The sequence below is a fragment of the Photobacterium lipolyticum genome, from assembly GCF_003026475.1.
Taxonomy (GTDB): Bacteria; Pseudomonadota; Gammaproteobacteria; order Enterobacterales; family Vibrionaceae; genus Photobacterium; species Photobacterium lipolyticum.
Map to the genome: position 1 here is coordinate 57,672 of NZ_PYMC01000010.1, position 57,671 is coordinate 115,342.

50 protein-coding genes and 1 pseudogene (1 of these 51 only partly in view) are annotated in these 57,671 nt (G+C 46.1%); 19 read left to right on the top strand and 32 right to left on the bottom strand.

The window, feature by feature from the left end:
- The first annotated feature begins 339 nt into the window (after positions 1-339).
- The gene (locus C9I89_RS14495) at positions 340-1,482 is read left to right on the top strand and encodes a Na/Pi symporter (RefSeq protein WP_107284053.1); all 1,143 of its coding nucleotides are present in this window, start codon (positions 340-342) and stop codon (positions 1,480-1,482) included.
- A gap of 115 nt (positions 1,483-1,597) precedes the next feature.
- On the opposite strand, the pseudogene C9I89_RS14500 reads toward C9I89_RS14495, so the two are convergent.
- Positions 1,598-2,002: pseudogene (locus C9I89_RS14500) on the bottom strand (thymidylate synthase); the annotation flags it as partial.
- A 145-nt stretch (positions 2,003-2,147) separates the two neighbouring features.
- On the opposite strand from C9I89_RS14500, the gene C9I89_RS14505 reads away from it, so the two are divergent.
- The 7 genes from C9I89_RS14505 (at position 2,148) to C9I89_RS14535 (ending at position 13,686) form a co-directional block, all read left to right on the top strand.
- Positions 2,148-3,839, top strand: a complete 1,692-nt coding sequence (locus C9I89_RS14505; RefSeq protein WP_107284054.1) for a tyrosine-type recombinase/integrase — start codon at positions 2,148-2,150, stop codon at positions 3,837-3,839.
- The gene (locus tag C9I89_RS14510) at positions 3,836-7,696 is read left to right on the top strand and encodes a VPA1269 family protein (protein WP_107284055.1); all 3,861 of its coding nucleotides are present in this window, start codon (positions 3,836-3,838) and stop codon (positions 7,694-7,696) included. The genes C9I89_RS14505 and C9I89_RS14510 overlap by 4 nt, the downstream gene beginning before the upstream one ends.
- Positions 7,696-8,484, top strand: a complete 789-nt coding sequence (locus tag C9I89_RS14515) for a hypothetical protein (protein ID WP_107284056.1) — start codon at positions 7,696-7,698, stop codon at positions 8,482-8,484. The genes C9I89_RS14510 and C9I89_RS14515 overlap by 1 nt, the downstream gene beginning before the upstream one ends.
- Positions 8,477-9,043: a hypothetical protein gene (locus C9I89_RS14520; protein ID WP_107284057.1), complete on the top strand. Its 567-nt coding sequence runs from the start codon at positions 8,477-8,479 to the stop codon at positions 9,041-9,043. Before C9I89_RS14515 ends, C9I89_RS14520 begins: the two co-directional genes overlap by 8 nt.
- Entirely contained in the window at positions 9,040-11,316 is a 2,277-nt protein-coding gene (locus C9I89_RS14525; protein ID WP_107284058.1) for an AAA family ATPase, read from the top strand. The genes C9I89_RS14520 and C9I89_RS14525 overlap by 4 nt, the downstream gene beginning before the upstream one ends.
- Positions 11,317-11,435: 119 nt before the next feature.
- Positions 11,436-12,320 carry an AbiTii domain-containing protein gene (locus C9I89_RS14530; RefSeq protein ID WP_107284059.1) on the top strand — a complete coding sequence of 295 codons (885 nt, stop codon included), beginning with the start codon at positions 11,436-11,438 and terminating at the stop codon, positions 12,318-12,320.
- 814 nt (positions 12,321-13,134) lie between these two features.
- Complete coding sequence (locus C9I89_RS14535) at positions 13,135-13,686, top strand: hypothetical protein (RefSeq protein WP_107284060.1); 552 nt, start codon at positions 13,135-13,137, stop codon at positions 13,684-13,686.
- Between the two features lie 28 nt (positions 13,687-13,714).
- On the opposite strand, the gene C9I89_RS14540 is transcribed toward C9I89_RS14535, so the two are convergent.
- Together C9I89_RS14540 and C9I89_RS14545 are read right to left on the bottom strand one after the other, a co-directional pair.
- Positions 13,715-14,083 carry a hypothetical protein gene (locus tag C9I89_RS14540; protein WP_107284061.1) on the bottom strand — a complete coding sequence of 123 codons (369 nt, stop codon included), beginning with the start codon at positions 14,081-14,083 and terminating at the stop codon, positions 13,715-13,717.
- 323 nt (positions 14,084-14,406) lie between these two features.
- The gene (locus C9I89_RS14545; protein WP_107284062.1) at positions 14,407-14,787 is read right to left on the bottom strand and encodes a hypothetical protein; all 381 of its coding nucleotides are present in this window, start codon (positions 14,785-14,787) and stop codon (positions 14,407-14,409) included.
- Positions 14,788-14,966: 179 nt separating this feature from the next.
- Here C9I89_RS14545 and C9I89_RS14550 point away from each other — a divergent pair, with 179 nt between their 5' ends.
- On the top strand, positions 14,967-15,185 hold the full coding sequence (locus C9I89_RS14550) for an MbcA/ParS/Xre antitoxin family protein (protein WP_107284063.1): 219 nt from the start codon (positions 14,967-14,969) through the stop codon (positions 15,183-15,185).
- On the opposite strand, the gene C9I89_RS14555 is transcribed toward C9I89_RS14550, so the two are convergent.
- On the bottom strand, positions 15,150-15,677 hold the full coding sequence (locus C9I89_RS14555; RefSeq protein WP_107284064.1) for a hypothetical protein: 528 nt from the start codon (positions 15,675-15,677) through the stop codon (positions 15,150-15,152). The genes C9I89_RS14550 and C9I89_RS14555 overlap by 36 nt on opposite strands.
- Before the next feature lie 187 nt (positions 15,678-15,864).
- Between C9I89_RS14555 and C9I89_RS14560 the strand changes: the two genes are divergently transcribed.
- The 3 genes from C9I89_RS14560 to C9I89_RS14570 all read left to right on the top strand — a co-directional run bounded on the left by C9I89_RS14560 (position 15,865) and on the right by C9I89_RS14570 (position 19,084).
- Entirely contained in the window at positions 15,865-16,215 is a 351-nt protein-coding gene (locus C9I89_RS14560; RefSeq protein WP_107284065.1) for a DUF6957 family protein, read from the top strand.
- Between the two features lie 231 nt (positions 16,216-16,446).
- Positions 16,447-17,076: a hypothetical protein gene (locus tag C9I89_RS14565; RefSeq protein ID WP_107284066.1), complete on the top strand. Its 630-nt coding sequence runs from the start codon at positions 16,447-16,449 to the stop codon at positions 17,074-17,076.
- A gap of 493 nt (positions 17,077-17,569) precedes the next feature.
- Positions 17,570-19,084: an AAA family ATPase gene (locus tag C9I89_RS14570; RefSeq protein ID WP_107284067.1), complete on the top strand. Its 1,515-nt coding sequence runs from the start codon at positions 17,570-17,572 to the stop codon at positions 19,082-19,084.
- Positions 19,085-19,450: 366 nt separating this feature from the next.
- Here C9I89_RS14570 and C9I89_RS14575 read toward each other — a convergent pair whose 3' ends face one another.
- From C9I89_RS14575 to rppH, 6 genes are all read right to left on the bottom strand, one after another.
- Complete coding sequence (locus C9I89_RS14575) at positions 19,451-20,302, bottom strand: thymidylate synthase (protein ID WP_107284068.1); 852 nt, start codon at positions 20,300-20,302, stop codon at positions 19,451-19,453.
- A gap of 343 nt (positions 20,303-20,645) precedes the next feature.
- Positions 20,646-21,176 carry a thymidylate synthase gene (locus tag C9I89_RS14580; RefSeq protein WP_281258261.1) on the bottom strand — a complete coding sequence of 177 codons (531 nt, stop codon included), beginning with the start codon at positions 21,174-21,176 and terminating at the stop codon, positions 20,646-20,648.
- A 139-nt stretch (positions 21,177-21,315) separates the two neighbouring features.
- Complete coding sequence (lgt, locus tag C9I89_RS14585) at positions 21,316-22,122, bottom strand: prolipoprotein diacylglyceryl transferase (protein ID WP_107284069.1); 807 nt, start codon at positions 22,120-22,122, stop codon at positions 21,316-21,318.
- Between the two features lie 80 nt (positions 22,123-22,202).
- A complete protein-coding gene (locus C9I89_RS14590; protein ID WP_107284070.1) occupies positions 22,203-23,006 on the bottom strand; it encodes a sulfite exporter TauE/SafE family protein in 804 nt (267 codons plus the stop codon).
- A gap of 10 nt (positions 23,007-23,016) precedes the next feature.
- Positions 23,017-25,272: a phosphoenolpyruvate--protein phosphotransferase gene (ptsP, locus tag C9I89_RS14595; protein WP_107284071.1), complete on the bottom strand. Its 2,256-nt coding sequence runs from the start codon at positions 25,270-25,272 to the stop codon at positions 23,017-23,019.
- Positions 25,273-25,319: 47 nt separating this feature from the next.
- Positions 25,320-25,832: an RNA pyrophosphohydrolase gene (rppH, locus tag C9I89_RS14600; RefSeq protein ID WP_107284072.1), complete on the bottom strand. Its 513-nt coding sequence runs from the start codon at positions 25,830-25,832 to the stop codon at positions 25,320-25,322.
- Positions 25,833-26,702: 870 nt separating this feature from the next.
- On the opposite strand from rppH, the gene mutH reads away from it, so the two are divergent.
- Positions 26,703-27,371: a DNA mismatch repair endonuclease MutH gene (mutH, locus tag C9I89_RS14605; RefSeq protein ID WP_107284073.1), complete on the top strand. Its 669-nt coding sequence runs from the start codon at positions 26,703-26,705 to the stop codon at positions 27,369-27,371.
- 38 nt (positions 27,372-27,409) lie between these two features.
- Here mutH and C9I89_RS14610 read toward each other — a convergent pair whose 3' ends face one another.
- The gene (locus tag C9I89_RS14610) at positions 27,410-27,712 is read right to left on the bottom strand and encodes a DUF6482 family protein (protein WP_107284074.1); all 303 of its coding nucleotides are present in this window, start codon (positions 27,710-27,712) and stop codon (positions 27,410-27,412) included.
- A 197-nt stretch (positions 27,713-27,909) separates the two neighbouring features.
- Here C9I89_RS14610 and C9I89_RS14615 point away from each other — a divergent pair, with 197 nt between their 5' ends.
- Positions 27,910-28,944 carry an NADP(H)-dependent aldo-keto reductase gene (locus C9I89_RS14615; protein ID WP_107284075.1) on the top strand — a complete coding sequence of 345 codons (1,035 nt, stop codon included), beginning with the start codon at positions 27,910-27,912 and terminating at the stop codon, positions 28,942-28,944.
- Positions 28,945-29,142: 198 nt separating this feature from the next.
- Here C9I89_RS14615 and C9I89_RS14620 read toward each other — a convergent pair whose 3' ends face one another.
- The 9 genes from C9I89_RS14620 to C9I89_RS14660 all read right to left on the bottom strand — a co-directional run bounded on the left by C9I89_RS14620 (position 29,143) and on the right by C9I89_RS14660 (position 37,907).
- Positions 29,143-29,388, bottom strand: a complete 246-nt coding sequence (locus tag C9I89_RS14620) for a hypothetical protein (protein WP_107284076.1) — start codon at positions 29,386-29,388, stop codon at positions 29,143-29,145.
- Positions 29,389-29,892: 504 nt separating this feature from the next.
- Complete coding sequence (locus tag C9I89_RS14625) at positions 29,893-30,465, bottom strand: HupE/UreJ family protein (protein ID WP_107284077.1); 573 nt, start codon at positions 30,463-30,465, stop codon at positions 29,893-29,895.
- A 58-nt stretch (positions 30,466-30,523) separates the two neighbouring features.
- Positions 30,524-31,537, bottom strand: a complete 1,014-nt coding sequence (gene hypE, locus C9I89_RS14630; protein ID WP_107284078.1) for a hydrogenase expression/formation protein HypE — start codon at positions 31,535-31,537, stop codon at positions 30,524-30,526.
- Between the two features lie 3 nt (positions 31,538-31,540).
- The gene (gene hypD / locus C9I89_RS14635) at positions 31,541-32,656 is read right to left on the bottom strand and encodes a hydrogenase formation protein HypD (protein ID WP_107284079.1); all 1,116 of its coding nucleotides are present in this window, start codon (positions 32,654-32,656) and stop codon (positions 31,541-31,543) included.
- Positions 32,657-32,658: 2 nt separating this feature from the next.
- Positions 32,659-32,949, bottom strand: a complete 291-nt coding sequence (locus C9I89_RS14640) for a HypC/HybG/HupF family hydrogenase formation chaperone (protein ID WP_107284080.1) — start codon at positions 32,947-32,949, stop codon at positions 32,659-32,661.
- The gene (gene hypB, locus C9I89_RS14645; RefSeq protein ID WP_107284081.1) at positions 32,949-33,956 is read right to left on the bottom strand and encodes a hydrogenase nickel incorporation protein HypB; all 1,008 of its coding nucleotides are present in this window, start codon (positions 33,954-33,956) and stop codon (positions 32,949-32,951) included. Before hypB ends, C9I89_RS14640 begins: the two co-directional genes overlap by 1 nt.
- 2 nt (positions 33,957-33,958) lie before the next feature.
- Positions 33,959-34,291: a hydrogenase maturation nickel metallochaperone HypA gene (hypA, locus tag C9I89_RS14650; protein ID WP_211315259.1), complete on the bottom strand. Its 333-nt coding sequence runs from the start codon at positions 34,289-34,291 to the stop codon at positions 33,959-33,961.
- A gap of 279 nt (positions 34,292-34,570) precedes the next feature.
- Entirely contained in the window at positions 34,571-36,874 is a 2,304-nt protein-coding gene (gene hypF / locus C9I89_RS14655) for a carbamoyltransferase HypF (protein ID WP_107284083.1), read from the bottom strand.
- 154 nt (positions 36,875-37,028) lie between these two features.
- Positions 37,029-37,907: a LysR family transcriptional regulator gene (locus C9I89_RS14660; RefSeq protein WP_107284084.1), complete on the bottom strand. Its 879-nt coding sequence runs from the start codon at positions 37,905-37,907 to the stop codon at positions 37,029-37,031.
- Between the two features lie 231 nt (positions 37,908-38,138).
- Between C9I89_RS14660 and C9I89_RS14665 the strand changes: the two genes are divergently transcribed.
- Positions 38,139-38,567 (top strand): PACE efflux transporter, encoded by a 429-nt coding sequence (locus tag C9I89_RS14665; protein WP_107284085.1) that lies wholly within the window; start codon positions 38,139-38,141, stop codon positions 38,565-38,567.
- A gap of 151 nt (positions 38,568-38,718) precedes the next feature.
- Here C9I89_RS14665 and C9I89_RS14670 read toward each other — a convergent pair whose 3' ends face one another.
- The 7 genes from C9I89_RS14670 to xerD form a co-directional block, all read right to left on the bottom strand.
- Entirely contained in the window at positions 38,719-40,059 is a 1,341-nt protein-coding gene (locus C9I89_RS14670; protein ID WP_107284086.1) for a sigma-54-dependent transcriptional regulator, read from the bottom strand.
- Positions 40,060-40,432: 373 nt separating this feature from the next.
- Complete coding sequence (locus C9I89_RS14675; RefSeq protein ID WP_107284087.1) at positions 40,433-41,707, bottom strand: dicarboxylate/amino acid:cation symporter; 1,275 nt, start codon at positions 41,705-41,707, stop codon at positions 40,433-40,435.
- Between the two features lie 489 nt (positions 41,708-42,196).
- Positions 42,197-43,705, bottom strand: a complete 1,509-nt coding sequence (lysS, locus tag C9I89_RS14680; protein ID WP_107284088.1) for a lysine--tRNA ligase — start codon at positions 43,703-43,705, stop codon at positions 42,197-42,199.
- A gap of 33 nt (positions 43,706-43,738) precedes the next feature.
- Positions 43,739-44,837 (bottom strand): peptide chain release factor 2 gene (prfB, locus tag C9I89_RS14685; protein WP_107284089.1). Its coding sequence is split into 2 segments (ribosomal slippage): positions 43,739-44,761 and positions 44,763-44,837, totalling 1,098 coding nucleotides; the frame shifts between segments, so codons are not numbered across the junction.
- A gap of 270 nt (positions 44,838-45,107) precedes the next feature.
- Positions 45,108-46,832: a single-stranded-DNA-specific exonuclease RecJ gene (gene recJ / locus C9I89_RS14690; RefSeq protein WP_107284090.1), complete on the bottom strand. Its 1,725-nt coding sequence runs from the start codon at positions 46,830-46,832 to the stop codon at positions 45,108-45,110.
- Positions 46,833-46,990: 158 nt separating this feature from the next.
- On the bottom strand, positions 46,991-47,713 hold the full coding sequence (gene dsbC / locus C9I89_RS14695; RefSeq protein ID WP_107284091.1) for a bifunctional protein-disulfide isomerase/oxidoreductase DsbC: 723 nt from the start codon (positions 47,711-47,713) through the stop codon (positions 46,991-46,993).
- Positions 47,714-47,853: 140 nt separating this feature from the next.
- On the bottom strand, positions 47,854-48,750 hold the full coding sequence (gene xerD / locus C9I89_RS14700; protein WP_281258262.1) for a site-specific tyrosine recombinase XerD: 897 nt from the start codon (positions 48,748-48,750) through the stop codon (positions 47,854-47,856).
- A gap of 187 nt (positions 48,751-48,937) precedes the next feature.
- Between xerD and fldB the strand changes: the two genes are divergently transcribed.
- Entirely contained in the window at positions 48,938-49,459 is a 522-nt protein-coding gene (gene fldB, locus C9I89_RS14705) for a flavodoxin FldB (RefSeq protein WP_107284141.1), read from the top strand.
- Between the two features lie 69 nt (positions 49,460-49,528).
- Here the strand turns inward: fldB and brnQ are convergent, their stop codons facing one another.
- Complete coding sequence (gene brnQ / locus C9I89_RS14710; RefSeq protein ID WP_107284093.1) at positions 49,529-50,839, bottom strand: branched-chain amino acid transport system II carrier protein; 1,311 nt, start codon at positions 50,837-50,839, stop codon at positions 49,529-49,531.
- A 425-nt stretch (positions 50,840-51,264) separates the two neighbouring features.
- On the opposite strand from brnQ, the gene C9I89_RS14715 reads away from it, so the two are divergent.
- Both C9I89_RS14715 and srmB read left to right on the top strand, forming a co-directional pair.
- Positions 51,265-52,002, top strand: coding sequence for a tRNA1(Val) (adenine(37)-N6)-methyltransferase (locus C9I89_RS14715; protein ID WP_107284094.1), 738 nt, complete (start codon positions 51,265-51,267; stop codon positions 52,000-52,002).
- 220 nt (positions 52,003-52,222) lie between these two features.
- Positions 52,223-53,494: an ATP-dependent RNA helicase SrmB gene (gene srmB / locus C9I89_RS14720; RefSeq protein WP_107284095.1), complete on the top strand. Its 1,272-nt coding sequence runs from the start codon at positions 52,223-52,225 to the stop codon at positions 53,492-53,494.
- 97 nt (positions 53,495-53,591) lie between these two features.
- On the opposite strand, the gene yaaA is transcribed toward srmB, so the two are convergent.
- The gene (yaaA, locus tag C9I89_RS14725; RefSeq protein WP_107284096.1) at positions 53,592-54,371 is read right to left on the bottom strand and encodes a peroxide stress protein YaaA; all 780 of its coding nucleotides are present in this window, start codon (positions 54,369-54,371) and stop codon (positions 53,592-53,594) included.
- 106 nt (positions 54,372-54,477) lie between these two features.
- On the bottom strand, positions 54,478-55,905 hold the full coding sequence (locus tag C9I89_RS14730) for an alanine/glycine:cation symporter family protein (protein ID WP_107284097.1): 1,428 nt from the start codon (positions 55,903-55,905) through the stop codon (positions 54,478-54,480).
- Positions 55,906-56,349: 444 nt separating this feature from the next.
- Here C9I89_RS14730 and C9I89_RS14735 point away from each other — a divergent pair, with 444 nt between their 5' ends.
- Complete coding sequence (locus tag C9I89_RS14735; RefSeq protein ID WP_107284098.1) at positions 56,350-56,532, top strand: DUF3545 family protein; 183 nt, start codon at positions 56,350-56,352, stop codon at positions 56,530-56,532.
- Positions 56,533-56,639: 107 nt separating this feature from the next.
- On the opposite strand, the gene C9I89_RS14740 is transcribed toward C9I89_RS14735, so the two are convergent.
- Together C9I89_RS14740 and ung are read right to left on the bottom strand one after the other, a co-directional pair.
- Positions 56,640-57,173: a hemerythrin domain-containing protein gene (locus tag C9I89_RS14740; protein ID WP_107284099.1), complete on the bottom strand. Its 534-nt coding sequence runs from the start codon at positions 57,171-57,173 to the stop codon at positions 56,640-56,642.
- Between the two features lie 124 nt (positions 57,174-57,297).
- Positions 57,298-57,671: the 3' portion of a uracil-DNA glycosylase gene (gene ung / locus C9I89_RS14745; protein WP_107284100.1), read on the bottom strand. It continues 295 nt past the right edge of the window; the window shows 374 of its 669 coding nt (coding positions 296-669); the start codon falls outside the window, past its right edge — the gene reads right to left on this strand; its stop codon occupies positions 57,298-57,300.

Consider the following 57,671-nt stretch of genomic DNA (forward strand, 5'->3'; position numbering starts at 1 on the left):
TCCGCATAAAAAATTTATAGAACAAAATAATTACCCGCTGTTTTACTGAAAAATTCATAATAACTGAAAACTTTTACTATTTTTTTATTGCAAGCCGCAGAACCCACACTTAAGGAGCCCAGTCAAAAAAACAAAAAAGATGCTGGTAAAACAAACAATTATCATCCCAACATATAACCCAAGCCAGAACTAAGCCACTCCCCGTCAAATCACAGAATAGGTACAAAATTCCTTTATGACAGTCAGTGTCATATTTCTGAAATATTCGCCATCTACCATCGCCTCAGATTTCAATAAAATGACACCTAAACGACATACTATTGTCATGGAGAAATGATTATGACTACCCAAGCCACGACAGCTGAACCAATAAACAGCTCTATGCGTTGGGTCCGCTGGGCAAACCTGGCGTTCATGCTTTATGTACTGCTCGTTGCTGTCTCTATGGTCAGCAGCGGATTCAAATGGTCTGTAGGTGAACAAGCTAAAACCTTATTTGAATTTGCATCCCATCCGATAGCTGGCCTGATGATTGGCCTGGTGGCGACATCGCTGATTCAATCGTCCAGTACTGTGACCTCTATCATTGTCGGCCTCGTGGCTGGAGGCTTGCCGGTAGAAACGGCGATTCCAATGGTAATGGGTGCCAACATCGGTACAACCCTGACCAACACTCTTGTAAGTTTAGGTCATGCTCGCTGTAAAACAGAATTCCGCCGTGCATTTGCCAGTGCAACCGTGCATGATTTCTTTAACTTGCTGGCGGTTTTAATCTTCCTGCCGCTGGAGATGATGTTTGGCCTGCTAGATAAAGTCTCTTCATGGTTAGTCTCGCCAATGCTGGATGCGGGTGATATGAGCATGAAGGGTATGAACTTTATGAAACCATTGACCAAGCCTGCAGTTGAAATCGTAAAAGGCCCGCTAGAAGCGATGGGCAATATGGGCGGCGTCGTACTTATCTTTATCGGTATTGCACTTATCTTCATCGCAATCAGCGCAATGGGTAAGCTGATGCGTAGCCTGATGGTAGGACGTGCGCGTGATATCTTAAAGAGCGCAATTGGCCGCGGTCCGCTACACGGTATCGCATCAGGTACTGTTGTGACGATTCTGGTTCAATCTTCTTCAACAACCACCAGCCTGATGGTACCGCTAGTGGGTACCGGTGTCCTGAAAGTACGCGATGTCTACCCATTCACATTGGGTGCCAACATCGGTACGTGTATCACGGCGCTACTGGCAGCAACCGCGATCTCTGGTGACAACGCAGTCTTTGCGCTGCAGATTGCCCTAGTTCACTTGTCATTTAACGTAATGGCAACACTGCTAATCTTCGGCATCCCTGTACTGCGTGAGCTTCCACTGAAAGGCGCATTCTTCTTAGGCGAACTGGCGACGAAGAGCAAAACAGCCGTTGCTGGTTACATTGGCCTCGTCTTTGTTGTGATTCCGAGTTCTATCCTGGCGTTCACGGTTTAATAAACTAACGCCTGACGTATCGCTCAGAAATAAAAAAAGCCCCGCGCATTCTCTGATTCTCAGAGAGGCGCGGGGCTTTTTGCTTTATTGGCTTTTATTTAACAAATACAATTAATTACACAGAAAATGGATATTTAATCGGTTCATGGTGCTCATAACCGACCACTTCAAAATCATCCATCGTTACCCAGGTTTCCAGATCTTCCAGGCTCTTAATCTCCGGATTGATCATTAGCTGCGGAGACTTAAACGGCTCACGCTTAAGCTGTACATCACGCATCAGATCCAGCTGATCCTCATAGATATGGGCATTAATGATCTTGTGATAAGCCTGACCGGGTTTGTTACCCGTGATTTGTGCCATCAGCGCCAGCAGCGTGTAGACTTGGATCTGGTTGAAATTCAGCCCCAACGGGACGTCACACGAACGCTGGTAGCTCGTCAGATACAACGTATCACCCAGCAAAGAAAAGGTATGAGTGTGCATACAGGGGCGCAAACAGCCCATATCAAATTCTCCCGTAAGGGAGATCTAGATTTGTTTACGAGTTACAAAAACAGACCTAATAAATTGGGTCACTTTTATAGCTTGTAGATATGCATTGAATTTTTTTTGCATCAGGTTTAATATTAAAGGATACCATTACTAATTACGAGTAAAGCGCATGCAAGGCAGCCCCTGGTATCAGATCGTTTGGATCTATGACAGTAACTTCGAAGGACGTGAATTCCCTTTGGTCTATCTGGCCAACGGTCGACCCGGCTATGTCATTAATCAATATATCTATGACTTGATGAAGCGAGAATTTAGCCATAGCAAGCTGGAACTGCATGTCCGCGCATTGTGTCACCTGTACGCATTTACTTGTGCTAAATATGGACTTCGACCTTTAACGGATGAAGAGTCTGCTTGGTTGGTTGCTGATTTTCTCGATGCAAAGCAGTTCGGTACTGATGCACAGTGTTCACGCAGGGCAAAGCGTTTTGAGTGGCTACATAATCTTGGCCTGCATTGGGAGCCATTGTTGTTCAGTAAACGTAAGCAGGGAAGTACATTGCGAGGGTATGCTGATGCTATCACCGAGTTCGATAAGTGGCAGCATGTCCACCATGGCGCAAATCGCCTCAGTCCCACCGAAACCCATTTCATGAGTGCTTGGGAGCGCTTTCAAGATTTTAAAAAACGCAAAGACTGGGACATGCTGCTTCACTTGGTCAAGTCTCACAAAGGAACTGTGGAGCAATATCAATCCGCAGTACGTGAGCGTCTCGACGCGGCTGAAAAGCGAAGAGGTAAAGGCGGCGGCGTAAAAAAATCATTCCCGCCGAGTCGGATAGTGGAACTGGTTGATGAAGCTGCAACCAATGTTCGAGACAAGCTGCTGATATTGATGATGCTAGGTGGGAGCTTACGTCGCGCTGAGCCATTACATGTATTCCATTTCGATGTCGAAGGAATGGACGGAATGGGTCAGGCCATGATCCGCTTGGCCGATCCAGAGCATGGCATGATCGAATGGATGGAAGATGGCAAGCAAGTGAGCGGCACACGCAGTGAGTATTTCAAGCGTTATTGGGAAAAGCAGAATAGTGATATCCCCGAGACGCACCCTCTACGGTATCTGGCGCCACGAACCGAAATGGGGCGGCGAAACCAAGGAATGCACGCCGGATTTAAAGGGATGACATACAGTGGTGGTGAGCAGTTCTTAGACGGACGTGATTATGACATCCACTATATGTGGTGGTGTGATCCAAGGATTGGGGCCTATTGGTATGAGCTGTTTCTGGAATATGAAGAGACATACCTGAAAAACAACCCGTACACAGGCGAGCGCAATGTGCGCAAGAATCCACTTACCGGTGAATTCGAATCGGGACTTCCCCATCCCTGGCTATTTATCAAAATAGATCCCGAAGGCTATGGCGAGCCATTAACCGTGACTGCACTTAAGGCTATTTGGCGGCGGTTAAAACGAAAGCTTGGAGTTGATCATCGTCTTGGATGGCATAGTTTGCGACACTACTTTGGCTACTATTGTGCCAGCATACTGCAATTACCGATGGAAACCGTTCAGGTTCTCATGCATCACGCACAGCCTAGCTCTACTAACGTCTATTACCACCTGAGCAATGGCTCAGTACGTGAATCAATAACTACTGCCCAGCTTAAGGCGGCTGGACGCGAAGACCTACTTCCTTATGTGATACCAAAGGGCAGCCGAGTCCCCAAACTCCCTGACCATTGGTCAAACGACTATTACAAGCTTTATTTGCAACAAATCGAACTCAAGAAAGCCTTCCACGAAGAATTACCCGCAGTTGTGAAACAAGCCCTAGAGGATAAGTCTGAATGAACGAAATGATTTCTCTACATCCCGAAGCCACTCACCTAACCGGCTATTGGAGTGGGAAGACGGTTCAAGTAAATAATACAGATAAGATTCTGCTTTTAAAAGAATCATTGACCACAGCTAATGTCATTGGCCTTATTACATCCTTTCATAATCTGCGAGTATCGAACTGGCTGAATGAAGAAAAAAGTTATTTTAAATTCGAAGAAGGGCGAACAATCAGTACATCAATTATGTACTGGGAAACATTGCCAAGTTTTGCTGATGATCTGGGGTATTACAACAATAAAACTAGTCCCGCAAAGACTTTTAGAAATCTTTGTGAGCGCCTGGGTGACAAACAATCAGCTATTCAGGAGATTCACCGTGTTTGGATAGAAGAGGGTCTGCCGAAAGGCTTTGATGCATTCCGTGCATCCCCATCTAAGGATTTGAAAGATGGTCATGCGACAATGCTGCTCGGTGCCAGTCGTTTGGCCGGCGTTGAACTGGATTCTTTACTTACGGATTTGTTGGCTATTCATAACGCAGCCTTAACGCATTTTGCAGTTAAAGGGTTCCCGCCTTCTGAAATTTTCCATCTTACAAATGTGTATCTTTTAGCCAGAGATAAGCTTTTGAGTTCTCCTGCGGGTTTTGCGCTCAAGCGACTTTTTCCTGAAATTTATGCGTATTTGAGTAAAACAGACAACGCTCGGGCTTGGAAGGTGTGGAGGCGGCTTAGAAGAGGGTGCAGTCAATGGTTACTATTGGGTGCATGGAAAAATTATTGGTTACTACCTAAAAACAGCGAATCTTTTACTGCAGCACTTTCGTCATTGCTGAATGAACCAGACAATAAGTTTGGTGATTGGGATATTTTATTAACTAAGCAATCTAAGACGCCACCTTGGTTGGCATCATTATATGCGCGAAGCACTTTACGAAATATCGATGACACACCCACACATATACTTGAGCATATTCCTTTGCCTTCAGGTTGGAAGACAGCCTCACTGAAATCTGCCTTAAAAAAACACAACAATGCTCGCCCCTTTCCGTTGGAGATGCTTGATAAAAGAACACGTAATGTGCTTAAGCAGAATAAAATATATTCTGAAAAGTGGGCGGAGGAGACCCTATCCCCTACATGGGCCTGTTTTTTTAAGCTATGGCATCTTTCGCAGCCAAACCTTTCTCAACAAGATAGAGGTAAAATATTCCATCTACTTGAGTGGTGCAAAGAGCGAGGTATTGAGGATCCATGGGCCATTACTTCAGTGCAGTTGTATAATGTATATGTGCCTGATGATCAGACTGATTTTTACCATTATTTAAAGAAAGCTCAGCAAGAAACGGGCAATCCTAAATCAGATTTGGCTGTAATACACTGGACTAAACTTAATACTGTGTTTAATAAAGTAGTTAACCAAGCCAAATTGCCAGATAGAGATGCTGACCTTATTACCACAGATAACCCTGCCAACCCGTTTGAAGGATTGCCTCAACCCTTTAAACGAAAAAACTCTAATGGGAATAAAACTCCTCGCAGCCGTCTACTTTCCGAACTTCAAGAAGAATTAGTAGAAGAGTTGCTAGGGCTGGAAACTCAGCAGCGCGAGGTTTATCTGCCTCTGCTTGATGAGAAAGGACAGCCACTACTGGATGACGAGGGATACCCAGTTCTGAGCCATGAACCAACACTAATTGAAGTTAAAGTGCCGACTTTTTCCTGGGCTAAAAAGTGGTCAGAAGAATCTACCTCAACAGGAAAGCGTTACAAAACACAGTCCCCTGAGTGGTATGAGCGCAATGGTGTATGGCACTGGAATCCATCTGCAAGCGTGGCGCTAGCGATACTATTGCTAGTACCACTACGCGGCAAACAGGTGCGCTGGCTCGACCAGGGGCTGCTTGATCCGGAAGTGTTTGAACTTAGTTCTGGGAGGATGATTGAAAACACTCACCCTCTGGGACAGTTTCGTTATGCAAATGGTGAAAATCAGAAAGATTTCTATGGCTCGCTATCTGGGGTATTGCAGGTTCACTCTGATGAACTTAATGGGGCTATGGAGTCTGTAATCTGGAGTTCAACCAACAAAACCGCACTATGGGACGGCGTTAGTCGCACCGGCTATGCCCTCCCTTGGCCGGATGGCCAGGCTCTGATGCTGAGTGATGATGAAGAAATACGAAAGCGCGGCCAGCAATTGGCGAGAGTCTATGAGGTATTGCGATATCAGCATGAGTACATGGCAAAGCATGATCCGAACCCTAGCCCGATGAATTTTTCGCATGTCTCTGAGGACAAAAAAGACCTGCCTGTAGAGGAACACTTGCATCAAAACTTGCCATGGTTTGTGCCGTTGTGTCGTCAGTTAGGCAACGAAGTTAATGTAACCTGGCCTAATGGTGAGGTGCATCGAGCCAGCCAGCCAGTCAGCAAAGGTCATATCGAAAAGCTATATAATGCCTTGTGCCTTCATGTTGAGAAGAAACTTCGAAAAAAAGATAAACGTCTGGCTAATGTATCGTTGACAGTTGAGTCGAAAACTAGCACTTCTGTGAAAGGACATAAGGCTCGTTACGACATCCATTCGTTGCGTGTCGCGGGGATTAGTCGCCTGATTGAATTGGGTGTTCCTGCACACCTGGTGTCTGAGTATATTGCAGGACACCAGACTGTGGTAATGACCATGAATTACTTCCAGACTACCCCAATGCACATGCGTAAGCAGTTGATGGAAGCCCTATTGAATGGAGACATTATCGATGGCTTTGAGGCAGTTGTTGAAAGGCTGGCCAATGCCAATGCCAATGCCAATAATGGATTATTGCCTCCAGGCAAACAATCTCGTGATCATGCAGAAGACTTACCAATAGATTTTGCTGCTATTGCGCCGGTACCTGGCGGTATTTGCTTAATGGGAGGAGAAGGCTCACGTTGTGATGTTTGTGCGGTCAAATACCGAGAAGACGAGAGAGGCCAGGTCGTTGCTGAATATGTTCAGCAACTTGGAGGTTGCGCTGGCGGTCGATTTTATCGTACCGGGCCAGATTTCAATATGCAGCAGGCGCTGGAAGCCAACAAGCTTATGGTTTTGTTGCGTCAGAAGGCTCGTGAGCGTAAGGCCGCAATAGAAGAGTTGAAGGCACTGAATGACCAGATCCGTGAACTTGAGATGGATATCGAGATGGGTTGTAACTACCAGCCCCTGGCAAAGATGCAAAAGCAACTGGATAACCTGAAACTTCGTCATCGAGGTGCAAAGAACCGCTTAAATGAAATGAATGAGTTACAGGCTCCTTTGATTGCTCAGTGGTATCAGCGTTGGCAGGACTTCACTGATTCGAAAGAGCTGGAAGCCGAACTTGCCAACGAGGAAGCATCAGGTCAGATGGTGCTGATAGGTGATAGTGAGTACGTTGATTTCACTCCAGAAATTGCTGCAAGTAATGATTTTGGGTTGGTAAGAACAGTGCTGGAGCAGGCATTGTGTTACAAGCGTACCGGTATAACCATGCCTGAAGACTGCAGGATGCTGGTAGATCAGTTTTTGAATCGTATCTTTGCAATAGAAGACCCGCAGTTGCTGATGCTGTTTAATCAGCCTCGTTCGGCTCAGGAGCAAGACTATCTGTCTGGAATGCTGGCTAATTTGGTATCTACTGTATTTGGTGATGACAAAGTGCAACTCGCATCCGAAGGTGGACTAAAACTCGGCTTCAATAGCGAGCTGAAAGAAAGCGTTAAGGCCTTGTGTGAAAAGCCTAGCCTACTTGCGATGCCTGATCATCGTGGCAAGTTCAGTAACTTGCAGCCAATTGAAATTCGGGTCGAGCAATCCGAAGCCGAGTCACCTGCCCTGGAGCATTTCTAATGAGCGTATTACCAACATTATCTCAGACTGCTAGTGAGCTATTGCATCAAATGCTTGCGGCCAAAGATGCCAGTCCAAAGCTGAAAAGCACACTTGAGAAGGCCCGGAAAGCCTGTGATGTAATTGAGCAAGCTGGCGGGAAAATGAATTTCAGAACAATCGCCAAGATCGGTACGGATAATTTCGGCGGGCCTTCCTATAGCACTATTGCCAATACTGATGCTAAGGCAAAGCCGTATGTTGATTTGCGTATAGCTGAGTATGCACAAAAGCAAAAGAAAGGTGTTAGTCAGCCTAAAAAATCAACTAGTAAGCGTATTATTGATACGAGCACGCTTGATCCGGTAACGAGTCGCATGGTGCATGATCTTCAGCAGCGCAACCAAATGCTGGAAGAAATGCTGAAGGATTTAAAAGACCGAGCGCTTATGGAAACACGTAAGTCGCCTCATCGTACAGCAGAAGCTATCGCGCTGGGTGTAGACCCGGCAACTGGCAGCCTGGCAATTCCTGAGCGAAAAGAAAATGAGGTCAATGAGCAAGATCATCCAGCTCTATTGGAGAGTTCTACTTCAAGTTGCCCGACTGAAGTTGTTGAGGTGGTTAGACGACTTCTAACACTGGTTGACCCAGATGATCCTCTCAAAAATACAGCGCAGCTATCTTGGACTAAGCATCGTGATTACACCTACCTCCTGGCCGACCAAGATTTTGGTAAACAAACACTGATATCACCTCGTGAATTACCTGTAATTGCTAAATGGTTAGAGGGAAACAACAATGACTGAAGCCATTTCTCCAGAAGCAATTTTGAAATTCGAGCAAGCTAAGGAGCACAAGGCGGGCATTAATGGCGGAGCTGCCGCAGGTGTGGCCGCAAAAGCTGTTTGGGATGCTTATATCCGAACTAAAACGGATGACGACTGGCGACAGATGGTGCTGCCTACAGGGCAGTTTGCAGGGCACTTAGATAAGTCAAGTATGGCGGATGAGTGTGAGATTACTCGAAACGTGTTTCGCTCAAAGAAAGACCGTGACGGTAATGAGATATGTGCCATTTTGAACTCCCTGCACGCCCTGGAGGCCGGTTTAAGGAAGCGTGGGGTCTTGCCTCCACTTGTTGACAAAAAGCCTGCAGGAAGTGATTCAGACGCTTCAGGGGAAATCCCAAAGCGTGATACAAGCGACCGAAAATCAGCCAAGATAAAAGGCGACCTCAAGGCAGCAAACGAAGAAATTGCTCGCCTAAGAATTAAGGTTGAGTTGCTTGAAGATGAATTGAAGAAACATCAAGGGCTTGAATGTATTGCGCAGGCAATGAATGACCTGATGAGGATTCCACAATGATCACCAACCAGATAAATGGAAGTTTCCAGGGGTTGATCAAGGTTAATTCGGTAAACCGCAAATATGAGAGCAAGCGGTTCGTCAGCTTCTTTGCTGTGGGTATTAACCCTCGAGGTAAGATCAGTGACACCCGCGGCATGTTTCAGGTATACCGATTGCCACGACATAAATTGTGCGGTAATTCGCTTGAAGTCGGTCAGTTCTGGCATGTTAAAGCTGATGTAAAAATCGAACCAAATGTTGCGCAAGACGGGGCTGTCTACTCCACATATCATCTTGTTAACGTCAAAGATATGTTCCTGACAAGACCGTCTGGTAAGCATATTGTTTGGCATCTAACAAAGGGGAAGGCATACAAAGGGATAGGCAAAGACAAAGCGAACGAATTGTGGCGTGTCTTTGGTGACAAGCTGTACCAGGTTCTTGATGAAGGCGACAAAGATCAATTGTGCAAGAAGTGCGACAAGATAACTGAGCGTACTGCTCAGATCTTGGTTGATGCATGGAAAGCGAATGGTGACTCAGCAAAAGTATTCAAGTGGTTCGCAAAGCATGAATTTGACGGTGAACTGGCGCAGGCGGTTTATGACTTTCACGGAAGTCACACGATCAAAGCGATTGAGGAAAACCCTTACCGTCTACTGTCATTTGTTGATGATAAGGCAGCTACGTTTAGGAAAATCGATGAATTTTCGCAGGAAACATTCAAGATCGATACTTGTGACGATCGTAGGCTAATGGCCGCTGTTGAGCAGTCCCTCTGGGCTTTGTTCACCAATGGAGGACATACTGCCTGCACCTATGGACAGTTGAAGGTTGAGCTTGATAAGAGACTGACAGACTTTGTGCCAGGTGCTATCGCAAGAGTCAAGGCAATAGATGGCTGCCGGGTACTGTTAACTGAGGATGATTGTTCGGACTATCTACGGTTGCTCGAACCAGCTCTAATGGAGCAGGTTGTTGCGCGGAGGATTGGAAGCTTAGTGGTTGGGAATAACAGTCCTATCTTGAATAGTGAAGATATTAAACAAACTATCACTGAGTTTGAGCGCTCTGAGGGTTTTGTCCTAAATGAGGCACAAAGGCTTTCGGTGAGCACTTGCCTAGCCAATAAATTTTCGATCATTACAGGCGGAGCCGGTGTTGGAAAGACAACAGTGCTAAAGGCTGTGTATAAACTGCTTGATCGTGCCGGCTATGCACGTGTCCAGATTGCTTTGTCAGGACGAGCAGCAAGGGAAATGACTAGGGCGACTGGTGAAGAAAGCTTAACCATTGCTCGTTATCTATCTCGGTTTGATTGGGATAAGGATGCTCCAGATAAGGCATACCTGGTTATTGACGAAACAAGCATGGTTGATATCCATCTCATGTACAAGATAGTTCGACATACACCTGAGCATATTCGAATTGTGTTGATTGGAGACCCGTTTCAGATTCCACCTGTTGGCCCGGGACTTGTGCTGCACGAGTTGGTCAATGCAGAGTACATGCCGTGTACTGAACTGACTATCGTAAAGCGTCAAGGCGCAAACAGCGACATTCCTGTGCTCGCAAAGCAGGTTCGAGATGGTGAATGGCCGCAGTTGCCCGTAGTGCCGACTGGGGATGTTTCATTCCTGCCCTGTGCAAAGGATGACTATATTGGACATGTGCTAGATCTTCTTGCTGAAAGCTCGCATAGCACTCAAGTGCTTTGCATGCAGAATAACATTAGAAATAAAATAAATGAGCTGGCGCAACAGCGATTCCGCTCTGCTGATAAAGAGCTAGTGCTGTATTACGATGAAGGCTATGTTGAAAGAAGTGGTCTACGCCTACATGACCCTGTCATGTGTAATCGAAACCGCTATGATCTCGACCTTCAGAATGGCTCGATGGGAAAGATTGTTGCTGTCTATGACGAAGGGAAGACGGTCGAGTTAAAAGACGACGATACCATCACGATTATTACCAGCTTTGGTCGTATTTCGTGGGACGATGGGCTGGATCGGGAGATTACAGTAGATCTTGTGGATGATATGGAACTGGCTTACGCAATCACGGTACACAAATCACAGGGCTCACAGTTTCCTCGCGTCATTGTTCCAATATTTAACTCCATAATTCTTGATCGTACCTTGATATATACTGCTATTACCCGCGCTCAAAGCCAGGTCATCATGATCGGCGACGAAACTGCAGCCCGGCGTGCAACTAAAGCTGAGCCAAAAGCATTCTTGCGACAAGTGATGCTAGCGAGGTCAATTCAGGCGCTGCTAGAAGCAGCCTAAAGTCTGACTATCGTCATCTTGAATACAAATAAAAGGTCGCCAATTGAGGTCTTTTTTGTATATGAACTACTTAGGTTGGGTGTATTATCCAAACTCTAACCTATTGTCAGGATTGATAAATGACCACGCCTATTGTACTTACGCTCCAGCGACATGCTCTCGATAATCAATTTCCAATAACAGAGCTGCTTCGTATGGCTTATGCGGCTGCAGTAAAGTTAAACTTGAGTGATTTTCAGGAGTGGGCTGGTCGTGAGCTTAATGGATATGGAAAAAATGAAGTTCCAGATTATCGCTCCGTCAAAGGAAATCTTCGAGCGTTTAATCAATTTAGAGGCTGGATACCGGTTCAGATGCCTGACAATGAGTGGGATCGTACCGTTTCAACTTACAACAACGGTCAATCTATTGCTGAAGTGGAACAGCTAGCATCCGCAAATGGAACGATTACTGTCGATTTTCCAGTAGAGAGGGCTCTTCTTCTGCAGGAAATATTCAACTTCGATGGTGAATTTAGGATCTTTATTGGTCACGCTGCGATGGAAAATATTCTCAGTGCCGTTCGCAATCGAATTCTCGAGTGGGCATTGCAGTTGGAATCCGATGGCATTCTTGGTGATGGCATTTCGTTTAGCAGAGAGGAAAAGGAGAAGGCTAAAGTGTCTGGTAATATCCACATTGGAAATTTCCAAGGTGTTCTTGGGGATGTATCGGAAAGTACGGTTACTCAGAACCTGAATCTTACAGTGAGTCAGGGTGACTTCGATCAGTTAGCCGATGTTTTACGCAGTCACAAAGTACCTTTCGATGATATTGCCGAGCTAAAGACAGCTATCGAAGAGGATGGTTATGTTGACGGCAAATCCGGCCTCGGTAAAAAAGTTAGTGGTTGGATTGGAAAGATGACAGTCAAGGCGTGCGATGGTAGCTGGAATATGGCTATAGCAACGGCTGCTAATGTGCTGGGTACTGCAGTTAATGGATACTACGGAATTGGAGTGTAGTGGATATACTCTAAGCCGCAGCTTAGTAAGGTCGCCTGGCGGCCTTTTTTGAAGGCAAGAATGCCACCGCAGCTTTAACCTAGCTCGATACCTGGTACGGCCTTATCTCTGAAAATCCAGTGAGCTATACAGATATTTGATATCAAAACGGGGCTTTTGGCTCATTTTTTGTCTCAAATGAATACTATGATTTACGCTCTTGGAATTGCCCTCAAACCGTTGTTAACTTTCAGGCATCGACTTAGCTTGGTACCCAAAAGGTGGACTATGGGCTTTTGAGGCGCTGGAAAGGCTGTTTTAGGTGCCTAAGTTGCCTATATACCATAATAGATATAATGACTGCAGTATTTTGAGGGTACAAGTGACATTTTAATCTGAGATATAGGTAAGTAATCAGGGCAAACGCATGAACATCACAAAGATCATTGCAATCAGATGGATACATCTAACCTAAAAAATAGCGCAGTGTAGCAAAATATTGATTTAACATGATATTGCATTTGTCGTGCGTTCGCCCTGGGTAAGTAATAGGGAGACAAAGCTAAGCATCGTACTATGCCTAAAAAATCAAATTAATTAACAATTAGCAGAGGCTTCCTTATAAAGGAGTTAAAGAATAAGTACGCATGTTTATATGACCCACTTAACGTAACTTGGTTCTTTCCTAACCCCAAGACGAAAGAGGCAGAGGGCTTAATGCCAAGGTATTGTTTTTAAGGTAAAATAGTGATAAAACACACCTTACATACCGTCGTGAATGTATGACTAAATGCTTCTACTCTGAAAATCAACATTTTTATAAATTAGGAATCAAATGAAACCGTTTAAACATAGAAGAAAGACGCTAACTTTCAGCAACACTGTTGGCGAAGTTATTTCGACACAAAAAAGCAATAAAGTGTCTGTATCAACATATCATGCGAGTTCTTCTACAAAGAATGAAGTTTGGATAAAAAAAGAAAATGGTAAAGAAATTGTAGTCAATCTTTCAGGGGAGTACCCTTTAAGAGTAGGAAATAAAATTACGCTAACGGCTGCTTACCCTGAAGGAAAAAAAAATGGAAATGGCGTAATATTGATAAACCACGATTTGGAACGCCATTGGATTCTAAATGATAGTGATGATCTAAATAGGTTGTTTAATTTACAAGTGTTTAGCATGACATCACTATTTATTAACTTGGCACTACTTGTGTCAATATTTGTCCTTATTATGAACTTAACCAATTATAATGTCCCTGTTGCACTTGGTTCTTGTGGTGCTTTTCTATTATTCCAAGGGGTAAAGGGAGTAGTTAAATACAAAGGCTTTAAATGTAAGTTAGATGCACATATAGCTGGATTAGTTAAAAACATTTCCTACTAAATACAAGCACCTTCGACATTACAGTGGATTAAGAATGTTGTGTTGCCAGAGCCTGCCTGGCTCTCTCCGCTTCTTGCTGCGCATCTAATCTAATTGCATTGAGCTCAACGAATGACTGTGCTTTCTCTTCAATTTCTGCGTTCAGCTCGCACAGTCTATTCGTGATTAACTCTTCTTCATCAGCGTCATCTTGTGGTAACGACAGTTTCATCGATGATGACATCAGCTCTGCTAGCTCAGACTTCAGCTGTATCAACTCTTCTACTGCTGACTGATTAACTGTGTCTGCTACGGACAAGAGGGCTTGCCAGCTCTCGATTGTCGGCTCTTCATGCACGTTGTAAGCTGCAGTACACAGCTTGCGCTGATTACATAATGTTTGCGAGAGCTCTGCCATAAAACCTCCAAAGTGAAAAGCGTACTCAAAATCGGGTACGTTTATTGCCGAAGTGCACTCAGAATCAGGTACGTTTAATTATCCTTATACTCCCAACTTTGTCCCAATAAACCTGATTTTGTCCTTATACGCCCAGTTTTGTCCTTAAGTTAGATTTTTCACTCAAAATGATTAACTCTAACATATTGAAATACCTAGAAAACCACGATTTTTCCCCAGGGAAAGTGTGCATAATCCAAAAACTTTCCCCCGGAAAAGTGTGAAAACAAAAATTAATTTATATTTTTCAATAGATTGTCAGCATGGCTTTGATGCGGTTTTTGCTAGCAAATCTGCTTTCTAAACCTGAGTTCAGCTTCAAATATGTCACTACGCCACTCCGCTAGCTTTTGAGTATCAAGAATTGCTTGAATATGCTCAGTCGACAGCTCTCTCAATGCACTGATTTTGCGAGCATCTTCACTTCTACTGACCCAAAAGAAGCCCTGGCGAATGTCTTCGTGGGATGCGTCATCATAAAGGGACAGCTCTTCGTATTCTGCTCCCTGGGTATAACTTCGGTACAGCTCTTCTGTCCCGCCATCGACCGAAAACACCAAGCCATCTTCTTGTTTATGCTTAACAAATTCATGCGAATAGCGACTTGTGAGTATTGTATTGTCAGGGCAGCGAATCCTATTTAACACGATATGTCGTTTTTTCATGATATTCATTTCCTAATTGTCCTATTACGCCCAGTGTTGTCCTAATATTCCAATTTTTTGTCTCTATTATTGCGAGTTGAGCACAATGCATACTTTGCTTTTAGTGTTGTGCGTACTTAGTTTTTAGTGCGCAAACTGAATCGTCTACGCTTACTACACCGGTTTAGTGGAGATGAAAAATGGATGCAGAGCAAAAAATGAGAGCGAAATTGAAAATGCATACTGACATCTTTGAAGGGCTCTGTGAGTTATTCAATAATAATCATCAACTTGCGCTTGAGTGGCTAGAAAATCCAAAACCTGCTCTAAGTGGCCGCACGCCTGAGTCATTTTTAGAGTCAGACCCCGCCATGGTGCGTTCTTTACTTCAGCGTCTCAAGTACGGGGATTTTTCGTGAGTCAGGTGCCAGAAGGTCTTCAATAAAAGCTGCGAAAGTTTCGCTATCAGCTTTAGCTACGAGTTCAATTGGCCTGGCTGTGCACGTCTCTGTTAGCTCATCAGCTATGGCACCAATGCGCAGCACTTCTGCAAGGCTAATGTCCTCAAGCTGCTTCGCATCAGTTTTTACATCGCGCATGACAACTGTCTGCTCTGTGAATAGCCAAAAGCAAATATCCCAGCCACTACGGGCAGCCAGAAGCCTTGGCAAGTGGGCCTGCAGGACTTCATAGACTTTGCCTTCCTCATCAAACTGAAACGTCGGGAACATTAGCTGACTGTCTATCTTGACTGAGATAATTTTGTTGAGCTCAACGGCATCAGAAAGCTCTTCTCGAGATAGCGTGAGTTCATCAGCGCTTTTGAAATCGTGGCCAGCAGTGAATTTTCTCTTCTTTTTCGAGAGCTTACGCCTCAAGGCGTTCATATGATTCATATGGATCACATTCATCAGTCCGTATCCTTAGCTTACTCTATCACTTGGGAATGCTGACATCGATTGACTCCAATAAGAATTTTACTCTATCAGTTGCGTATTTGCCTGTTTATTTATACAGTATAATCTTATCTTGTGAGCGTGCTATTCGCAAGAAACCAACAAAATCGAACTACCAGAAGACCAGGTAAAGGAGGTTTATGTGGCTGATTTAACGGGTGAAATTTCCGGATGGGGCATATTTTCGCTACGCAAGCGGGATGGCAGTGTTTTAACAATGGAAGGTGAAGTTGTTCAAGCGTTGATCGGCGACGTTGTAGTCGATTATCGTGCTCGATTTCAGCAAGGTGATTGGTTTCTTTCAAGTCGTATTGTTAGTTTTGATAAGCATGATCGCCTAGTCGAAACTCAAAACTCTACTTATAAGCTTCATGGCAGGGGCTATAAGATCTGCGGCACACAGAGGTTTTTCGATCTGTTTGCAATTGCCGGAATTAGTAGTGCTATCGATGCTTTGCCTGGCGAATGTGAAGTGCTTGAAGAGTTCGTTTAACTCTAGCGTTTTCTAATAATGCCCTTCGTGACTATTATTAGCTATCAGTAACTTACGATGATATTATGATGTCATCAAATGCCCCAAAATACCCCTTCAGTCTTTTGTTCATGTGTACCTGTAGTCCTTAGTCCTTAGTCCTTAGTATTCCGTAATTACTAACGGTTCATTGAATCGTATCATCATGCAAGTGATTATTTTTATTCACATTTTTAAATATCAGGTGAAAATATGGACAAGCATCAAAACAATGTTGTACTAGATTTCTTAGAGTCTGAGTTGAAATACACTGGCCAGGCTCCGTACGGCTTTGAGCTTTTTAAGGGGGCTACTGGAGAGGTAAATGAAGGACGTTATTGTCGTGTACAGAAAGTTAACTTCAATAACGGCTTTAATGTCGAGTTAGGTGACATCTGTATTAACGTCTCAGAAGATGAAGCAACAGAGCTTCTGAATCATGCGATGTGCAATGAAACTAAACCCTTATCTGAACTAGACGAGTTTTATTTGTCTGCTGATACTCATGGGCCCATTAATGAGGATGCAAGCAAAGAGTGGCAATGGTATCCGGCAAATGGCAGTGACGTTGGTTTCCATGAGACTGATGACGGTATCGACAACGAACTTCTCGTTATAACAACTTTCAAAGAAGAACCTTGTTATTTGCGTAAAGACGCAAAGGTCTTTAGTTACAATGGTCAGTTCTTTGTCGGGTATCCTTTCCAAGCCACAGAAATCTCGAAAGAGCAGTACGGAGTGCTGAAGTCGTCAAATCGAGCCACTTCTGCTACAACAGAAGAAACCGCTGCATTCGGCCAAATTGAGTCTTTCAGTCTTAGTGAGGCACCTGCCCAAATTTAAATAAGCGAAGGCCTGCTCGTCTGCGGGCTTTGTTATTATCGCGTAGCGATGTAAGGGCGGAAAGAACGTTTGAGAGACAGTTGAACTGGAAACCGCCCGATGCCTGCGAAGCAGTTACTAGATAGAAGGGGCAAAGGAAGATGCGCAGCATGCGCCCCCTGCTAAGCCTACTCTTTCTGACTCGAGTGCGTTGGGGGAGTTTTGATGTCAGAAAGCCTAGTTGCAATTATCTTTCTGAATGGAACTAAATCTTATCGGACAGGTTGCTTTAACTCACTTCCGCCCTTTTTCATGTTAGAGCAATAACGCATTCACTAGCCTAGACGCTCCTGTTTACATACTTTTTCGGCTCTTCTCTGGTTAGGTGAGCTTGATTTCAGGGTGAAAAACAGATTGTGACCTATCCTGCTGATATATATGATAATATCTCATTTGGCAATTGAATGTTATTGCATTCTTAAATAATCAGCGTCTATCTCAGGTTTCGGGTTATATGACAAAACAGATTAAAATAAAAAAAATTAAGCATATAAATGAGCTTACTTTTAACGTGCCAAGTAAAGGGGTATATGTTTTAACAGGAACTAATGGAACTGGTAAAACGACACTCCTTGCTGCGCTATACCGAATTGGGTTTAGTAATGCTTTTGCACATGCGTTTAAAACTACAGCCCAAAAGGACAACTTAGATAGTTTTAGTGAGTCATCTGTTACTTATCATGTGCAAGGAGAAGAGGTATGCTACAACTATGGCAACACTCGTTGGTCTCCCACTCCTCGCAATAACTCAACAATCTTAGATAATTTCGGGTACCCTGAAGTTAGATTTATAGCAGCAGATTCTAAGCGAATTGAAGCTACTCAAGATGAACTAAAAACCAGTCGCACATCTTCTGCAGAAAATTACATCTGTGATGCAATGGTAGACATATTGTCCGATCAGAAATTCAAACACCTAAAATACATCAATACGAAAAGAGGAAGAGGTAATCGAGCTTATCTAATACAAACTCAAGGAAAAAGAAAAACTTACTTCAGTGAGAAGAACTTTAGCCTTGGTGAACTTTGTGTCTTAAGGTTAGTTACCAACTTAAGTGAAATCAAAGACGGATCTCTTGTGCTCATCGATGAGATAGAAATGGCATTGCATCCTAAAGCGCAAGCAGCAATGTTTTCTTACCTTCAAGTAGTAGCAGAAGATAAAAAACTTACTGTTATCTTTTCAACACACTCAGCAAGTTTGATTAAAAGAACGCCGAGGGAAAAAATATTACTACTAAAAAACAATGGTAGCGGTGTTGTAAGTTGTGAAAGGAATGTGTTTCCAGCTCAAGCGCTTGGTCAATTAGCCTTCGACGACGAAGTAGACCCTGATTTTATCTTCTTTGTTGAAGATTTAATGGCTAAGACTTTATTAGAGCGAATGATAGAGAAATATAAGGACTTAGCATGTAAGAACCGTATACCTCCTCTATACAAAGTAGTACCTATTGGTGGTTTTAAGAACGTAATTGAGTTCTTAGATCGGTCAGATTATATCTTTGGAGAAAATGTAGTGAGGTACGCCTTCTTAGATAAAGATGTCGAAGAGGAGTCTATGGCTAAAGCTTTAGCGGATAGGAGTTTTAAGTTCTTATTAACGGTCGATGAGAACAAAAACAATATTAGGTATCTACCAAGTACTCCTGAAAAAGGAGTCATAGATTTGCTTCTAGAAGATATTCACGAGCATGAGAAAAATCTACAAGCCTATTTCGATATTTACAAACTAGAACTACATCGAATACTCTCTAGTCCTGAATTCAAACAATTTACCTCTAAAAACCCAAGGGATTTAGCCAAGAAGCAGTTCTCACATCTAGTTTCTAAAGTGTCATCACGGGCTAATATTAGAGAAGAGCGACTTCACACTTTGTTTTTTCAATATTATACGGATCAGTACTTTGTAGGTGAAAATTGCATTAAAAAAGAACTTTCAGAGGTGCTCGAGAAGCGATACAACCGCTAAAGGAATTTAGTAGCGTTCTCTTTATTACAAATCAGACTCAAGAGACATGACTAACTCGATTAGAAAGCAATCCTCACAGCTTTCTATGGATTGATCACTCTTGCGAGTAAACACTACTTTTCCTAATCCAAATAGAATGAGTTAGGGTTTCGGTTCTAATTCATTCTGTCCCATTCCATGTTGGTGACAGCCAGAAATTGTTACACTAACTGTCAGATTGCAACGTGTCTTGAGTGCTATATCGTGTATTAGTCAGTACATTTGATGTTCGCACTACGATTTTAGCGATGAAGTGGTCAACTAATATAGCTAATTAATCATAACCCAATAAGAGATTGGCGCTCATCCTTGGAACGCCAATTTTATTTAGACAGAAAATGGGTACTTGATCGCCTCGTGGTACTGGTAATCCACCACTTCGAAGTCATCCAGAGTGACCCAGGTTTCCAGATCTTCCAAACTCTTGATGTCGGGGTTGATGATTAGTTTCGGCGGCTCGAACGGTTCGCGCTTAAGCTGCACATCACGCATCAGCTCCAGTTGATCTTCATAAATATGTGCATTAACAATTTTATGGTATGCCACACCTGCCTTCTTACCGGTGATCTGAGCCATAATTGCCAAAAGGAAATACACTTGAACCATGTTAAAGTTCAAGCCAAGTGGCACATCACAACTGCGTTGAGTACTGTTTAAATAGAGCGTGTCGCCAAGCAGTGAAAAGTGATGACTATACATACAAGGTCTCAGACATCCCATATGGAAGGCTCCAGGATGGTAAAAAGTTAGTATCTCACCCCTGTTGTCTACCCCTCGCTTCAAGTCATCCACAATGTTACGAAGCAGATCCACACTGCCACCGTCCGGCTTTGGAAAGTTTCTAGCAACAGCTCCGTAAATGAAACCGCAATCATCATCGCCTTTTCGATACGGGTTGTTCAGCCAGGCTTGGTTGTCGTTGGAATTCATGTCCCAGGTTTTGGTACCCAGTGCCCGGAAGTCTGCCGCATTGTCATAGCCGCGAATGTAGCCAATCATCTCCGCAATAGCTGATTTCCAGAAGCTCTTTCGTGTAGTTACAAGAGGGAATTCTCCTTTACTTACGTCATAGGTCAGATCCGCATTAATGACTGTTAAGCATCTCTTCCCCGTACGCTCGTTATTTACCCAGACTCCCTCATCTACGATTCTTTGGCATAAATCCAAGTATTGCTTCATGTTTTGTATTTACCTTTAAGACTTTCGTTTGATTTTAACATTAACCACGACCAGATATCATTGTTGACCTGTTAAGAAGCAATTCAGACTCTTGCCGGATCTTGTTTAACGATTAGAACGTAGAGTACCTTCCTGGCGAAAGTAAGTCTCAGTAAGAAGATGTAGAAGTGTAGAAGTGTAGAAGTGTAGAAGTGTAGAAGTGTAGAAAAGGGTAAAATGATGTTGGTACCGTGTACTAAATGACTCCCTAAAGGCGGCTTCTGGCTCAGGTTATTATCTCTCCAATTCGTAACTCGAAATCTTAAACTCGTAACTCGTAATCAAAACTCGTAAGGTTACGAGTTTATACAAACTCACGAACCCTTATTTCATGCGGTCTACGAACGCACGCACACAAACTAGTAAACTTTTTGGTCTCCCTTACGGGCGGGTTGTAGAACGTCAGAATTTCACCGCGGTCATCGATGCCCTGGCTCAGATCATCAACAATCTTGCGCAGCTGATCGATTGTCGAACCATCCGGCTTCTGCCAGCTTCGGCCCTGAACCCCGTACACTCGGCCCATATCGTCTTGGCCTTTGCGGTGCGGATTGCTTAACCATGCTTCATTATCATTGGCATTCATATCCCAGGTCTTGGTACCCAGAGCACGGAAATCCGCCGCATTATCATAACCGCGGATATAACCGAGTAATTCAGCAATCGCCGCTTTCCAGAAGCTCTTGCGCGTCGTGATGAGTGGGAACTGGTTGTTTGCCACATCATAGGTTAAATCGGCATTGACGACGGTAAGGCATCGCTTACCCGTTCGCTTGTTCTCAATCCAAACACCGTCGTCAACGATCCGCTGACATAGGTCTAAATACTGTTTCATCGTCCTACTCGCTAATTTAACTAGATCCCGCCGGCAAGAAGTTTCTCTTGCACCTGATGGCGGCGATTTTACCAGAATCAAAAAAAAGCAGCATCTTTCGATACTGCCTTTCTGCGTTACCTGCTAAGCGTGCTTAAACCTACGCCGCTTTGCCTTTAGGCTGAGCTTTATACGCCCATAGCATCATCAGCAAGCCACCAATCACCATTGGCAAAGAAAGGATCTGCCCCATACTGATCCAGCCGCTAAAAAGTCCCAGGTGTGCATCCGGCTCACGGAAATATTCGACAATAAAGCGGAAGCTGCCGTACCCGGTCAGGAACAAGCCCGACACCGCGCCTGCCGGACGCGGCTTACGAATGAATAGGTTCAAGATCAGCAATAGTACCAGCCCCTCTAAGAAGAACTCGTAAAGCTGCGACGGGTGACGAGGCAACGGACCGCCGGTAGGGAAGACCATCGCCCAAGGCACATCGCTGACACGCCCCCATAGCTCGCCATTGATAAAGTTACCCAACCGGCCAACGCCTAAACCAAAAGGCACCAGCGGTGCGATAAAATCCGCGACCGAGAAGAAAGTGCGGCCGTTTTTATGCCCGTACCAGAACATGGCGGTGATCACGCCCAGTAACCCGCCATGGAACGACATACCGCCGGTCCAGACTTTAAACAGATAGAGCGGATTAGCTAGAAACAGATCGAAGTTGTAGAACACCACGTAGCCAATGCGGCCTCCTAACACGACCCCGAGGAAACCGGCGAATAACAGATCGCTAACCTGTTCATGAGTCCAGCCACTGTTCGGCTTATTCGCTCGGCGATTAGCCAGCCACATCGCAAAGACAAAGCCAAGCAGGTACATCAGGCCGTACCAGCGAATCGCGAGAGGACCGATTTCAATTAAGATCGGGTCAATATTTGGAAAGGTTAAAAAGCTTTGGCTCATTATGCATTCTCATATTCATACTTGTATGTCGGGTAAATATCGCGAGTCAATATTCGACTCTCTATCCATCCCGTCATCGCTTATCCCAAAAACATTTTGCTACCAATAAAGAGCAGAAAAACCGCAAAAAATTTCTTTAACGTCATCGTCGGCAAACGACTCACTAACGCCGCACCATAACGCGTTGTCAGCATTGACGTCGACACTATCCCGATCAGTGCAGGCAAATACACATAACCAATACTCATTGCCGGTAAAGTTTCATCCCCGACACCGGCGGCAATAAAACCGGTCATTCCTGAAAGTGCGATAATAGCACCGGATAGTGAAGCACTACCGATAGCACACCGCATTTCTACCCCGTACCAACTTAAATACGGCACCGTTAGCGAGCCACCTCCGATCCCCGCCAGGCTGGAGACAACCCCAATCATTCCGCCACTACAGACACAGGCCACCGAACCAGGTAATGCCCGGTGGCGGGTTATTCGCATTGAAACCAGCATCTGTACTGCCAGTAACAACACGATAACGGAAAAGATCTTAGGTAACAGCGCCGTAGGTACCAGTTCAGCGATGACACTGCCGCCTAAGCCGCCTAACACCACCCCGGGAGCCATACTTTTTACAATCGAAAAATCCACATTACCCAGCTTGATATGGTTACGTGCAGAAGCGCCAGACGTTAATACAATACTGGCCAGCGATGTGGCCAGCGCAATATGCATGACTAAACGGCCATCAATCCCCGCTTCGGGCAGTAACCATACCAGCGCAGGTACGACGACCAGTCCTCCGCCGATACCCAATAGCCCGGCTAACAGCCCGACACCGCTTCCTAACACCAGGCACATGGCAAACAGCCATAACGTGCTTTCTAACATCCGACACCTACTACTTACCGGCTCTGATAAAGCCACCTAAACCGCGTTCTTCGACGAAATCTGTTGTTTTGCTACGCACATCATCTGCTAATGCCGCCGTCAATGCAAACTGAGCCAGCTGTTGCATTTCAGCCAGCGTAATATGCCGTAAGATGTATTTGATCTTGGCAACATTACGGGTATTCATACTCAATGAGCGATAGCCCATACCGACAAGTAATAAAGCCCCTACGGGATCGCCCGCTAACTCCCCACAGACACTGACAGGGATCTCCAGTCGATTTCCGGTATCGATTATGTGTTTTAATGCATTTAAAACAGCAGGGTGCAATGAATCATAGATATTCGCGACCCGCGCATTGTTGCGATCAACCGCGAGTAAATACTGCGTAAGATCATTACTGCCAACCGAAATAAAATCAACCCGGCCTTTTAATGCCGGCAACTGATACAAAATGGAAGGCACTTCAATCATGATGCCAAGCCGCGGACGTTGAAGCTCAACACCCTGTTCTTCAGCGTATGCTGCCACTTCGCAATACGCGCGTTCAATCAGGCCCTTGGCCTCATCCAACTCGGCAATCCCGGAGATCATTGGCAGCAAAATATCCATGTTATCCAGTCCCATGCTGGCTTTTAACATGGCACGTACCTGGATCAAAAAAATCTCAGGATGATCGAGGGTAAAACGGATGCCGCGCCAGCCTAAAAACGGATTGTCTTCTTCTATCGACAAATAGGGCAGCGGTTTATCACCGCCGATATCGAGGGTACGCATCACCACCGACTGATCCGGATAAGTGGCTAAAATGGCCCGATACTGTGAGGTTTGCTCTTCTTCAGAAGGAAAGCTGCGCTGCAGCAGAAACGGCACTTCGGTACGGTAAAGCCCGACCCCGTCGACCCCTTTATTGACGGCAATGCAGGTATCAGCGCTGAGTCCGGCATTCAGATGGATATAAATGCGCTGGTTATCTTTGGTATAAGAAGCCTTGTCCAGCTCCCCTTCCACGATTTTAGCCAGCTCATTTTCTTCTTTGAGTAACCGACGGTATTCTGCCAGTACATGAGGATTAGGGGTCACCAGCAAATCACCCCGATAGCCATCAACGATAACCTGGCGGTTGTGGACCATCTCCGGGATAAAATCGACCCCCATCAGCGCAGGTATACCTAATGCCCGCGAAAGAATAGCAGCATGGGAGTTGGCCGCCCCTTCCTGTGCCACGACGGCCGCCAATTTACCCGGCGGAATAGTCGCTAACATCGCTGCTGTCAACTCGCGGGTAAGCAAGACGATGGGTTCATCCCACTGCTGTTCGGTGACATCGTCATAATGAAGGAAAAAGAGCAGGCGCTGGCCCAGTTCACGAAGATCCCGAGCGCGTTCTTTCAGGTACTCATCTTTCATATTGGCAAAACGCGCGGAATATGCTTCTACCACCTGGCGAATTGCCCACTCGGCCTGATCCCCTACCGACACTTTGGCAAACAGATCTTTACGCAGCATGGGATCGTTTAACAGGTGGCTGAACAGATCAAAAATCGCCAGCGTTTCTTTATGCAGATCGCTGTCAAATCGCTTGCGTAAACGGCGAAACTCCGCACTCGCCAGCTCAATCGCAATGCTCAGCCGCTCTTGCTCAGCTTCAATATCGAGGCAGGATGCGGGCAAAACTTGCTCCAGCTGCAACTGATTATCATCCCACCAAGCTTTTGCCACCGCAACGCCAGAAGACGCCGCTGAACCGACAAGATGCAGACCATCATGCTGATCAGGCCACATACCTTGGGCTTTTGCATGAGCCAGAATGACTGCCAGCTGAGCTGCCAGGGTTACCATGAAAGATTCTTCGCTTTCATCAAACTCACGTCGCTGGCGCTGCTGGATAACCAACACACCTAGTACCTGACGCTGATGAATAATGGGGGTGCCAAAGAAAGATCCAAATAACTCTTCCCCGGTACCGGGAAGGTGTTTGAAATGAGGATGGGTACGAGCATCAGCCACATTGATCGGTTCGGCGCGGCGACCGACCAGCCCCACCAGCCCTTCATCAAACCGTAGTCCGATCTGATGACGGGGCTTATTCAGCCCCTGGCTTGCCATTAATGTGTATTTTTGTCGTTTGTCATCAGCGATGTAAACAGAACAACAATCTGTCTTCATCGCCTGACATGTGCTGACTACAAGCAGATCGAGCGCTTCAATCAAATTTTGAGCACTGGCGACTTTCTCAACAATTTCTCTTAGCTGTGTCAGCATAGTTTGCCTTATCTGCTATACCAAACGGATTAAGGATTGATCCTGATTTACCCTCGCTTGCCTTTACGCTTTACCTTTCGCTCTTTGAACGGCATCGCCATTGCGGCGAATTCTTTTAAGGCACGGCGATATACGTCACGCTTAAAAGACACAACCTGACGAACGGGGTACCAGTAACTGACCCAGCGCCAACCATCAAACTCAGGCGTCTTGCCTCGCTGCATATTAACCTTTGACTCATCGCATTCCAGGCTGAGCAAAAACCACTTCTGTTTTTGCCCGATACAAACAGGTTTGGAGTCCCACCGGACAAGACGCTTGGGTAATTTATAACGTAGCCAATGACGGCTAGAAGCTAAAATCCTGACATCTTTTTTGGTAAGTCCCACTTCCTCATACAATTCTCGGTACATGGCTTGTTCCGGGGTTTCCCCTTCATCAATGCCACCTTGTGGAAATTGCCAAGAATGTTGTCCATATCGTCGAGCCCAGAAAACCTGGCCGTGGCTATTACAGATAACTATCCCAACATTAGGACGGTATCCATCGCCATCTATCACTGGACGACCTCAAGTATAAATCTCTATTAACAGTGATTTTTTCACAGATCGTGGGGAGGGGTAAACAAACATTCTAATTAATAACCGTTTTTTACTACCTAGCACCCAATTTTTGGATAACTTTTTTGCTCAGACCAATTTATGAACAGACAAGTGAGACCTACGCCACATTTATTCACTCTTTCTGTGGATAGATTTGTGAAGAAGCTTATATAAACACCTGTTTCAACAATTTAACGATCTTAGCAAAGCCCCTCCAGCCTCAAAAGCAGAGCAACCTAAAGCTTTAAAATCAACAATATATAAATACAATATTATTAATAAAAATTAATTTCCGAGATCGTTATTGTTACACCAATAAGATCGGTCAAGGATCAACCAATATCGAATTTATCCACACTGGAAATCATCAGCAGCCAAAAAACCGACAAACAAACCGCCTAAATAACCGACAAACCCCTGTGTATTTAACCAGCACGGCAGGAGTTAAAATATTTATCCAAATATCCTGTGGATATCTTTGTGAAAGATCCTCGCATTTATTCTGAATAACAAAAACATCCCCCTATCTTGCTCACCAGCAACTTCCCTACGTGACAATAAATAACATTAAAAATCATAGCATTATATAACAATCACTCTCTTTTTTCGGTCATGTTTAATCCTGACCGCAGAAGGATCGAACATATATTAACCACTTCAGGCCCTGCCAGACTGAGAAGCTAACCAGCAGACTCCTCAATACCAGTGTGATAAAATACTGTGACTTACGTTGCTCATGCCTTACTATGATCAACAACGATATAGGTCAGATGACAACATTTCGTTCCTTACAAACCAGCCTCTCTCTTTTTATATGCCTTAATTGTTATGCGCCCAACTCCTCAATCAGAACAAGAACTGCTGGCCCGCGCCGAAGAACTGGCCGGTTTAACCTTAAAAGAGCTGGCACAGCAGGCCGATATGGTCACCCCGCCCGATCTCAAGCGAGACAAAGGTTGGGTCGGCCAGCTACTAGAATGGCATCTCGGGGCGACGGCTGGCAGCAAACCTGTGCCTGATTTTGCCGAGCTGGGTATCGAGTTGAAAACCATCCCGATTGGATATAGCGGCAAGCCGCTTGAAACGACCTTTGTCTGCGTTGCCCCACTGATCGGGCTACACGGTCTGAATTGGGAAAACAGCCATATTCGCCATAAGCTGGCGCGGGTGCTGTGGATCCCGGTGGAAGGTGAACGAGATATCCCGCTGGCAGATCGTCATGTCGGCTCTCCTCTGCTCTGGAGTCCATCAGCAGCAGAAGAACAGCGTTTACGCCAAGACTGGGAGGAATTAATGGATATGATCGTGCTGGGACAGGTCGAACAGATCACGGCACGACATGGTGAGATCCTGCAATTACGCCCTAAAGCGGCAAACAGTAAAGCACTGACAGAAGCTTACGGTGCCAATGGCCAACCGATAAAAACCTTGCCACGGGGTTTTTATCTGAAAACCAGCTTTACCGCAGAAATCCTCGAACGTTATTTCATTGTGTAATGTCTGAACTGTAATATTTCACCCTGCAGAAACAGCTATTACAGAGATATCAGCATATCTTCCCGGCACTGCGACACTTGGCCATCCGCAGAAAATTCATCATACGGATCGGTCACTCGCAACACGACAGAGGTGATCCCCAACGGGCGTAATAGCTCTTTGATCTGCTCTATCGACTGAAAGCGTAACATCTCGTCGAGATCATCTTTTAACGGCTCCAGATGATGCTTATATTCCACTTCTATCAAATAGTCCGAGCAACTGGCATAGCTGGTTATAATACATTTAGGAACCGTCCCATGTCCCGATTTCAGCCAGTGTTTCAATTGAGATAGTTTCATCACAGCCCCTTCCGTCGTTCTCTTTAACTGACACCCCTAGCTATAACTATGTGTCATGATAGGCATATCATCAAGTTGCCAGTCACATTCCCGACACCGCATATCCAAGAAGCCACAATACATCGAACAGCGATCTTTTCAGATCCCCATGACTATGTTATTACTGCAAGATATGACAGACAGTCCAAGGAGGGCTCATGGAATACCATCAAATCCCCCACTCTTCGCTGGAAGTAAGCAAGATATGCTTGGGTACGATGACATTTGGTGAACAGAATACTGAAGCCGAAGCGCATAACCAGCTTGATTTTGCCTTCGAGCGCGGCGTCAACTTTATCGATACCGCAGAAATGTATCCCGTGCCGCCGAAGCCTGAGACTCAGGGGCTGACGGAAACTTACATCGGCAACTGGCTACAGCATTCCGGAAAACGCGATAAAGTCATTCTCGCAACAAAAGTCGCAGGGCCTCGCAACCTGCCTTATATCCGTGACAACATGGCACTTGATCGCCGGAATATTCACGATGCCGTCGAAACCAGCCTGAACCGGTTACAAACCGACTATATCGATCTGTACCAGCTGCACTGGCCGCAACGTGAAACTAACTGTTTTGGCCAGCTAAATTATCAATATAAAGAAGATCATTCCGGGGTCACGATAACTGACACCCTTGATGCCCTCGCTGAGTTAGTCCGTGCCGGTAAGATCCGCTATATTGGCCTTTCAAATGAAACGCCTTGGGGAGTCATGTCTTATCTGAATCTGGCCGCTAAACACGATTTACCACGCGTCGTCACCATCCAGAATCCCTATAACTTGCTGAATCGTAGTTTTGAAGTTGGCCTATCTGAAATCAGCCACCATGAAGGGGTAGAACTGCTCGCCTATTCGCCGCTGGCATTCGGTACACTCAGTGGTAAATACTTGCATGACGCTCGTCCTGAAGGTGCCCGCTGCACCTTATTTGAACGCTTCTCTCGCTATTTCAATCCGCAAGGCGTGGCCGCAACACAAGCCTATGTCGACATTGCCAACAAACACGGACTGGATCCCGCTCAAATGGCATTGGCTTTTGTCAATCAACGTCCTTTTGTTGCCTCTAATATTATCGGGGCAACGACCCTGACTCAGCTGGAAGCCAATATTGCCAGCATCGATCTTAACCTGACCGAAGAGGTGCTAAATGACTTGGAACAAGCCGGTATCAGCTACTCTAATCCGTGCCCATAATACTCGTTGCGTTAAGTTCGCTGTGCTAAGTAGTTAATCATTCGGCGGATGACGGGATACAGCGATAAATGGGGGGATCCCGTGGAGATTTATCACCACGGATGTCACTTTCCATAATGTTAGTTGAACCAGGCAGGTTTTCGTAGAAGCGAAGGTTATGGCGCCCCACTCAATGAATAAGAGAGTGGGGCGCTAGTATTACGTTACTAATCTAGATTGGTATTCTCGCCTCAGGAGAGAGACTTTACGTTCAGCCTGCGTCGACCCGAAACCAGACTCAAGGCGGCAATCGTCACCAACACCAATATCTTGCAATATGTGCTTCGAAACGTGTGGTAAGTCCACGCGAATACGGCGGTGAACGCGACGCCAGGCTTCGTTTTCACGATGAATATCCAGACGAATAAATAAAACGGCCATGTGTAAATAGACTGATTGGCGCATGATTATGCTCTCCATTTAATGTTTAAAGGGAGGGTCACAGAGGCTGCCGGGATCGGGCTTACAACTTAATTAGCTAACCGCGACAGTATCCGCGGCCCATATACACAGCGAATTGCTGTTAATGTTTGATTTGTGCAGTGGCATCAACAGCAGGACGCATACACTTCGTGGTATTGATTGTCATCATGCGTTCCTCCTGAAAATGAATTAGAAATGTGTGAAATGAGAGTTAATTTTAACCGTCCCAAGTGATTAAACAAGCATCTATTTACACTGAGATGCATAAAAAAATTTTATGCTGTGTTCATTACTCTATCCGCCGGTTATACCCAACTATTTTTATGTGGCGGCTAAAAAAACAGCACAAAAAACAGGAGCCAAATGGTAACTGATATAACTAACAAAAACCATGTGTTTCAGAATGTTATATGCCACACCAGACAGCTGACGAAACCGAACAAGAGTCAAGTCCGTAACCATCCTGAAGCGTTTTGCTACGATTGGTCAATTAAGTAGCAACATGCCACCGAATAACGCCATGATTGCCCCTGTCATTTTAAAGGCCCATTGTCCCAACCGGGCTTTGATCACTAACTGCCCCAAAGCCATCCCCGAAACATGCAATGCAAGCGTTGCAGCTAAAAAACCAGTGAAGTAAATCGCAGTACTTGATGCTACAGGCATTTCCAGGCCATGCGCATGGCCGTGGAAAAGAGCAAACACCATCACTAATACAGATGCGAACTTATGGCCAGGGCGAATATCAACAGCCAGTACCAGCCCCATCACCACGACAGACAATGCAATACCGAACTCTACGGCCGGAAGTTGAATATTAACGACCGCGAATACCGCACCGGCAAGCATCGCCGCAACAAACGCTAATGGTAAATGCCATAATGCCTTTCCTCCCATGACAGCAGCCCATAAACCAACAGCCACCATTGCCGCAATATGATCACCACCGGTAAACGGGTGAAGAAAACCGCTTAAACTCGTGGTTGCAAGATGTCCGGAATGTGCTGATGCCACCATCGGAATTGCAAGCGCTAATAGAGATATCACGAATTTTTTCACTTTATTTTCCTTTTTATAGTTATGTAGGAAGTCTTCGCTCTGGTTTGTTGTTCGTGACTTAGCAAATTCTGGGTAACGGTTCAAATGAGGGTAAATCTAACCGTCGTGTTCCTCCGAATAAACCTGAAAGCGTCACCCGACGCTGATCGTTGACTTCCCCGATAATGGCTGCATTTTCCCCTTCTGCCGTGATTCTCATTGCGGCTAAAGCATCCTCGGCATCCTCTTTGGTCACCACCGCAATCAGCTTTCCTTCATTGGCAAAGTTAATCGGATCCAGCCCCAACAGCTCACAGATACCACGTACCTGGCTGGAAATCGGTAACTGGCTCTCAGATACCGTAATACCGCAACCTGAACTTGAGCAGAATTCATGCAGCACCGCATTAACCCCGCCCCGGGTTGCATCCCGCAAGGCTCTTACCCCTTGAATATTTTTTAGGGCAGCAACAACCGGGTATAAATGCTGACAGTCACTGCTCAGATTTCCTTCTATCCCCAGCTTTTCACGCAGGTTCAAGATAGTGGCACCATGATCGCCAATGGTTCCGGAGACAATCACCTGATCGCCGGGCTGGATCTTATCAGCGCCATAATCAATCCCTTGCGGGATCACGCCGAGGCCTGAGGTATTGATAAACAGTTTATCTACCGCCCCTTTAGGGACAACTTTGGTATCCCCCGTCACAATCTTAATCCCGATCTGAGCGGCGGTGTCGGCCATCGATTGCACAACCTGCTTCAGTACCGCGATCGGCAATCCCTCTTCTAAGATAAAACCACATGATAGATACTCCGGCCTCGCACCGCTCATGGCGACATCATTTGCCGTTCCGCATACCGCAATTTTACCTATATCTCCTCCCGGAAAAAAAATCGGGTCAATAACATAAGAGTCGGTGGAAAATGCCAATCGGTTGCCAGCCAGCTGTAACGCCGGAAGCGATATCCGGGCCTGATCTTCCAGCTTATCCAGCTCGGTATTGCTAAAGCTCTGGATGAAAACATCCTGAATAAGCTGTTGCATTGCCCCACCACCACTGCCATGGGCAAGGGTTATTAATTCATTCATTAACTAATTGACCTCTAGACGATATTGATAATAGGCAGCGCAAGCACCTTCTGAGGAAACCATCAAAGCGCCAATGGCATTGGTCGGCGTACACTGATTTCCAAACAGCGGGCAGTCAATAGGTTTACAGCGCCCGGTTAACACATCCCCGCAACGACATGCTTCGGGCTCTACGGAGGTGGAAGGATCAATCGTAAATTTTTGCTCCGCATCAAACTCAGCATAGTCAGGTGTCAATTGAATACCTGAGTCAGCTATATGCCCCAAACCTCGCCAGAGACTTGAGTGCTTGGCAGTAAACACCTCTGCCATCGCTTTCAGAGCCATTGGGTTGCCTTGTCTGGCAACCACACGTTGATACTGATTTCCGATCTCACAGCGCTGATCACGGAACTGCTCTAATAGCATTAAGATTGATTGCAAAACATCCAGCGGTTCAAACCCCGTTATGACAGAAGGCTTTTGAAAATCGCGAGCAATAAACTGATAGGGTTCCGAACCCACAATCATGCTGACATGGCCGGGCAATAAGAAACCATCGATACGGATATCAGCCTGTTCAAGCAGCGCTTTTAATGTCGGCGCAATGGTAATGTGCTGACAGAAAAGGCTAAAGTTAGTCACGCCCTGCTGCTTGGCTTGTTTAAGCGTCATCGCGGTCGAAGGCATCGTCGTTTCAAAGCCCAGGCCAAAGAAAATAATTTCATGGTCCGGATTTTCTTTGGCAATGGTCAACGCATCAAGTGGCGAATAGACGATCCTGACCTGATACCCGCGGGCGTTGGCATCGAGTAAAGAACCATTGGTTCCGGGAACCCGCATGGCATCACCGAAAGTACATAAAATCGTCTTTTCCGCCTCACCTAACGTCATGAAGTCATCTAACCGTGACATCGGCAAGACACAAACCGGACAACCCGGGCCGTGTACAAACTCGATCCCGTCAGGTAATAGCTGATCAAGACCAAACTTGAAAATTGTGTGGGTATGTCCTCCGCAGACTTCCATAATTTGCAAAGGGCGCTCACGACTATAAGGAAGCTCGGCAAAAACGGCGTTGATATGATCAACGACTTTTTTAGCCAGCAGAGGATCACGAAACTCATCGACAAGTTGCATTCTTATTTCCGTTTATGATTATCAAGCTGGCTAAAATCTGCAATTTCGTGCTCAAGTGCCTGCATTGACTGTAATGCCTGTAAGGTTTCCTGCGCTTGCTGCTCATCTATCACAGCCATTGCAAACCCGACATGGACAAGAACCCACTGACCAACTAGTTGCTCGGGCAATATTTCCGGCGCTAACAGACAGGAAATATCGACCTTGCGACTGACACCGCATACATCGATTGTTGCCCCCGTTTGGCTATGCTCATCGAGTGCTATAATTTTTCCTGGGATCCCTAAACACATCAGGCCGTCTCCAGCCAGTTTAACCAGGCCTTCATTCCTTCACCCGTCGAGGCTGACAGCTGGATCACCTGAATGTCAGGATTCACCCTGCGCGCATTCGCAATACAGTTATCAATATCAAAGCTGACATAAGGGAGCAGATCGATTTTATTGATGATCATCAGCTGGGAAGCGGCAAACATATTAGGATATTTCAACGGCTTATCTTCACCTTCAGTGACCGATAAAATCGCCACTTTGTAATTTTCGCCTAAATCAAAACTTGACGGGCAAACCAGGTTGCCGACATTTTCAATAAAAAGGACCCCTTCGTTATCCAGGGTAAGCTGGTGGCATGCATCATGTACCATTTTCGCGTCAAGGTGACACCCTTTGCCGGTATTAACCTGAATGGCTGGTACCCCTGTCGCCCGGATCCGATCGGCGTCATTCGTTGTCTGCTGATCACCTTCAATGACGGCACACGCCCGTCGTTGCTGTAATTGTTTGAGCGTCTCGGTCAGTAATGTTGTTTTCCCTGAACCGGGGCTGGATACAAGATTAAGGACTAATTGCTGGGCCGCGGCAAAATGTTCGCGGTTATGCTCTGCCAGCTGATCATTCTTACCCAGGACATCCATTTCTATCTGAATAAGCTGACGCTGGTTGATTCCGGGAACATGTGTGCCCGCTTCGCCCTTGCCAAAGTGCAGATCACCTTGTGCCGAGTGCTCCGGTGCTAGCTCGTGAGAATGGTCGGCCTGTTTTTCTACAGCCGTCGAATTTTCTTGAGCAGCGCCATGATAGTGATGGTGGTGATGGTGGACATCGCCCTGATGATGGTAATGGTGGATCACGACGGTTTGTCCTGCTCCATACTCTGATCCCGCTTTTTGCTCATCGCCACTGACTTGATCAGTATGATGGCCATGATGGTGGTGATCACTGTGATGATGAGAATGAACATGATGCTCTCCATGTTGTTCTCCTTCTATCCGGGATTCACCGCAGCCGCAAACACTACACATATCTATTCCACCTCAATTTCGTTAATACGCAAAGCGTCACCTTGCGCAACTTTCAGCTGATAACCCTTACAATACGGGCAACTATCACCGCGCTGTGTTATTTCAACTTCTTTACTGCAGTCAAAGCACCACGCTATTGCTTGTTGACAGATAACATACAGTTTTGCATTTGCCGCAACGGAATCTTTCGCTGCCGATTGAAAACAAAATTGTAATGCTTCCGGCTCCACGCAGGATAAGGCACCGACTTCCAACCAAACCGCTGTGACGTTCCGAAACCCCTTGATATGCGCCTGCTGGTCTAATAATTTGACCATTTCTAGGCATAATGACATCTCATGCATCTGACAGCCCCTGACTAATCTGTTGCTTTCCCACAACAGGGTTGATCACAATTCCCACGCAGGGATCGTACGCGGCGACTAATGATACTGTCTGCTCGGAAATCCGCGTTTCAACTTGCTGTTTAGCAAAGCTTAGCCAAGCGACAGGAACCGTACAAAATAAAAACGTTTATCAAGAAACGTTAATTTCGACTAAAAGCTAAATGAGCATGGAATGATCTGGAAATAAGCCTTTGGAAAAGCCAGATAGAACGAGTCAAACTGGCTTAATCAGTTATTATCCATAGCCGCAATGGCTATCTGGCCTAACGCTAAGCCACCATCACCGCATGAAAAAAGGCTGGGCTTTAATATATTCAAGCTATCATCAAAGTAATTAATCATCAGTTTGGTTAAGAGACGATTATGGAAAACGCCCCCCGTCAAGACTATTGTCGTTATGTTTTTTTCTCGACTTTTCATCAACACAAGTTTGGCAAAAGCACGAGCAAGAGCGTCATGAAATAACCAGGCTTTTTGTTCTGTTGAACAATTTAATTTAAACCACTGCAACCAAAAACCATGTATATCCAATTGATATCCATTCTTATTCAATGGGATCTTTAATTGCTCTCTTAAATTAAGCGTATCTGCCTGCCATGCCAGACTCTCCAACCGACACGCCGCCTCTCCTTCATGATTAATCTGGTCGAAACAAATTCCAAGTGATGCTGCTACGCCATCAAAAAAACGTCCGGCAGAGCTGGTAGCTGGAGCATGAGTTTTTTGTTGGATCACTTTCAATAATAACTGCCATGGTTTGCCCTGAAATAACTCGACACCTATCTGCTCTTGCCACGCAGGCAGAAATGTTTCAAGGTGAGAAAGTAAAATTCGCCAGGGTTGTTTCGCAGCCATATCACCGCCTGGAAGAGGATAATCAGGCAGTCCACCCAATTTATGGCACTCTTGATAATCAGCAAGGAGTATTTCGCCCCCCCATAGCGCCTGATTCGGCCCCACTCCGATACCGTCCAATGCGAGTGCTAATACTTTGCCATCCGAGAGCTTCCAACCATGCTCAAACAGACACGCCGCCACGTGCGCATGATGATGAAAAACCTGACTGACGGGAACCTCCGGATAATGAGCCTGAATGAGTAAGCGAGTCGAATAATGGGGATGACAATCTAGGGCCAGCTTTTCCGGATGCCAGTTATACACTTCAGTAAAATGGTCAAGACTTTGCAAATACTGTTGTTGAATTTCAATTTGTTCCAGATCACCGAAAAACTGACTGACAATGACATCTTTATCCCGCCCTAAGGCAAAGCTGTTTTTCAAATCACCACCAGCGGCTAATATCTTGTTAACGGATGGAAAATCAGCGGGAACGGGTACCGCATTAGGAACATAGCCTCGACTTCGACGCAGCATCTCTAATTGGTTATGTTCATTAACCCGAATAAGCGAATCATCTGCTCTTTGTATAATGGGGCGATTATTCAGTAAAAAGAGATCGGCAATATCTGAAAGCTGAGACAAAGCTTGCTGATTTGTCATCGCGGGCGGGTACCCCGGCGCATTAGCCGATGTCATCACGACCGGTAATGCCAGTTGTTCCGCTAACAGATGCTGCAGTGGATTAGCCGGTAACATTAATCCAACTTCGACCAACCCGGGGGCAATTTGGCTTGAAATATAATCTACATACTGTTTCTTTTTGGTCACTAAAACAATCGGTGCCGCACTAGATACCAGCTGGGCTGTTTCATGTTCATTAATCTCCGCAATTTGGCCTGCCCAGGCTAAATCGGGCACCATGACTGCAAGCGGCTTGGTCAGACGGCGCTTTCTCTCCCTTAATTTGCTAACCGCTTGGTCAGAGCCGGCATCGCAGACAAGGTGAAAGCCCCCCAGACCTTTCATTGCCACAATTTTACCTTGCTTAATAGCCTGAGCGGCTAATAAAAGCGCATCTTCAGTATGTTGCCCTCCTTGCTGATCAATCAGCCAAAGAGCCGGACCACAGACAGGGCATGCTACAGGCTGGGCGTGAAAACGGCGATTGGCCGGATTTTTATATTCCGTTAAACAGAAGTCACAAAGAGGAAAGCCAGCCATCGTTGTCGAAGGCCTGTCATAAGGCATGGCAGAGATAATAGTGAAACGGGGACCGCAATGAGTACAGTTTATAAATGGATAGCGGTAGCGGCGATCATGTTCATCAAGAAGCTCGTGCTTACACTCTTCACACGTTGCCGCATCCGGGATGATCTGAGTCTCCATCTCGACGTGCTGAGACTGGATGATTTCAAAGCTGGTGGGTATCTCCTGCCAGGAATAAACCGCAGTATCGACACTTTCAATAAAAGCCAATGGCGGACAGCGATCCCGGATCAGCTGGAGAAAGAGGGCTGCGTCCGTCGTCTGAGTTAAGCGTATCAGCACTCCTTTACTGTCATTTAATACATAACCGACAGCATCAAGTTCTTGTGCTATTTGCCAGATATAAGGACGAAAACCCACGCCCTGAACCCGGCCTTTAACTCGAATCTCTATACCTAGAGAAGCCCCGTCGCACTGCTTGTTCATTCATTTTTATTAACTAAAAGTACACAATTTTTAAGCATAAGATAAAATTATTAAAAAGTAAGTATAAAAAAGAAGGATACGACACCCGTAAGGGCACCGTTTACCAGTTATCCCAATAATGACCAACCGAAACCAGTGTCTTTGCCTCATTAAATTATAACCTGATTTGTTTTAGCAACCGCAATAAGACTTTCGCGGCCGGCCCTAGCGCCTGCTGGGTTGACCACGCAACGTCTACCCCTTGCCGCCATGGCTGAGATTCAAAATCGAGCGCCAGCCGGATCAGGCTCCCGGAATCAATCACATCACGTACCATTTCAGCAGGTAACGCTGTCCAGCCAATCCCGCTGCGGGTTAACTGCATAGCCGATATTGCATTTTCAGTTTGCCAGACAGCATCGGCCACCCTCCAGCTCTGCTGATCCTGGCCATAACGTCCGGTGATGAGGATCTGCCGATGCTGTTGTAGATCTTGCCAACCCACCTGCGCGTAGTCGGCCAAGGGGTGATCAGCCGCTGCAATACACCACATTTCTAACGCCCCAAGCCCATGAACTTCAAAGCCCGGCTGCTGGAATTCGAGTTGCAGCATCACCGCGATTTGAGCACGTTTGTCTGCAATCAGTTTTAAAATATCCCCGGAGCCGGCACTTAATATCTCAATCTCCACATGAGGGTAATGAGTTGCAAAATCTTTAAGCTTATCGGCCATCACCTGAGTCATCGCCATCGACTCAACAACGAGGGTGATCTTCTGTTCGACACCGGACTGAAGTTCATCTGCGACAACCAGCAGAATTCCACATTCATCAAGAATACGTTTCGCTTTGACCAGCAAAGCCTGCCCGTGCGCCGTTAATACCGGAGTCCGTCCTTTCCGGTCAAACAAACTGAGATTCAGGTCCATTTCCAGGTTTGCCACAGCGCTGCTTATCACCGACTGGGCTTTGCCAAGCCGCCTAGCACCCGCCGAAAACGAACCACTCTCAGCCGAAGCCACAAAAGCTTCCAGTTGTTCAATTGAAAACCGCACCTTTTTCTCCTCTAGCCTGTAGTTACGAGTTTCGAGTGTCTAGTTTCGAGTATCTAGCCTCTCGTCTCTCGTCTCTCGTCTCTCGTCTCTCGTCTCTCGTCTCTCGTCATACTATCTGTTTTAACGATAGTTACTAACTTTCTAGCATCAATAATACAGGTAGAATAAATCACATATTACAGGGCGGAGGACTGATAAGTCATCAGCCATAACGCCAGATGAGAGGCTGCTATGCGTACAACTTTTGACAGAATTCGCCATGCTATCGGTTTTGAACTGATTGCTTTAATGTTGATAATGTTAGGTTTCAGCCTGTTGATGGACTTTGAGGTTCATAAGATTGGCCTATTAGGACTCGCGTTCTCTGTGTTCACGACGGGCTGGAACTTTATCTATAACATCTTGTTTGATAAAGCGATGATGAAATACGCCGGACAGACAGGGAAAGCATTTAAACACCGTATCATCCATGCGCTGGTTTTTGAAGCAACGCTGTTGTGGCTCACCCTGCCCGTAATGGCATGGTTTCTTGAGATCAGCCTGCTCGAAGCCTTCATCATGGATCTGGGGTTGGTCGTATTCTACCTGTTCTACACTTATGGCTATAATTGGGCTTACGATCAGCTGTTCCCGACTCAACAACCGCTCCCGCTAAGTTAATAATAAAGCCGATAAAAAACAGATAATTCCGGGGCTGGTTCAACAAGCTTGTGACGATATGGCAAGCTTCCGGAAGACTTACTCAGCAAGCACCGGAACACCTCACGCCATGAATTGATGACTCAGTGGCGTGTCAGGATGTGAAAAGGTATCAACGGAAATTTCTCTGGGCAGAGTCCAGATCATGCTTACTCAGCAGTCGGTACATCGTCGCCCTAGAAATGCCTAACTCACGGGCGGCAGCGGAAACCTGTCCTTTGTTATTTTCGAGTACGGTCAGTAGCGCGCTGCGCTCCGACTCTTCGCGGATCCTCTTCAGGCTCTGTTTGTCATCACTAAAGCGGGGGATATCAAGATGATCCGCTTCGATACACTGTTGCTCAGCCAGCAACACCGCCCGTTTCATTTGGCTGATCAATTCCCGCACATTGCCTGGCCAGGGATAACTGAGCAGCATTTTCTGTGCGTCTTCAGAAAAATGTTTCGCCGCACTGTTATATTGCCGGGCAAACTTCACTAAGAAGAGTTCTGCCAGCAACAGAATATCAGGCCCTCGCTCACGCAATGACGGTACTGCTAAACTCAGTACATTAAGGCGGTAGAGCAAATCCTGACGGAGTTTACCTTCGGTAACTAATGCTTCTACTGGATAACTCGTGGAGACGATAAGCCGGATATCCGCTTGGATCTGCTGACCGTCAGGGGCGGTAAACACGCCCTCTTGCAAAAATAATAACAACTCCTGCTGCCTGACATCCGTTAAAGTTGAAATATCATGGAGATACAATACACCTTGATCAGCGGCGGCAAAACAGCACACCCCTTTATCTTTGTCACTTGCCGTGGCAACAGCGTCACTTTGCCATAATGCACTGATGGCTTCACAATTCACCTGAATAAAGGGATATTTGGCGCGGGTTGAAGCCTGATGAATTGCACGGGCAACTAACTCTTTTCCTGTCCCGATCTCACCTTGAATAAAAACAGGCACATTCGTCATCGCCATCCGTTTCACATGATGGCGCAATTTTTTCATTACATCAGTCGTACCTTGCAAACCCTGCTGACCAAATTGACCTAGCTGAGGCCAGACCTTACGCTCAAGCTGCAACATACCTAGCTGATGCCCGATCGTTTCCTGCAACCGAGAAACCGGTACTGGTGACGTGAAATAATCGATACAAAAACTGACGATAAACTGACAAATAGCCGCCGACCCCAGCTGCTCTTCACGCACCATCGCAAGCCAGCGGACCTGCTTATTGCGGTTCACCAATGCCGCGATCCCCTGAAGGCTAAAATCATCCTGGCTCAGATCGACCACGCCAATACAAGGACCAAGATCCAGTAACAAAGACTCTGCAGCTCTGAGATCATAACAGCGATGACATGACCAACCGGCTTGCTCCAATGAAGCTAACCATGGCTCCTCAATCCCGCCCAAAACAACCAGTGCTCCAGGTGCATCTCCCGTATTCAAATCTCTCCCCATCCTATCTCGCCCTTCAATCAGTTAACCGCCAGCCCTAAATGATCGAGCGAACCGTCCGACAAATAACCCCCTATCACTTCTGTGAACCAAGGCATTAAGCGCGTTCAGTTACTCAGTGGTTGGTATAACATAGCGTGCCGCTAATAACTTGATGATATATGGCACAATAAAACAAATGCAATTAATTTGATATAAATCGCGGTAAGCTTCATGCTATTTCATAAAACAAAGGGTTCTGACAGCAAAAATTTGCCTTTGGTAACAACACTCTGTGTTAACGATATGTACCAGAAGGTAAAAGCAGATAAGACTTCGGTGTTTCAAAAAATAAAAAAGCGCCTTGCGGCGCTTTTTTATAATAGTGTCACGAGAGTTAACTTACCGTCACCGGGATTACTTCTACATCGTTTGCATCAACACCAATTTCATTCTCACTTTTTGCAACAATGGTATTCACCGCAGTATCACCGACAACGTTTGAGCTGGTACAGAACATATCGTTGATACGGTCAACCGCGGCAACAATAGCCAGGCCTTCAGGAGGCAAACCCAGTTGATGCAGCAAGACACCAACCATCACCACACCACCACCAGGAACACCGCCAGCACCGATAGACAGTAGCAAGATAGTCAGACCCAGAGTGAACAGATCTGCACTGTTAATTGGCTGACCGAAAGCATTTGCCACGAAGATAGTCGCCAGGGCAATGTAGATAGAAACACCTGACATGTTCATGGTGGCACCCAGTGGAACACCAAAACCTGCTACCGATTTCGACACACCTATTTTGTCAGTCAGTGTACGCATTGTTACCGGAATTGTTGCGTTTGAGCTTGCCGTTGAGAGCGAGAACAGGATCTGCTCGCGGGTATGGCGTAAGAACTCAGAGGGTTTGATCCCTGTAGTGAGGCCCACAATCATTGGGTAGAAGATGAAGATCCAGAACACCAGCATGGCAACCACTAACGCTACATAACCTGCTACTGACATCAGCGTATTGGCATCCAGCGTTGCACCTAATTGGATCATCAGGGCAAAGACACCAAATGGGGCGAGGCTCATGACCAAGCCTACCAGCTTCATCATGATTTCATTGGCCATCTTGAACGTCTTGATGGCTGGGCCGCCACGAGTATCCAGCGCCTGAATAGCCAGCCCGGTCAGAATCGCCATGAAAATGATTTGTAACATATCACCGCTGGCAAAAGCTTGTACCGGGTTACTTGGAACAATGTTAACGATTAGCGAGAAGATGTCTGGTGTTTCTGTTGTTGTCAGCTCCACCGCTTCCGATATCGTACCGGCCAGATTCGCATCGGCCCCTGGCTGGAAAATCATCCCAACGGTGAGTGCTGCAGCAATCGCGATGATGGTGTTGATAATGTATAAACCAAAAGTTTTCCCACCGAGGCGACCAAATGCCGTGATATCTTTTAATTCAACAATACCGCAAACAATCGAGACATAAACTAATGGAACAACCAGAAGTTTGATCAGTGATACAAACATACCGCCAGCGCCTTCCGCAAGCCCAAGTACATAGGTATCCATAAATGTAACGCCGTTAAACAGGTACTGAATCGCCGTACCTATAATCAGACCAGCAAACAGGCCTGCAAATATCTTTCCTGATAGCGATTTCTTCATCGTCCACCTCCAGTCAGTTGTGCTTGTTAACGTTTTGTGTACATCCCAATCCCACTGTCGTTCGTGGGTTAGGCGACATTTTACATATCTGACTCACTCTTGGAAGTTGGAATTTTACATTACAGCTACAATTAACCGATAAAATTAAACACTATTGGATCGGGCAAACAACAGAATTACAAACCAAACAACATGTAAATCTGAAACTTATCAATAAGGCCTATGACAAGCCAAAGACAGAATATCATTCTGTTCGAGTGTTTTATAAATAATGAATATGTGAATCAAATCACACCGTAAAATTCACTATTGGAATATTGAGAAACTTTTTATGGCGATGGGGAATACCATTTGAGCAGGCAAATAAGCAATAAAGGAAAAGGAGGGAGGAAAACGGAAGGATCGCACGCTCTGTGGGCAACAAATTGGTGTCAATAAAAAGGCCACCCGAGTGGATGGCCTTCAAAATAACCGCTATTAAAACAACAACTAATTGTTGCTTTGCGGACGCATCGCCGGGAACAGGATAACGTCGCGGATAGTATGGGTGTCAGTAAACAGCATGACCAGACGGTCGATGCCAATGCCCTGGCCCGCTGTCGGTGGCAGACCGTGCTCCAGTGCCGTGATGTAATCTGCATCGTAGAACATTGCTTCGTCATCACCGGCATCTTTCGCATCAACCTGCGCCTTAAAGCGCTGGTCTTGATCTTCTGCGTCGTTAAGCTCAGAGAAACCATTTGCCACTTCGCGGCCACCAACAAAGAATTCAAAACGATCCGTGATGAATGGGTTGGTATCATTACGACGCGCCAGTGGCGAGATGTCGGCTGGGTATTCTGTGATGAAAGTAGGCTGAAGCAGCTGAGGTTCGGCCGTTTCACCGAAGATCTCTTCCAATAGCTGGCCACACGTCCAGAAAGGTTCAACCTCGACATGCAGCTCTTTTGCGATATTTGCCATTAAGTCACGATCTTTGACCTGCTCGTAAGTCAGCGCCTGAATCGTTGCGTTGTCGGGATTATACTGCTTCACCGCGTCCAGCATGCTCATACGGGTATACGGGCCACCAAAGTCGATCATTTCATCACCATACGGTAATTTTGGTGAACCACACAGATCAATCGCAATGCTGCTGAGCATCTCTTCGGTCAGATCCATCAGATCGTTATAGTCAGCATACGCCATATAGAATTCCATCATGGTGAATTCAGGGTTATGACGAGGCGACAGACCTTCGTTACGGAAGTTACGGTTAATTTCGAACACGCGCTCAAAGCCGCCGACCACCAGGCGCTTAAGGTATAGCTCTGGAGCCACGCGCAGGTACATATCGATATCTAATGCATTGTGGTGTGTGATAAATGGACGCGCTGATGCTCCACCAGGAATCACATGCATCATTGGCGTTTCCACTTCCATGAAACCTTTCGTGGTCATGAACAGGCGGATCGCACTCACGACCTTTGAACGCATCATCATGGCGTTACGTGAGTCTTCATTTACGATCAGATCGACATAACGCTGACGGTAACGCATTTCCTGATCAGTCAGGCCGTGGAATTTTTCCGGTAGCGGACGCAGCGCTTTGGTCAGCAACACGTACTCACTCATATTCACGTAAAGATCACCTTTACCTGACTTATGAAGCTGGCCTTTAACACCGATGATGTCACCGATATCTAAACCCGAATACTTTTCTTTCAGCTCTTGCTGAACATCTTTCGCGGCATATGCCTGAATACGGCCAGAAACGTCCTGAATAGCCAGGAACGGGCCTCGCTTAGCCATTATACGGCCCGCAATCGCGACAACGTTGCCGACTTCTTCCAGCTCTTCTTTTGTCTTGTCACCGAATGCAGCCTGTAAGTCGGCAGCCAGGCTGTCGCGACGGAAATCATTCGGGTGGCCATTTGCTTGACACTGTTGGCGAATTTTATCTAGCTTCGCACGACGTTCAGCAATCAGCTTATTTTCATCTTGTAATTGATCAGTCATGGGTTGACCCTTTAATTTTGTAACCTAATTCGGTTAAAGACCTGATTTCAGGCTGGCTTCAATAAAACGGTCTAAATCGCCGTCAAGTACAGCTTGGGTGTTACGATTTTCCACCCCTGTACGTAAATCTTTAATTCGAGAATCATCCAGGACGTATGAACGGATCTGGCTGCCCCAGCCAATGTCAGACTTTGAGTCTTCACTGGCTTGCTTCTCAGCATTTTGCTTTTGCATCTCAAACTCGAACAGTTTTGCTTTCAACTGCTTCATCGCCTGATCTTTGTTTTTATGCTGAGAACGGTCATTCTGACACTGCACGACAATATTGGTTGGAACGTGGGTAATACGTACCGCAGATTCCGTGGTGTTTACGTGCTGACCGCCCGCACCCGATGCACGGTATACATCGATACGAAGATCTGACGGGTTGATGTCAATGCTGATATTGTCATCAATTTCAGGATACACAAACGCAGAAGCAAATGAGGTATGACGACGACCACCGGAATCAAACGGTGACTTACGTACTAAACGGTGGACACCGGTTTCTGTTCGCAGCCAGCCGTATGCGTATTCGCCGCTGATACGTACTGTTGCCGACTTCAGACCCGCCACATCACCTGCTGACACTTCGATAATTTCAGTCTTGAAGCCTTTGGCATCCGCCCAGCGCAAGAACATGCGTAGCATCATCGACGTCCAGTCTTGTGCTTCCGTGCCACCGGAACCTGCTTGCAGGTCGATATAGCAGTCAGACGCATCATGCTCACCGGCAAACATCCGACGGAACTCCAGCTTCTCTAGCTTCGTTTCCAGCTCTGCCAGCTCTGAGTCGACTTCATCGAAGGTTTCCTGGTCGTTTTCTTCCACCGCCAATTCAAGCAGACCTTCAACGTCTTCAACGCCTTGATCCAGTTGATCGATAGTATCGACCACAGCTTCTAATGCCGCGCGTTCTTTACCCAAAGCTTGAGCACGTTCTGGCTCATTCCACACTTCAGGTTGCTCTAACTCTGCATTGACCTCTTCCAGATGCTCTTTCTTAGCATCATAGTCAAAGGTACCCCCTAAGGATATCAGTACGTGCTGATACATCCTCAAGTCGGTTTTTAATAGGATTAATCTCGAACATTGCCACTCTTCATCGCCGAAATGGACATAACGGGAGGATTCTATCGAATTGTAGATAGAATATACAGAGGCGCAGAAAGGTTATCGATGAATTTATTTTATTAAGCAGATCACAAAAAGATATTAGCAGCCCGGTTGCAATTATTTACCCATCCCCGATGGTGGTAATAAAATCCGCAAAGGATCACTAATTATGCATTTTTTCACTTTATATACCTAAAAGGCGAGACCTTATTCAGTCTCGCCTTAGCGGTTGGACCTGTCGTAGGCCTTATGTCGCAGCCATGTGTTCGATCATCAACTGAACACTGCGGTTACCACGGTATTCGTTGACATCAAGGCGGTAGACCAGCCGGATCTGTTGTACTGATGCATCGGGCCAGCGCTTAAGATCAATATTGAAGGCTATCGCATCAATCACACTGCCGCCACAGAGTGGCTCGACCATCATTTTCAGGTGCTTGCCACCAACCAGCTTCTGATGCAATAACCTGAACATGCCATCAAATGACGGTTCCGGAAATTGCTGCCCCCACGGCCCACCTGCACGCAGGATTTCTGCGGTATCCAAATTCAGCTCATGACTGGCCAACTCGCCATCGGTTAACAACACGCCTTTTAGCGCATCTTCATCCAACTCGTTACGTACCGCCAAATCAAAGGCCTCGCTAAAGGCTATCAGTTTTTCTTCCGGGATCGTCAAGCCTGCCGCCATGGCATGGCCACCAAACTTTAAAATCATGCCCGGATTTTTGGTATCAATCAGATCCAGTACATCACGCATGTGCAGGCCGGGGATTGAACGGCAAGAACCTTTGATTTCGCCATCCCCGGCGTCAGCAAATGCAACCACCGGGCGGTGATACAGCTCTTTAATACGGGAAGCCAGAATACCAATCACCCCCTGATGCCAGTCACGCTGGAACAAGGCTAAACCATAGGGCATCTCTTGCTGATTGAATTTGAGCCGTTCGCAGATTGCCAGGGCTTCTTCTTTCATCCCCTGTTCAATTTCTTTGCGGGTCTGATTTAATGCATCAAGCTCAGACGCCATTCGCCGTGCCGCCTGGATATGGTTACACATTAGCAACTCAACCCCGAACGACATGTCATCCAATCGCCCGGCGGCATTGATTCGCGGCCCTAATGCAAACCCTAAATCACTGGTGACTAAGCGTGAAGCATCACGATTGGCGACTTCAATCAACGCCTGAATACCCGGACGACATTTTCCCGCCCGGATACGTTGTAAGCCCTGGTGCACCAGAATACGATTATTGCCATCCAGGGCCACCACATCCGCTACCGTTCCCAAGGCCACCAAATCAAGCAGTTCGGCTAAGTTCGGTTCAGCAATACCCTGCTCGGCAAACCAGTTCATCTTGCGCAACTCAGCACGCAGCGCCAGCATCAAGTAAAAGGCCACCCCAACCCCGCACAATGCTTTTGACGGAAATTCACATTCATACAAGTTAGGGTTAACGATAGCATCGGCATCTGGCAATACGCCGCCAGGCAAGTGGTGATCGGTGACCAGTACCTGGATGCCTTTGGCTTTGGCCGCTGCAACTCCCGAGATCGAGGAGACGCCGTTATCCACCGTCATGATTAATTCGGCCCCACGGGCATCGGCTTGCTCAACGACCTCAGGGCTCAGGCCGTAACCATCATCAAATCGGTTCGGTACTAAGTAATCAACGTTGTTACAGCCAAGCATTCGTAACGCCAACACCGACAGTGCAGAGCTGGTTGCGCCATCGGCATCAAAATCACCGACCACAATGATACGTCGATTGTCAGCCAATGCCTTCACCAGTAACTGTACCGCCGGCGCAATACCATACAGCTGATCATAACTCAGCAATCCTTTCGCGCTACGTTCTAGCTCCGCTTCCGAGCTAATTCCGCGGCTGGCGTAAATGCGCTGTAACAGGGGGGGGACGGCATTGGAAAAACCGGATATCTCGGCTTGAGGTCGACGTTTGATTTCAATCATATTGGCTAATTACTGGCATACTTTGGGGGGCTGAATGGGGGGCATTCTATCTCAATTCACGGCACAAGCCATGAAAAAAGCCCGTGGCCTGATCGTATCAAGTCGCGGGCTTTCAATCGCTCTGAGGTACGAAGAATACCAATCGAGCAAACTGGAAATCAGCTTCGGCTATCTAACATCTTACGCAGCCTGGCGGCTGGCTGGTAACCTGGCAACATAGTGCCATCTTCCAATACCATCGCCGGTGTACCGTTGACTCCCATCGCCACACCCAGCTCATACTGCTTACGCACCAAATCATCACGCTGGGTGACACCGCTCGAATCAAAGCCGCCATTTTTCGCTTCGTTCATCGCCTGAGCGGGATCTTTCGCCCCCCAAACAGCACTCATCTCAGCAAAATTACCGGAACGCTCACCGCCACGAGGGAAAGCGAGGTAGCGAATGGTGATACCCGCATCATTATACGCTTGCATTTCATTGTGCAGTTTACGGCAGTAACCACAGCTGGTATCGGTAAAGACAGTCACTACATACTTCTCATTTTTAGCCGGATAGACGATCATCTCATCTTCCATGCCCTGCAGTTTGCCTTTGTTGATCTTCGCCATCTTCTGCTCAGTCAGGTTCATTGGCTCTGCACCATTATTCTGATACAGGTGACCGGCAAGGAAATAGCTTCCATCGTCAGAAACATAGACAATACCGCGTTCAGTCACGGCTTCATTCAGGCCAGAAACCGGAGACGGCGAAATAGAGCTTGTCACCAAGCCAATCGCGCTCAATTTCATTTCAATTGCTGCATGGTCAGGCTTTGCCATTGCGGTACAAGCAGTAAACGCAACAACTGTAGCGAGTAACGTACGGCCAAAAAAGTGCATTCGACTATTTCCTTTAGCATTATGAGTTAAAGAGTAAGACCTGTAAGAGTTCGAAATACTTTCAAAGTTCACAGGAACTATGTACACCTTATATGTATTCGTACTCTAACAGTAAAGCAATTTCACCTAAGCCATTGAAATTAAGCACGAGGATGGTGGGTTTGATGAAGCTGTTTTAATCGCTCTGTCGCTACATGAGTATAGATCTGCGTCGTTGATAAATCACTATGACCCAATAACATCTGCACAACCCGTAAATCCGCACCGTAATTTAACAAATGGGTCGCGAAGGCATGACGCATCACATGAGGTGAAAGCTTGTCACTATCAATACCTGCCAGTACGGCGTAGTGCTTAATACGATACCAGAACGTCTGGCGGGTCATTTGTCTTGCCCGTTTACTGGGAAACAGGACATCGGAGCTTTTTTCACCGAGCAACTGCGGTCGGCCGCTGGTCAGAAATTGTTCTATCCAGTCAACCGCATTTTCGCCCATCGGTACCAGCCGCTCTTTATCGCCTTTACCCGTCACCCGCACAACGCCCTGGCGTAAACTGACGCTTTCCATCGTCAGGGTCACTAATTCAGTCACCCGCAGGCCTGTGGCATAGAGCAGCTCCAACATGGCTTTGTCGCGTAATTCTATCGGATCGTTAGGATCGGGGGCATCCAGCAAGGCATCCACCTGCTCTTCACTGAGATCTTTCGGTAAACGTTTGGGAAGCTTTGGGCTTACCATCATCGCACTCGGATCATCATCACGCAGCTTCTCGCGATATAAATACTGAAACAGGCGGCGAATGGCAGACACCATACGGGCACGAGATGTCTGCATATATTCAGCATCAAACAGCCATTGCTGGTAGCGCTGCAAATCATCGACAGAAACAGCAACCAAATTCAGACGCTGATTTTCCACCCACCTATACAGCTTCATTAAATCATTACGATAGGATGCCAGCGTGTTTTCCGACAAGCCACGTTCCATCCACATCGCATCAAGAAAGCGCTCAATGATAATTTCGTCGTTTTCCACAACAGCCTCTAAACCACTAAAAAAACACATGGATATAAATACAGTACTTCTGCCATGGTAGTCTATTTGAGATAAAAAGTAACTTGTCATGTTACGGTCAGAGACGCTAAATAAAGATAAAATATAGTGTCAGGCTATGAAGCTAGGTAAACTCTCTGCCATTACAAAAACCAACTGGGTTATCAGCATGAAAATTGGCCTATTCTACGGCTCGACCACCTGTTATACCGAAATGGCGGCAGAGAAAATCCGCGACTGTATCGGGGACGAGCTGATTGAACTGCATAACATCAAAGAGGCGAATATTGGCGACATGAGTAACTTTGACATGCTGATCCTTGGCATTTCAACGTGGGACTTTGGTGAGTTGCAAGAAGACTGGGAAGCGGTATGGGAGCAGCTTGACGGTCTGCAGCTGGCCGGCAAAACCGTTGCTTTTTTCGGCCTCGGCGATCAGGAAGGCTACACCGAATGGTTCCTGGATGCGATGGGCATGTTGCACGACAAACTGCAGCCAACTGGTATTAATGTTGTCGGTTACTGGCCAAATAATGATAGCTACCAATTTGAAGCATCAAAAGCATTAACAGAAGATAAGCAGTTCTTTGTTGGCCTGGCCCTTGATGAAGACAGCCAGTATGAAATGAGCGATGAACGCATTACTCAATGGTGTGAACAAATTTTAACTGAATATAGCGACTCGCTATAGTTTATCGTTATTTGCACCAACAAAAACGGGATGCCAAGGCATCCCGTTTTTCGTTTTCAGGCAGATAAATTACGCGGGCTGAGCCTCTTGCTGCTCAATGTCACCACCGATGAAGCGAGAGAGCACCATCGCAGCAAAAGTAGGAAGCACCCAAGCCATACCATATTCAAACAGTGGCAGCATATTCAGTGCAGATACATCAATGCCCATGAACTTAGCGGCATCAATCAAGCTGAATGCCAGTGATACAAGCAGTACCACCCGATAAGCCAGACGTGGGTTTGGCAGCCACTTGCGGGCAAAGGTCAGCACAACCAGTGCGACAGCAACCGGATATAGTGCAAACAGTACTGGAATTGATAATGCAATCAGCTGGCTAAGACCAACATTGGCCACCACTGCACACACAACAGCCAGGATCACAGCCCACTTTTCGTATGACAGCTTAGTCAGTGAACTGAAGTAATCAGAACACGCACTAATCAGGCCAATTGCCGTCGTCAGACATGCCAGCAGGACAATCGTCGACAGAATAATCTGACCAACAGGGCCGAACAGAGCTTGAACATAAATCGCTAAAATTGCGCCGCCATTCTCAGCACCGACAGCAATAACCGAACTTGTTGCACCAAGATAGAACAGAGATACGTAGACAAATGCCAGACCTGCAGCCGCGATAACTCCGGCATAAATCAAATAAGTACAGGTTGCTTTGTCATCAGTGATGCCCTTTTGTCGGATCACATCAACAATCAACATGCCGAACATCAGCGCGGCAAAGGTATCCATGGTGTTGTAGCCTTCAAGGAAACCTGTGACAAATGCCTGATCAACATAGTCGCCTTGCGCGGCAAGGATGTCACCCTGAGGGTTCATAAATACTGCAATGGCAAGAATCGCTAACACAGCAAACAAGGCTGGCGTCAGATACTTACCAATCATGTCGATCAATTTACCGCGCGACCATGCAAAGAACAGCGCGACAGCAAAGAACAGCACCGAAAAGACGGTCAGGCTAGTTTGGCCTGCGTCAGTGATAAATGGCTTAACGGCCATTTCATAAGCAACCAGACCCGTTCGCGGCGCTGCAAAAGCTGGACCAATAATAATGAAGATCAGCACTGCCATCAGGGTTGCCACATGTGGCGGTAAATCACGCGTTAAGCCTTTCCAGCCACCGCCAGCAACGGCAACGGCAATAATACCGATCAGTGGTAAACCAACCGCTGTCGATAGGAAGCCGAACATCGCAGGGATCAAGCTTTCGCCCGCTAACTGACCAGCCTGAGGTGGGAATATGATGTTACCCGCCCCTAAAAAGAATGCGAAGGTCATAAAACCTAACGCCAAAATGTCTGTTACTTTGAGTGTTTTATTCAAACTGCACCTTCCCACTCGTTGTCTGTTTATATGATGTGTATGCGTTTTTATAGTCTTACGTCACACGATATTTGTTTCTGAATGTGACATTTATCGCAGCATAATGAAGAAAAAGAGAACAATTAGCAACCTTGCAGCAAAAAACACCACATTCTGCGGCGTCAGCACTTAAAAACCAGTAGAACAAACCAATATCAATACCGGAATTAGAACTAATAGCCAATATTACCGGGCAATGTAAAAGATAAGAAACAGCATTTACCCCTATTTAACAATAATCCAACAAATTTAAATGTTTATTTCTCCTTTGGCCGTCAGTATTAGCTGTCGCTATAATGCCCCCCTTTATACCCAAGCCACCTCAAGCTGCAGCGCTCAGAGAGAGCCCGCACATTTAAGGTGGTTTTGGTATATCAGGAGGTCTAATGGCAAAAGGTTTTACTTTTAAACAGTTTCACGTCGATGACGACGGCTGCGGCATGCCGGTGAGTACTGACGGCGTACTGCTGGGGGCATGGGCCGAACTGCCTCTGCAGGGGCAGATCGTAGATATTGGCACGGGGAGCGGCTTGCTTGCATTAATGGCTGCCCAGCGTACCGCTGCTACGCCTTGCACCATTTCTGCTATCGAGCTAGATACCGCTGCCGCAAAAGCGGCCAGGCACAACTTCGCCGCTTCCCCCTGGTCTGATCGCTTACACTGCATACAGCAGGATATTGTGCAATGGATGGCCACTCAGCCAGCGCACTGTGTCGATACGATTATCTGTAATCCCCCTTACTTTAATGCGGGGCTTCAGGCTGACTGCCAGGCCCGAGCCACAGCACGACATACCGATAACCTGACCCATGATGTCCTGCTCACCGTGATCCTGCACCTGTTAACCGCAAAAGGATCGGCAAGTCTCATTTTACCGGAATATGAAGGGCGTCAACTGCTACAGTCGGCACCGGAATATGGCTTACACTGCCAGCGTTTGTGTATCGTCAAAAGTACCGAGAAGAAGCCGGCCAGCCGATTGCTGATCACACTATCGCCAGTAAAATGCGCTCGGGCAATTTCAGAAGAAATCGATAAAGAAGAACAACTTTGCATTCATGAGAACGGCCAGTACTCCTCTGAGTTCATTGCACTTACCCGTGACTTTTACCTGAAGCTTTAGGTCACTAACAGAGCGAGAAATCAAATAAAGAGATTGTGCAAAATGGCAATGAGATAAATTGTTCCTAAAGTTTTTATGCTTTAATCGGTGATACTTGCGGCAATTATCTCTATAATGCCGCCCCTTATATGAATACCACTAATGATCGATCCACTATCCAGCACCGGAAATAAGGTTGCGATTGTTATTGGAATTGGTCTTGTCCGAGGAGAGATGACTGGTGAAAGACTTTTCCGAATTAGAGTTAGATAGCGCACTGTTACACGCGATTGAAGAGATCGGTTATACCCGCCCGACAGAAGTTCAGGCGCAGGCTATCCCTCACGCCCTGGACGGTAGAGATGTATTGGCTTCCGCTCCAACAGGTACCGGAAAAACAGCCGCATTTCTTCTGCCGATGATCCAGCACTTACTTGATTTTCCACGTAAGAAGCCAGGTCCTGCACGCGTATTAATTCTGACACCAACACGTGAACTTGCGATTCAGGTGGCAGACCACGCTCGCGCACTAGCGAAAAACACAAAGTTAAATATTTTCACCATTACAGGTGGCATTTCGTACGACGATCACGCAGAGCTTCTGGGTAAAACTCAGGATCTTGTTGTAGCAACCCCTGGTCGTCTAATGGAATACATCGAGAGTGAGCGCTTTGATTGCCGTGCCATCGAATGCTTAATCTTAGATGAAGCTGACCGTATGCTGGACATGGGCTTCACTAAAATTGTTGAGCGTATCAACCATGAGTGTCGCTGGCGTCGCCAGAGTCTTCTGTTCTCTGCAACACTGGAAGGTAAAGGTGTTCGTGAGTTCTCTGAAACGATTCTGACTGAGCCTGTTGAAGTTGACTCTGAGCCTTCACGTCGCGAGCGCAAGAAGATTCATCAGTTATACCTGCGTTGTGATGACATGGGCCACAAACTGGCATTGCTTGAAAACATTCTGAAGCACCAGGCCGAACGCAGTATTGTGTTCATCAAGACGCGTGAGCGCCTTGGCGAATTGCGCGATCAGCTTGCCGCAATGAACATCAAATGTAGCTGGATCCAAGGGGAGATGGCGCAGCTTTCACGTAACAACGCGATTGCTCGTTTCCGTGATGGTGAAGTAAACGTCTTACTGGCAACAGATGTTGCAGCCCGTGGTATCGATTTACCTGATATTAGCCACGTCATTAACTTCGACATGCCTCGTACTTCTGATGTGTATTTACACCGTATTGGTCGAACGGCACGTGCCGGTAAAAAAGGCACCGCGATCTCTTTGATTGAGGCACATGATCAAGCAATGATCGAACGTGTGGGCCGTTACATGAAAGAAGAAGTGCCTGAGCGGTTTATCAATGGCTTGCGACCAGTAAGCAAGAAAACGAAAACAGTGAAAAAGAAAAAAGTTAAGATCGATAAGAAGCTTAAAGCCGCTAAACAAAAGAAGGCAGCGAAGAAGCAAAAAAAAGCATCACAGCAAAAACCAAATAGCAAAAAAGAAGCGTAATCCTTCGTTACGGCTTCTAAAAGCACGAGACACAAAAAAGGCAGGGTAAATACCCTGCCTTTCTTTTATCAGTTAAACCATTATCGCTGCTCGCGCTTTATTTCATTTGCTCTTCGCGCTTAAACACAAATTCTTTGTCAGTCGATTCCGCAGCGAAAAAGTAATAGCCCGCCACATCAAACTGCTTAAGCTCATCGACCGATTTGATACGGTTATCAATGATATAACGAGCCATCATGCCACGTGCTTTCTTGGCGTAGAAACTAATAACTTTATAGTTGCCATTCTTGCAGTCTTTGAATACAGGGGTGATTAGCTGTGCATCCAACTTCTTCGGTTTTACCGATTTAAAGTATTCGTTCGATGCCAGGTTGATCAGAATATTATCGCCTTGTTCTGCCAGTGCCGCATTGATTTTATCGGTAATAATATCACCCCAGAATCGGTACAAATTAGTACCACGAGGGTTGGCCAGCTTAGTGCCCATTTCTAAACGATATGGCTGCATCAAATCCAATGGCCGCAATAAACCATAAAGGCCTGAAAGCATACGCAGATGCTGCTGGGTATAAGCATAATCATCTTCATTCATAGTCTGCGCATCAAGACCGGTATAGACATCACCTTTGAACGCCAAAATAGCCTGACGGGCATTATCCGTCGTAAATTCCGGCTGCCACTCTGCAAAACGAGCTGCGTTCAGACCGGCAATTTTATCACTCACTTTCATCAGGCTTGCGATATCCGCTGGCGTCAGCTTACGACATACCTCAATGAGCTCTGCTGAGTGATCCGTCAGTTCAGGCAGGGTATACGTTTGGGTTGCCAAAGGCGATTCATAGTCAAGTGTCTTGGCAGGAGAAACCATAATTAACATAAGGCTTTGTTCCTTAACGGCTGATAACAAGAGATTATCACCATCGATAAAAAAAGCCACGCAATTGACGCGTGGCTTTAAGTATTGTTCCAATAGGCTCAACCTATCACTTATTGCTCTGATCCCAGATCCCTTCTTCCAGCTGGGCATGCAGCTCTGGATAATCTTTACTGTTAAATGTCGGCACCTTTCCTTGCGCTAACTGTTTATTGTAATCCTTCGCCAGCTTCACCGCCGTTCCGGACAGCAGCACTATCGCTATCAGGTTAATGATTGCCATCATTCCCATCGACACATCCGCCATCGCCCATACCGTTGGCAGATCGGCTACCGCACCGAACATCACCATAGCCAGTACAACCAGACGGAAAATATTCAGACCCGCCTTATGATTATGTTCTAAGAAGATAAGGTTGGTTTCGGCATACGAATAATTAGCCACCAGAGAGGTAAACGCAAAAAAGAAAATAGCCACCGCGATAAAGACTGAACCCCAACCGCCCACTTGGGCACTTAACGCTCGTTGCGTTAATTCAATACCGGTAATTTCACCATGCGGGACATACTCACCTGACATCAGGATAATCGCGACGGTCGCCGAACAGATCACAATAGTGTCCGTGAAAACACCCAGCATCTGCACATAGCCCTGCGAAGCCGGGTGCGGCGGATACGGCGTTGCTGATGCAGCAGCATTTGGTGCCGAGCCCATACCCGCTTCATTTGAAAACAATCCACGCTTCAGGCCGTTGATCATTCCCTGAGCAATGCTATAACCCAGAGCGCCTGATGCCGCCTCTTCCAAGCCAAACGCACTGCGGAAAATCAGCAACAGTACATCCGGCAACTTCTCGATATTGGTGAACATAATAAACAGCGCCAATACCAGGTAACATAACGCCATCGCCGGAACTAAAATTTCAGCCGTGCGCGCAATGGTGCGCAGGCCACCAAAAATAATAGCCCCCGTCATCACGACCAGAACCATTCCCATATACATCGGGTTCCAGCCAAAGGCGACATTCATCGCCAGAGTAATGGAATTGGCTTGTACCGAGTTAAATACCAGGCCAAACGCAATAATTAGACAAATCGAAAAAACGATCCCCATCCAGCGCATACCGAGGCCTTTTTCCATGTAATAAGCAGGGCCCCCCCGGTAGTTACCATCATCGTCACGGGTTTTATACAGCTGGGCAAGGGCACTCTCTGCAAATGCCGTGGCCATGCCTAGCATTGCGATCAACCACATCCAGAATATAGCTCCTGGGCCACCTAAAGTAAGAGCAACGGCCACACCTGCCATGTTTCCCGTTCCGACCCGGGCCGCCAAACTGGTACAAAGAGCTTGAAAAGATGAGATACCCGCCTGATCTGACTTACGGCTGTTTTTCATCACTTTGAACATATGACCAAAATGCCTGAACTGAATAAACCCCAGGCGATAGGTAAAGAAAATTCCCACACCAACTAAGAGGTAAATGAGTACTGAGCCCCACAACAGATCGTTTAAAAAATTAATCTGGCTTGCCACAGCAACCCCCTCTTAAAAATCGTCAACAAGCTGCATCTTCTCGATAATTTCACGAGTCAGATACAATAAATTAGTAGTCGTTGTTCTTATATTGCAGTGAAGAAGTGTTTGTTCTATAGCACACAAAAAATAGCGTAAGATCATGTGAAATTAAGTTGATAACATCAATATTTGAAGTGAGTATAATAACTTAACAGTATGCATTTATTGTAATTTATTCCTCATTCCGTTTTAGAGCCTAACGCAACAATTGATAAGAAATACCACAAATACATTTTTGTCCGAAATGCTGATTATGCTCACTTTTTAAACATCCCGCTTATTTATGTGATTGCCAACACATAAAAAATTCATCAATAAGTAACATTTGCGAAACACCTCAATATTATTTTAAACTCCGATATGATATTTAGTTAATACCAATATGTAAGAAAGAGGTGCTTTATGGATAGCTATGCATTCGATGACATTCTTGCAACAGAACGCCCGATACGTCGCTCTCGGAGCAAGCCAGAAAAACGTAAATGGCGTGAAATTGAAGCTTTAAAGGACAAGCAAAGACTACGCAAAGAATTAGAAGATATTGATATACTAAGAGAATATTCGGACGAAATGGCTGAATTTTAACTTCAGACCAATCGAATCACTTAACCTACCGTTATTTGATTCGATTGGTAATCAAAGCGACGGATAATTGAACCGTTGGCCATTGGCGCTTTTCTTTCTATCGCGATTCAGACCAAGAGGCGCTTCGAAAGTTTCAGGTAGCGGTCCGAAACCTGATCCCCAAACAATGGATCGGAATACTCCCCTTGATATTCAGCCGATACGGCCACCCAGTCCTGAGCAGTAAAATGGCGCCGAATAAGAGGAAATACCTGTTTTTCTTCGAACTCAAGGTGGGCTTTCTGACGGGTAACAAAAGTATTCAGCTTTTCCGCAAAGACATCTAATGGGATCACCGCATCCATTAGAATCATATCTACCGTCTCGGCAAACTCACTGGTTAATTGCGCCAGCTCCTGATGCTCCTGCTCCAGGCTTTTCATATCGTCATTCTTGGCATAGTGCGACTGATAATAGTGATACAAGATATCTTCTTTAGGATGGTGGCAGCATTGAGCATAATTGTGCAGGTAGTCAACAATATCCTTGATCAAGCTGTAATCAACTGACTGACCATTTTTAATGCTTTCTAACTTCTGCTGCAACACTTTCAGCAAGCGATTAATATAACCGTGTTCAGTATGAATAATTTCCAAAATCATAGTTCACTCCCAGACGACACTTCCCTAATCGTTACTCATTAAGTGTATGTCATTGGCGGAAAAAGCATATTGATTCTAGTTGCAAATTGTTCAATTAGCGAACAGACGTCAATTACACCAACGCTCAGGGTTGCCAGTTAATTTCCGGTTTATTCATCTGCTTTAACAACAGGTTCGTCTGAGAAAAATGCTGGCAGCCGAAGAACCCCCGATAAGCCGACAGCGGTGATGGGTGCGCAGACTTCAATATATGATGCTTTTCACCATTTATTCTCTTACCTTTTTTCTGTGCATGAGCGCCCCATAACAAAAACACCACGCCTTCCAGGTGGTGATCCAGCGTATCAATAATGCGGTCAGTAAAGGTTTCCCAGCCAATTTGGGCATGTGAATGCGCTTGTCCCCCCTCCACCGTCAACACCGTATTGAGCAGTAATACGCCTTGTTCGGCCCAGCTTTGCAAACAACCATGATTCGGGATCACAAAGCTCGGAATAT

Coding starts and splice junctions, on each gene's coding strand:
- C9I89_RS14575 (WP_107284068.1), bottom strand. CDS start 20,302: ATGAAGCAATACTTGGATTTATGCCAAAGAATCGTAGATGAGGGAGTC.
- C9I89_RS14540 (WP_107284061.1), bottom strand. CDS start 14,083: ATGGCAGAGCTCTCGCAAACATTATGTAATCAGCGCAAGCTGTGTACT.
- C9I89_RS14555 (WP_107284064.1), bottom strand. CDS start 15,677: ATGAATGTGATCCATATGAATCATATGAACGCCTTGAGGCGTAAGCTC.
- hypA (WP_211315259.1), bottom strand. CDS start 34,291: ATGTCATTATGCCTAGAAATGGTCAAATTATTAGACCAGCAGGCGCAT.
- C9I89_RS14535 (WP_107284060.1), top strand. CDS start 13,135: ATGAAACCGTTTAAACATAGAAGAAAGACGCTAACTTTCAGCAACACT.
- hypD (WP_107284079.1), bottom strand. CDS start 32,656: ATGCAACTTGTCGATGAGTTTCGTGATCCTCTGCTGGCTAAAAAAGTC.
- C9I89_RS14515 (WP_107284056.1), top strand. CDS start 7,696: ATGAGCGTATTACCAACATTATCTCAGACTGCTAGTGAGCTATTGCAT.
- lgt (WP_107284069.1), bottom strand. CDS start 22,122: ATGAGCCAAAGCTTTTTAACCTTTCCAAATATTGACCCGATCTTAATT.
- fldB (WP_107284141.1), top strand. CDS start 48,938: ATGAAAATTGGCCTATTCTACGGCTCGACCACCTGTTATACCGAAATG.
- C9I89_RS14620 (WP_107284076.1), bottom strand. CDS start 29,388: ATGCGCCAATCAGTCTATTTACACATGGCCGTTTTATTTATTCGTCTG.
- C9I89_RS14665 (WP_107284085.1), top strand. CDS start 38,139: ATGCGTACAACTTTTGACAGAATTCGCCATGCTATCGGTTTTGAACTG.
- C9I89_RS14675 (WP_107284087.1), bottom strand. CDS start 41,707: ATGAAGAAATCGCTATCAGGAAAGATATTTGCAGGCCTGTTTGCTGGT.
- C9I89_RS14525 (WP_107284058.1), top strand. CDS start 9,040: ATGATCACCAACCAGATAAATGGAAGTTTCCAGGGGTTGATCAAGGTT.
- dsbC (WP_107284091.1), bottom strand. CDS start 47,713: ATGCACTTTTTTGGCCGTACGTTACTCGCTACAGTTGTTGCGTTTACT.
- yaaA (WP_107284096.1), bottom strand. CDS start 54,371: ATGTTAATTATGGTTTCTCCTGCCAAGACACTTGACTATGAATCGCCT.
- hypE (WP_107284078.1), bottom strand. CDS start 31,537: ATGAATGAATTAATAACCCTTGCCCATGGCAGTGGTGGTGGGGCAATG.
- C9I89_RS14505 (WP_107284054.1), top strand. CDS start 2,148: ATGCAAGGCAGCCCCTGGTATCAGATCGTTTGGATCTATGACAGTAAC.
- C9I89_RS14510 (WP_107284055.1), top strand. CDS start 3,836: ATGAACGAAATGATTTCTCTACATCCCGAAGCCACTCACCTAACCGGC.
- C9I89_RS14715 (WP_107284094.1), top strand. CDS start 51,265: ATGGCAAAAGGTTTTACTTTTAAACAGTTTCACGTCGATGACGACGGC.
- C9I89_RS14550 (WP_107284063.1), top strand. CDS start 14,967: ATGGATGCAGAGCAAAAAATGAGAGCGAAATTGAAAATGCATACTGAC.
- C9I89_RS14570 (WP_107284067.1), top strand. CDS start 17,570: ATGACAAAACAGATTAAAATAAAAAAAATTAAGCATATAAATGAGCTT.
- C9I89_RS14590 (WP_107284070.1), bottom strand. CDS start 23,006: ATGTTAGAAAGCACGTTATGGCTGTTTGCCATGTGCCTGGTGTTAGGA.
- C9I89_RS14530 (WP_107284059.1), top strand. CDS start 11,436: ATGACCACGCCTATTGTACTTACGCTCCAGCGACATGCTCTCGATAAT.
- C9I89_RS14735 (WP_107284098.1), top strand. CDS start 56,350: ATGGATAGCTATGCATTCGATGACATTCTTGCAACAGAACGCCCGATA.
- C9I89_RS14615 (WP_107284075.1), top strand. CDS start 27,910: ATGGAATACCATCAAATCCCCCACTCTTCGCTGGAAGTAAGCAAGATA.
- C9I89_RS14610 (WP_107284074.1), bottom strand. CDS start 27,712: ATGAAACTATCTCAATTGAAACACTGGCTGAAATCGGGACATGGGACG.
- C9I89_RS14580 (WP_281258261.1), bottom strand. CDS start 21,176: ATGAAACAGTATTTAGACCTATGTCAGCGGATCGTTGACGACGGTGTT.
- mutH (WP_107284073.1), top strand. CDS start 26,703: ATGCGCCCAACTCCTCAATCAGAACAAGAACTGCTGGCCCGCGCCGAA.
- C9I89_RS14520 (WP_107284057.1), top strand. CDS start 8,477: ATGACTGAAGCCATTTCTCCAGAAGCAATTTTGAAATTCGAGCAAGCT.
- C9I89_RS14565 (WP_107284066.1), top strand. CDS start 16,447: ATGGACAAGCATCAAAACAATGTTGTACTAGATTTCTTAGAGTCTGAG.
- C9I89_RS14640 (WP_107284080.1), bottom strand. CDS start 32,949: ATGTGTTTAGGGATCCCAGGAAAAATTATAGCACTCGATGAGCATAGC.
- lysS (WP_107284088.1), bottom strand. CDS start 43,705: ATGACTGATCAATTACAAGATGAAAATAAGCTGATTGCTGAACGTCGT.
- recJ (WP_107284090.1), bottom strand. CDS start 46,832: ATGATTGAAATCAAACGTCGACCTCAAGCCGAGATATCCGGTTTTTCC.
- C9I89_RS14670 (WP_107284086.1), bottom strand. CDS start 40,059: ATGGGGAGAGATTTGAATACGGGAGATGCACCTGGAGCACTGGTTGTT.
- C9I89_RS14495 (WP_107284053.1), top strand. CDS start 340: ATGACTACCCAAGCCACGACAGCTGAACCAATAAACAGCTCTATGCGT.
- C9I89_RS14740 (WP_107284099.1), bottom strand. CDS start 57,173: ATGATTTTGGAAATTATTCATACTGAACACGGTTATATTAATCGCTTG.
- ptsP (WP_107284071.1), bottom strand. CDS start 25,272: ATGCTGACACAGCTAAGAGAAATTGTTGAGAAAGTCGCCAGTGCTCAA.
- C9I89_RS14545 (WP_107284062.1), bottom strand. CDS start 14,787: ATGAAAAAACGACATATCGTGTTAAATAGGATTCGCTGCCCTGACAAT.
- hypB (WP_107284081.1), bottom strand. CDS start 33,956: ATGTGTAGTGTTTGCGGCTGCGGTGAATCCCGGATAGAAGGAGAACAA.
- hypF (WP_107284083.1), bottom strand. CDS start 36,874: ATGAACAAGCAGTGCGACGGGGCTTCTCTAGGTATAGAGATTCGAGTT.